Origin of the sequence: Streptomyces sp. LHD-70, assembly GCF_031157275.1 — a bacterium.
GTDB lineage: Bacteria > Actinomycetota > Actinomycetes > Streptomycetales > Streptomycetaceae > Streptomyces.
In genome coordinates, this window is record NZ_JAVIFW010000018.1 from 112,399 (window position 1) to 169,823 (window position 57,425).

Here is a 57,425-nt window from a genome sequence, read left to right on the forward strand (position 1 = left end):
CCGCGCCCCCGCTGGCGGCCGGATGACCCGTCCTCGCCCGGAGGGGAAAGCGGAGGAGATACGGCGCCGAGCGCCCCGGCGGCGGAACGAACGGGGCGCTCCACGACGTTGTGCAGCCATGGACGGACGGGGGTGCCCATGACGCGTGGGCCACATGCAAGCAAGACGTACGAGACCGCGGTGACGGTGACCGCCGACGGCCTGCCCGAGTGGCTGGAGCCGGTGGCGCACGCCGCCGCCACCGTGCGCCCCACCGAGCTGAGCCGCTTCCTGCCGCCCGAGAGCGGCGAGGGCCGGCAGTCCGCCGTGCTGATCCTGTTCGGCGCCGGCACCCCCGAGACGGGGCCCGAGCTGCTGCTGATGGAGCGGTCCAGCGCGCTGCGCTCGCACGCCGGCCAGCCGTCCTTCCCCGGCGGCTCCCTCGACCCGGAGGACGGCGACCCGCAGACCACCGGCCCGCTCCGCGCCGCGCTGCGCGAGGCCGAGGAGGAGACCGGCCTCGACCCGTCCGGCGTGCAGATCTTCGGCGTGCTCCCGAAGCTGTACATCCCGGTGAGCGGATTCGTCGTCACGCCCGTACTCGCCTGGTGGCGGGAGCCGAGCCCGGTCGGCGTCGTCGATCCGGCCGAGACCGCGCGGGTCTTCACGGTCCCCGTGGCCCATCTCACGGACCCGGAGAACCGTGTGACGGCCGTGCACCCGCGGGGACACAAGGGGCCCGCGTTCCTCGTGGGATCCGCTCTGGTCTGGGGTTTCACGGCCGGAATCATCGACCGGCTCATGCACTTCGCCGGCTGGGAGAGAACCTGGGACCGCTCCAACGAGGTCCCTCTCGACTGGCACGCATGACAGGCTTGGCGGCGCTCGTGCCGCGCGGGCGCACCCCCTGCGGGGCGGACCACAGCAGGCGTACGCGCACCAGGAAGCGGAACGGGGACGGACAGATGCGAGGCGAGGACTGAATCGGTGAACGTGCTGGACATACTGCTGCTCGTCGCCGCCGTGTGGTTCGCCATCGTCGGGTACCGCCAGGGCTTCGTCGTCGGCATCCTCTCGGTGATCGGTTTCCTCGGCGGCGGTCTCGTCGCCGTGTACGTACTGCCGGTGATCTGGGACGCCCTCACCGACGAGCAGGAAGTGGGCACCACGGCCGCGGTCGTCGCCGTCGTCGTGGTGATCGTCTGTGCCTCCGTCGGCCAGGCCTTCACGACGCATCTGGGCAACAAGCTCCGCAGATACATCACCTGGTCCCCGGCCCGCGCCCTGGACGCCACCGGCGGCGCCCTCGTCAACGTCGTGGCGATGCTCCTCGTCGCCTGGCTGATCGGCTCCGCCCTGGCCGGTACGACGCTGCCCACGCTCGGCAAGGAAGTGCGCAACTCCAAGGTGCTGCAGGGCGTGTCCACGGCGCTGCCCAGCCAGGCCAGCACCTGGTTCGCGGACTTCTCCTCCGTCCTCGCGCAGAACGGCTTCCCGCAGGTCTTCAGCCCGTTCTCCAACGAGCCGATCACCGAGGTCCGGCCGCCCGACCCGAAGCTGCGCAACAGCCCCGTCGCGGACCGCGCCAAGGACTCCATCGTCAAGGTGATGGGCACGGCCACGAGCTGCAACAAGGTCCTGGAAGGCACCGGCTTCGTCTTCGACGAGCGCCGCGTGATGACCAACGCGCACGTGGTCGGCGGGGTCGACGAGCCCACGGTCCAGATCGGCGGCGAGGGCCGGCGGTACGACGCGAAGGTCGTGCTCTACGACTGGGAGCGCGACATCGCCGTACTGGACGTGCCCGACCTGCGGGCCAGGCCGCTGGAGTTCACCGACGAGGACGCGGCGAGCGGCGACAGCGCGATCGTCGCGGGCTTCCCGGAGAACGGCGCGTACGACGTTCGATCCGCCCGCGTCCGCGGCCGCATCAACGCCAACGGCCCGGACATCTACCACCGCGACACCGTCCGCCGCGACGTCTACTCGCTGTACGCGACGGTCCGTCAGGGCAACTCCGGCGGCCCGCTGCTCACCCCGGACGGCAAGGTCTACGGCGTGGTCTTCGCCAAGTCCCTCGACGACCCCGAGACCGGGTACGCGCTGACCGCCGACGAGGTCCGTACGGACATCAAGCTCGGCCGCACGGCTAACCAGCAGGTCGACACGGAAGGCTGCGCCCTCTGAAGCCGTGAGGCGGCAGTGGATCGAGGCGTCAGTCGCGGGTGTGCCGCAGCCGCGCCGAGACCCAGCGGGCCCTGCGGCGAAGGATGCGGGGAATCCCCATGCCCGCTTGCGCGGGGTGCTCGGGCCGGCCCGACGGGCCACCCCTCTGCTGAGAGCTCAGCGCTGCGGCCGAGCGGCGATTGCGTGCTGCGTCACTGTAGTCGTGCGTCCAGCCCATACCGGGACGTGTGCCCGTGGCTCATGGTCGGTAACCGCACCGGCCGCCCTCAATCGGCCTATGCGCCGGGCAAGTGGCCGTTCGAAGAACGGCAGTTCGCTTCCGCGGTGCGGTAGAGCGACCACCCCGAACGGCTGTCCGCGCTCCCTACCGGTCCGGCTCCGGGTCCTGCAGCCAGTTCACCAGCTCCGTGGAGAACGCGACAGGGTCCTCCTCGTGCGGAAAGTGCCCGAGCCCGTCGAACAGCCGCCAGCGGTACGGCGCTTCGACGTACTCACCCGAGCCCGCCGCGCTGCGCGTACGCATCACCGGGTCGAGCGAGCCGTGCAGATGCAGCGTCGGCACCCGCACCGGCCGCTTCATCCGCCGGTTGAACTGGATCCCGTCGGGCCGCGCGAGCGAGCGCACCATCCAGCGGTACGGCTCGATCGAGCAGTGCGCCGTCGACGGAATGCACATCGCCCGCCGGTACGCCTCCACCGCGTCGTCCTCCGGCAGTCGAGGCCCCGACCAGTCCCGCATCAGCCGGCCCACCAAGGCCCCGTCGTCCGCGACCAGTTGACGCTCGGGCAGCCACGGCCGCTGAAAGCCCCACACGTACGAACCGGCGGTGGTCTGCTTGAAGTCGGAGAGCATCGCCGAGCGCCAGCGGCGCGGGTGCGGCATCGAGGAGACCGCGAGCCGGCGCACCAGCTTGGGCCGCATCACGGCCGCCGTCCACGCGAGATAGCCGCCGAGGTCATGGCCGACGAGCGCCGCGTCCGGCTCGCCGAGCGAGCGGATCACACCGGTGATGTCGAGTGCGAGGTTCGCCGGATCGTAGCCGCGCGGGGTGCGGTCGCTGCCGCCCACCCCGCGCAGATCCATCGCGACGGCCCGGAAGCCCGCGTCGGCCAGGGCCGTCAGCTGGTGCCGCCACGTCCACCAGAACTGCGGGAAGCCGTGCAGCAGCAGCACGAGCGGCCCGTCGCCGACCTCCGCGATGTGGAAACGCGCGCCGTTGGCGGCCACGTCCCGGTGGATCACCTCCCGGTCGCCGGGGATGGCGATCCGTACGGCCGAGGGTGGAGGGGAGGATGCGGTAGGTGTGGCGGGTTCCGTCATGAGGACGAGCGTGCCACAGGCGCCGCGTCCGCAGCCTTGTCCATGCTCAGGCCACTGGTCGCAGCGGGGACGGGACGCGGATGCGGCTTGACGTTCTGCAGTACGGCAGCCGTCTCCTTGGCCGAAGCGACCGTCTTCTGCGGGCCCTTGCCCTTCTTCGCCTTCTTGAACATGACGAGCCCGATCAGCGCGAGCAGCGCCGCGACGAGCACATTGGCGGCGAAGGACAGCAGGAAGCAGACGGACAGGTGCCAGCCGCTCCACGCCCGGATGCCGTACGCGAGGGCGAAGCTCAGCATCGGCAGCGAGAAGATCAGCACGGCCACGGCCGCGATGAACGCACCGCTGCCCATTCCGGCTCGCTTGACGTCCTGCCGCAGTTGAGCCTTGGCCAGGGCGATCTCGTCGTGCACCAGTGCGGACATCTCGGCGGTCGCCGAGGCGACCAGCTGCCCGAGGCTGCGGTCGGCGCCATCGGCTGCGCTCATCGCTGTCTCCCTCTGCTTTTCTCGACGGTGGCTGTCTGTACCGGCGCCCTGTTGTTGCAGCGGCCTGTGTCAGATCATGCCGGACTGTCGTCGCGCTCGCTTCCCCCGGTGGTCAGTTCGGCGATACGGCGGTGTTCCGCGGCCTTCTTCTCGAGGATCTCGGCCATCCGGAGGTGGTACTCGGGGGAGTCCTGCTCGTAGATGTCGGGGATGCCGGAGTGGTCCTCGTCGCGCTCCTCTTCCTCCCACAGCTTGCGGTACTTGGCGTTGCGCAGCTTGAGCAGGACGGCAGCGAGGAGGGCGGCGATCAGTGAGCCCGTGAGGACGGCGGCCTTGATCTCGTCGGTCATCGTCTCGTCGCCCACGAAGGCGAGTTCGCCGATGAGCAGCGAGACGGTGAAGCCGATTCCGGCGAGCGTGGAGATGGCGAAGACGTCCGGCCAGGCCAGTTCGTCGCTGAGCGAGGCGCGGGTGAAGCGGGTGGCGAGCCAGGTGCCGCCGAAGATGCCGACGGCCTTGCCGAGGACGAGGCCGAGGACCACGCCGAGCGTCTCGGGCTGTGTGAAGACATCGCCGAGCGCGCCGCCGGAGATGCCGACGCCGGCGGAGAACAGGGCGAACAGCGGTACCGCGAGACCGGCGGAGAGCGGCCGCACCAGGTGCTCGATGTGCTCGCCGGGGGAGTGCTCCTCGTCGTCGCGTCGGCTGCAGCGCAGCATCAGGCCCATGGCGACACCGGCGATGGTGGCGTGGACGCCGCTGTTGTACATCAGGCCCCAGACGACCAGGGCGAGCGGGACGTAGATGTACCAGCCGCGGACGCCCTTGCGGAGCAGTAGCCAGAAGACGACGAGGCCCGCGACGGCGCCGCCGAGCGCGGCGAAGTCGAGCTCGCTGGTGAAGAACACCGCGATGATCATGATCGCGAAGAGGTCGTCGACGACGGCAAGGGTGAGCAGGAACGCCCGCAGCGCCGACGGCAGCGAGGTGCCGAGCACCGCGAGGACGGCGAGGGCGAACGCGATGTCGGTGGCGGTCGGCACGGCCCAGCCGTCCATCGACCCGCCCCCGGCCATATTCGTGAGGACGTACACGAGGGCCGGGACGGCCATACCGCAGATCGCGGCGACGACCGGCAGGATCGCGGCCTTGGGGTCGCGCAGGTCGCCGGCGACCAGTTCTCGCTTGAGTTCGACACCGGCGACGAAGAAGAAGACGGCGAGCAGTCCGTCGGCGGCCCAGTGCTGGATGCTCAGGTCGAGGCCGAGCGCGGAGGGGCCGAAGTGGAAGTCGCTGACGGCCTCGTAGCTGTCGCTCAGCGGGGTGTTGGCCCAGATCAGGGCGGTGACCGCGGCGACCAGGAGGAGCACGCCGCCGACCGTCTCGGTCCGCAGCGCGTCGGCTATGTAGGTCCGCTCGGGCAGCGAGAGACGGCCGAAGGCCTTGCGGTTCTGGTTGGGGGATTCGGTGTGCGCGCCCACTGGCGGGAACCTCCGGTCTCGTTCAGCAACTTGGGGTCGTTGAAGCAGTTGCCGACCAGACTTCCCGGCGCACCTTTTGCGTCATCTGCGTTGTCGTGTTCTTGACGCGGCCCCTACTCTACCCGGCGGCCGCGAGGGTGCGTCCGGTGATCTTCACCTTACGTACCGCGAGGGCACCCGGCTCGTCGCCAGGTGCCCTCCGGGGGCGTACGCGGTCGGTCTCCGTGCGGGCGGCCGTCCGTACGCGGATGGTGCTTCGGGTCAGTCCTCGGAGCCCGCCGAGGGCAGCTTGGTCTGGATCAGGTCCATCACCGAGGAGTCGGTCAGCGTGGTGACGTCTCCGAGCTCGCGGTTCTCCGCGACGTCCCGCAGCAGGCGCCGCATGATCTTCCCGGAGCGGGTCTTGGGCAGCTCGGCCACCGGCAGGATCCGCTTGGGCTTGGCGATCGGGCCGAGGGTGGCGCCGACGTGGTTGCGCAGCTCGGCGACCAGGGCCTCGTCGTCCGTGCCGTCGGCGCCGCCGCGCAGGATCACGAACGCGACGATGGCCTGCCCGGTGGTCTCGTCGGCGGCGCCCACCACGGCGGCTTCGGCGACCGAGGGGTGCGAGACGAGCGCCGACTCCACCTCGGTGGTCGAGATGTTGTGGCCGGACACCAGCATCACGTCGTCCACCCGGCCGAGCAGCCAGACGTCTCCGTCCTCGTCCTTCTTCGCGCCGTCACCGGCGAAGTACTTGCCCTCGAAACGCGACCAGTACGTGTCGAGGAACCGCTGGTCGTCACCCCAGATGGTGCGCAGCATCGACGGCCACGGCTCGGTCAGGACGAGATAGCCACCGCCGCCGTTCGGCACCTCGTTCGCCTCGTCGTCCACGACGGTGGCGGAGATGCCCGGCAGCGCGCGCTGGGCGCTTCCCGGCTTCGTCTCGGTGACACCGGGCAGCGGCGAGATCATCATCGCGCCGGTCTCGGTCTGCCACCAGGTGTCCACGATGGGGCAGGTGTCGGCACCGATGTGCTTGCGGTACCACATCCACGCCTCGGGGTTGATCGGCTCACCGACCGAGCCCAGGACCCGCAGCGAGGACAGGTCGAACTTCGCGGGGATGTCGTCGCCCCACTTCATGAACGTACGGATCGCGGTGGGCGCGGTGTAGAGGATCGTGACGCCGTACTTCTGCACGATCTCCCAGAAGCGGCCCTGGTGCGGGGTGTCCGGGGTGCCCTCGTACATGACCTGCGTCGCGCCGTTGGCCAGCGGTCCGTACACGATGTACGAGTGGCCGGTGACCCAGCCGACGTCGGCCGTGCACCAGTAGACGTCGGACTCCGGCTTGAGGTCGAAGACGGCGTGGTGGGTGTACGCGGCCTGCGTCAGGTAGCCACCGGAGGTGTGCAGGATGCCCTTCGGCTTACCCGTCGTCCCCGAGGTGTAGAGGATGAACAGCGGCTGCTCGGCGTCGAAGGCCTCCGGCGTGTGCTCGGCGCTCTGCCGTCCGACCGCGTCGTGCCACCAGACGTCGCGGCCCTCGGTCCACGTCCCGCCGGCCTCTTCGAGGGGCTGGCCGGTACGCCGGACGACGAGGACGTGCTCCACGTTCCCCACGCGCGTGAGGGCCTCGTCGACGGCGGGCTTGAGGGCGGCGGGCTTGCCGCGGCGGTAGCCACCGTCGGAGGTGATGACGACCTTGGCGTCGGCGTCCTCGATGCGCTTGGCGATCGCGTCCGCGGAGAAGCCGCCGAAGACGACGGAGTGCGCGGCGCCGATACGGGCGCAGGCCAGCATGGCGATGGCCGTCTCCGGGATCATCGGCATGTAGACCGCGACCCGGTCGCCCTTCTGAACGCCCAGCTCAAGCAGGGCGTTCGCGGCGCGCGAGACCTCGTCCTTGAGCTCGGCGTAGGTGATCGCGCGGCTGTCGCCGGGCTCGCCCTCGAAGTGGATGGCGACCCGGTCCCCGTTGCCGGCCTCGACGTGCCGGTCCACGCAGTTGTACGCGACGTTGAGCTTGCCGTCGGCGAACCACTTCGCGAAGGGCGGGTTCGACCAGTCGAGTGTCTCGGTCGGCTCGGTCGCCCACGTCAGGCGCCGCGCCTGCTCGGCCCAGAAGCCGAGCCGGTCAGCCTTGGCCTGTTCGTACGCCTCCGCCGTGACGTTGGCGTTCGCGGCCAGTTCGGCGGGGGGTGCAAACCTGCGTTCTTCCTTGAGCAGGTTGGCCAAGGATTCGTTGCTCACGACATCTCCCTTACGGTGCTTTGCCAGGGGGCGACCGTTGTGTCCCAGGCCACAGCTCATCAGACGGGCCCACCCGGTGACAAGGGTGGGCCGAAAATTGGTTTAGACCTGTGTGGGTGCGGCCCCGACGGAGCGGGTGCCGCACCCCCTGCGCGGGCGGGGAAGGGGAGCGGCCTGGGCCGCGCCCGCCCGCGCTCAGACCGGCGATCTTTTCAGGTCGGCCGGCGTCTCCGGTGCCGAACTCCCCGCCGCCACGCGGTCGAAGAGCTGTTCCGCGTCGGTGAGCAGATAGGCCTGCGCCTCGCCGACGTGGAAGTACATCCCGTGCAAGGTGAGCCGCCCGTCGGCAACCCCCCGCCGTACCGAGTCGTGCTGCCGCAGATGCTCCAGCTGCTGCACCACATTGGTCAGGCACAGCTGCTCCGCCGCGTCCGCGGGCGCCCGCCCCGCGATCCGCGCCCACGCCTGGCCCCTGTCGGCCATCCGCTCCAGGCTCGGCCGCCCGTGCCGCAGCCAGCGCCCCAGCGGCGTCTGCCCGCCCTCGGCGGGGGAGCTGAGCAGCGCCTGCATCGCCCCGCACCCGGAGTGCCCGCACACGGTGATCGACTCGACCTTCAGCACCTCCACGGCGTACTCGATCGCCGCCGCCACCGAGTCGTCCCCGTTCTCCGACCCCGGCAGGGGGACGAGATTGCCGACGTTGCGCACCACGAACAGGTCGCCCGGGCCGCTCGACGTGATCATCGACGTCACCAGACGAGAGTCCGCGCAGGTCAGGAAGAGCTGCGAGGGCTGCTGCCCCTCCCGCGCGAGCCGCGCCAGCTCGCTGCGCACCAGGGGCGCGGTGTTGCGCTGGAACGAGCTGATGCCGTCTGCGAGGCTGCGTGCCACCTCCGTCGACTCGTGGCAGCTGTGGTTGCGCCAGGCCGTCCAGGGGCGGCAGCAGGAGTGCGCCGCGGACGCGGGCTCAGCGATCCGGCCCCCGGACCGCCCGGTCAGCGTGACCCTTCCGCCGTGCGAGGTGTGCCCGTCCTGCCAGTTCTGCAACGTTTCGTACGCGGCGTGGTCCATGAACGAACCGTCCAGCTCCACAACGGTGTCGGCCTTGTGGGGGACGTGGTGCAGCGCGCGCGTCAGCCGGGGCACCGCAAGGAAGGTCAACTGGCCCCGGACGTGCACCCGGTGGGTGCCGCCGTGCTCCTCATGGGTGATCCGGGTACGGGTGAGGCGGTGCAGGGCGACCCCGACGGCGACGGCGATGCCGAGGGCGACTCCTTCCAGGACGCCGAGCAGGACGACGCCGAGCGTGGTGACGCAGTAGACGAGGACTTCCCGGTGACGGGTCACCGTACGAATGTGGTTGATGCTGACCATCCGGATGCCGACAGCCATGACCAGTGCGGCGAGTGCCGCGAGCGGGATCAGCTCGATGGCGGCGACCAGCGCGAAGGCGGCCACAGCGATCCATACGCCGTGCAGCATCGTGGAGCTGCGGCCAATGGCGCCCGCGCGGACGTTGGCCGTGCTGCGCACCGCGACCCCGGCGACCGGCAGCCCGCCGAGCGCCCCGGAGGCGACGTTGGACAGGCCCTGGCCGAACAACTCCCGGTCCAGGTCGGCGCGTTGCGGCGGATTCGTGTCGTCCGAGCGCCCGGCGGTCAGCTTGTCCACGGCGACCGCGCCGAGCAGTGACTGCACACTGCACACGAGCGTGGTGGTGAGGACGGCGGCGACGAGCGCGAGCACGGGCCCTTCGGGCAGCCCGGCGAGGGCGTGACTCTTCCACGAGGGCAGGTCGACCTTGGGGAGCGTGAGCCCGGCGGCCGCCGCGACGGCCGTGGCACCGGCGACGGCGACCAGCGGCGCGGGCGCCTTGCGGGCGAGCTGCCCGGCCCGCCCGGGAATCCGGGGCCACAGCAGGAGAAGCGCGATGGTCAGCGCGCTGATCCCGAAGGCCGCGGGGTGTACGTGGGCCAACTGGGCGGGCAGTTCGCGGAGGTTGTCCAGGACGGAGCTGTGCGGGGTGCCGCCGAGCATGATGTGCACCTGCGCGACCGCGATGGTGATGCCGATGCCGGCCAGCATGCCGTGCACGATGGCGGGGCTGACGGCCAGCGCCGATCTGGCCACCCGCAGGGCTCCCAGGCCGAGTTGGGCGAGACCGGCGCAGATGGTGATGGCGCACGTGGTGCGCCAGCCGAACTGCTGGATCAGATCGGCCGTGACCACGGTGAGCCCCGCGGCCGGGCCGCTCACCTGGAGCGGCGCGCCACCGAATCGGCCGGCCACAAGACCGCCGACGGCTGCGGCCACGAGGCCGGCCTGAAGCGGCGCCCCGGTGGCGAGGGCGATGCCGAGGGACAGCGGCAGTGCGATCAGGAAGACGGCGATCGACGCGGACACGTCGGCACCGGCGATACGGAAGCGGCGCTTGCCGGGTGGCGGTCCGTGTGGTCGGCGGTCGTCGGCGGGTTCTGCGACGTCGTCGGTGCGGGTGTGGGCGCAGGCAGACATGGTTCCCGTCTCCTCCGGGGCTACGCGGTCGCTGGGACTGCCCCGGTCTATGCCGGGGGCATGTGGGGACGCGGCCGTGGGTCACGGCGTACAGCAGCGGGATTCATCAACTCTCGGTAAATGAATCGTAATGGAGAGTAAAGGCCTTGGTCGGACTTTAGGTGCAAATGGGGCAACCGTTCACCCCAGAGAGTGATTAGTCATTTAGTACGGCTTGTCGCGCCGCCGTGCTCAGGTGGGCGTGCGACTTTGGCGACGCCGTCGTATTTAGGGCGGATTTTCTGTTTTTGGCGCTTACGCCTTTCTGTCGGAATTCCCGCTGAAGGCAGCCGCGCCCGGCCCCTCGCACGCCGAAGAATCACGACCCGAAGGAAGAGGTGGGCGGATGATGGCCGCCACCAAGAAGCTCGCCGCGGGCGTCGCCGTCGCGGCCTGCGCCGTCTCACTCGCCGGTTGCGGAAGCGGTGAATCCGGCTCCAAGGAAGGCGCCCACGGTCCCAAGAAGGCACAAGCCGCCCCCGCCCCCAAGAGCGCGGTCCGGCTCATCGGCGACGGATCGACCGCGTACACCGGAGCACAGCCCAACCTGCCGAAGCCCAAGCGCCTGAAGCCCGGTCAGAAGCCCCCGCAGTTCGTGGTGTTCTCCTGGGACGGCGCCGGCGAGGACAGCCAGAAGCTGTTCTCGCACTTCCGCAAGGTGGCGAGAGAGAACAACGCCACCATGACGTACTTCCTGAGCGGCGTGTACATGCTCCCCGAGGACAAGAAGGAGCTCTACGACCCGCCGCAGCACGCGGCCGGCAGCTCCGACATCGGCTTCAACGACGCCGAGGGCATCGAGAACACCGTGACCCAGCTGCGCGCCGCCTGGCTCGAGGGCAACGAGATCGGCACGCACTTCAACGGCCACTTCTGCGGCAAGGGACGCGGTGTCGGCGAATGGTCCGTCGACGAGTGGAAGTCCGAGATCAAGCAGGCCAAGTCGTTCGTGAAGCGCTGGAAGACCAACACCGGCAACACCAAGGCCGCCGCCCTCCCCTTCGACTACGACAAGGAACTCATCGGCGCCCGCACCCCCTGCCTCGAAGGGCAGAAGAACTTCACGCGGGCCGCGCGTGAGCTCGGCTTCAGGTACGACACGAGCGGCGTCAACAACCAGGTCTGGCCCAAGAAGAAGGAGGGCCTCTGGGACCTGTCCATGCAGCTCGTCCCCGTGCCCGGCCGCGACTTCGAGACGCTGACCATGGACTACAACTTCATGGTCAACCAGTCCGGCACCACCTCACAGGGCGACCCCTCCAAGCACGAGTACTGGGGCGACCAGATGCGCGACGGCCTGCTGCAGGGCTTCGAGCGCGCCTACAACGGCAACCGCGCCCCGCTGATCATCGGCAACCACTTCGAGTCCTGGAACGGCGGCACCTATATGCGTGCCATCGAGGAGACCATCGAGCGGGTCTGCACCAAGAAGGAGGTCCGCTGCGTCTCCTTCCGTCAGCTCGCCGACTGGCTGGACGCCCAGGACCCGAAGGTCCTGGAGAAACTCACCACCCTGCCCGTCGGCAAGGCGCCGAAGCAGGGCTGGCCGGCGTTCCTCTCCGGCAAGCCCGCTCCGGCGCCCAAGGGCGTGCCGGGTGCCCCCGCGGTCAAGCAGGCTGAGGAGCACTCGAAGCACTGACCTGCGCGGTCTCGGGGATCTCGCGCAGTACGAAATCGGGGTCGACCTGGTCCGCCAGGTCGGCCCCGGTCCTTTCGTTCCCCCAACTCGCCGCGTTCTTGCGGTGGAAGTGCACCATCTGCCGCGTGTACTGCTCCCAGTCCCGACGCTCGTACGACGCGTCCGCTACGTCAAGCATCGTCGCCAGGGCCTCGCGGTTGGCCGACTCCAGGAGTGCGAACCGCGGCGGACGGCCCTTCTCCATCGCCCGCACCCAGTCCGAGTGCCCGACCGTCACCAGCAGGTCCTCACCGACCTCCTGGCGTAGGAAGTCGACGTCGTCCTGGCCCTGCACCTTGTTGCCCACGACGCACAGGGAGACGCCGAAGTCCCGTGCGTACTCCTTGTACTGGCGGTAGACGGAGACGCCCTTGCGGGTCGGCTCGGCGACCAGGAACGTCATGTCGAAGCGGGTGAACATGCCGGAGGCGAACGAGTCGGAGCCCGCCGTCATGTCGACCACGACGAACTCGTCGCGGCCGTCCACGAGGTGGTTGAGGCACAGCTCCACGGCGCCCACCTTGGAGTGGTAGCAGGCGACGCCGAGATCGGACTCCGTGAAGGGGCCGGTGGCCATCAAACGGACGGCGGAGCCGTCGAGTTCCAGGGGGCGCGCACACGCGTCGTAGACCGGGTTGTCCTCGCGCACGCGGAGCAGGCGCGAACCGCTGCCCGGCGGCGTGGTCTTGATCATCGTCTCGGCGGAGGCGATCCGCGGGTTGGTGCCCCGCAGATAGTCCTTGATGAGCGGCAGCTGCGCTCCCATCGCGGGCAGCGCGGCGGCCTCCTCGTCGGCTAGGCCGAGGGCGGTGCCCAGGTGCTGGTTGATATCGGCGTCGACGGCGACGACGGGCGAACCGGTGGTGGCGAGGTGACGGATGAAGAGCGAGGACAGCGTGGTCTTTCCGCTGCCGCCCTTCCCGACGAAAGCGATCTTCATGTTCACAAAGGGTAGTGCCGTGATCGCTGTGCGCGGTCGGACTGCGTGAAGAAGACCACTCCATCGTGGGGCGGCCCGCCGCAGTGCGTAGGCTGCGTACCTATGAGTACGTCAGCCGATCCGCTCGCCGTGCTCGGCTCGCTGCCGGGCGTCGCCGAGTCCGTGGAGTCCGTGCGCAAGAGCGTCGACCGGGTCTACGGGCACCGCGTCATGCGCCGCCGCAGCAACGAGATCACCTCTGAGGCGGCACTCCGCGGAGCCCGCGGTTCCGCGGCGCTCTCCGGTGCCGACTGGGCACTCGAAGAGGTGCGCAGGCGCAGCGACTTCAGCGGCGACGACGAGTCCCGCGCGGTCGGCGCCGCCCTGCGGCTGACCGCGGAGGCCGGACAGCTGCTCTCCATCTGGCGCCAGTCGCCGCTGCGCGTGCTCGCGCGTCTGCACCTGGTCGCGGCCGGCGTCCAGGACGACACGGTCGGACGGCCGCGCCTGGCCGGTGAGCCGGTCGACGAGCCGGTGGTGGAACTTCCCCTTCCGTCGGCGGACGAGGTGGCGGGCCGTCTCGAAGGCCTCTCGCAACTGATCATCGCGGGCAGTGCCGCTCCGGCCCTGGTGACCGCGTCCGTGGTCCACGGTGAGCTGCTCGCCCTGCGCCCCTTCGGCTCGTACAACGGGCTCGTCGCACGCGCGGCGGCGCGGCTCGTCCTGGTGGGCAGTGGTCTCGACCCGAAGTCGATCTGCCCGGCGGAGGCGGGGCACGCGGAGCTGGGGCGCGCTGCCTATGTGGCGGCGCTCGACGGCTATGCGGCCGGTACGCCGGAGGGGTTGGCGGCGTGGATCGCACACTGTGGCAAGGCAGTTGAACTCGGGGCGCGGGAATCGACCGCTGTCTGTGAGGCGCTGCAGCGCGGTGCGGCCTGACGTGAAAACCGACACCTGACGCGAAAACCGGCACCTATATGGAGCCCGATTTCCGAGTGTGCACCGGCGGCTCTCAAAGGTCCTGAACAGGGTTGCGGCGGTACCAGTCCTGGTACCGCCGCTGGCATGTCCGCCCAGTTACCAAGCGTCCTCGAAATATTGCCCATCAGGTCGGGGAACTTTGCCCGTTGCCTGGTGCAGCTGGCCCGTAATCGACGGGTCGACGTCGCGTGGGTGCTTGACGGCCATGCTTCGGTCCGTGGGGCCTTCGGTTGCGTTTAAAGGTGATCCTCTCGGATGTCCTTGGTCTCGCGGGCCGTTGACTCCTTTCTACTCCTGTCATGGGTGATGCGAAAGTCCTGGGCCGACTTCTTTACTTTTAGGTTCAAATACGGGCGAAGCGGCCCCTCTGTGAGGCCTCCGAGCGCCCGAATTCAAGAGGCGAGCGAACGCCGCCTGCTCGCGAACCAGACAAGGCCGGCGGTGGCCGCGGCGGCGCCGACCGCGGCCGCGGCGACGAGCGCGGGCCTCGGCGGGGCCGACAGGGACGGCACCCGCTGCTTCAGGCGGACCGGCCGGTGGAAGTCCAGAATCGGCCACTCTCGGGAGACCGCCTCGCGGCGCAGCGCACGGTCCGGGTTGACCGCGTGCGGGTGGCCGACGGACTCCAGCATGGGCAGGTCAGTCGCCGAGTCGCTGTACGCGAAGCACCGCTCCAGGTCGTACCCCTCGGACTCGGCCAGCTCCCTGATGGCCTCGGCCTTGGTCGGTCCGTACGCGTAGTACTCCACCTCGCCGGTGAAGCAGCCGTCCTCGCCGACGACCATGCGGGTGGCCACTACTCGGTCCGCGCCCAGGAGTTCACCGACGGGCTCGACGACCTCGGCGCCCGAGGTGGAGACGATCACGACATCACGGCCGGCCGTGTGGTGGTCCTCGATGAGGGAAGCGGCCTCGTCGTAGATGATCGGGTCGATCAGGTCGTGGAGCGTCTCGGCGACGATCTCCTTGACCTGTTGCACGTTCCATCCCCGGCAGAGTGCCGAGAGATATTCGCGCATACGCTCCATCTGGTCGTGATCGGCACCGCCCGCGAGAAAGACGAACTGGGCATATGCGGTACGCAGCACGGCCCTGCGGTTGATCAGTCCCCCTTGGTAGAAGGACTTGCTGAACGTGAGCGTGCTCGACTTCGCAATGACCGTCTTGTCCAGGTCAAAGAAGGCGGCTGTGCGGGGCAAGGAGCGGTTTTCCACATGCCCGAGCATAGGGGCCAACCATTCGGCGTAAGGTCTGGCGCGTGGGTTTGCTTGAGAAGGCTCTCGGGTACACCATGGAAGTCACGGATCGTTCGCGACCGTGCTAACCCGGTCTGGCTCCTCCCCCCCCGAGTCGGACCGTGGGGACGACCCCCGCTCTCCCCCCCGGCGGGGGTCGTCGCATGTCCGGGCCCGTTTCGGGCCCTTCTTTCTGCCTGCTTCACGCCGCTCGGTGCCCGCTTGGCGCCCGAGTGCGGCAGACCAAGATCCGTGACTGTGCGTAGTGGTCGGACTGCTCTGTGGCAGTTTTCGGTCCGTCACCGGTTTGGGTGACGGAGTTATTCACAACCGCTGAGTTATCCACAGTTCTTGACCAAGATCCACACGATTTCCCGCTCCCGCTCATCGTGATTCCAGCCGCGAAGTCCGAGACCCGTTCATGGGCTCGATCGCGGCCTGCGGGATTCACGACGTTCGCCACGTTTCAAGGGAGAGGGGGCCGAGCCATGACGGGTTCGATCGCGCATGACCGGGGGCCGGCCGAAGGAGAAGAGCGGGCCGGACCGCTGATCGTCACCGAGGACGCGCAGTTGCTCGACGACCTGCTGAGGCTGTGTGCCGCGGCGGGTGCGCGGCCCGAGGTGCACCACGGAGTGCCCGAGCGCGGGGGTGGCTGGGACACGGCACCGCTGGTCCTCGTCGGGGACGACGCGGTGCATCGGGTGCGCGGCGCAGCACGCCGACGAGGGGTGTGTCTCGTCGGCCACGACCAGGACGACCCGCGGGTCTGGCAGCGGGCCGTGGAGATCGGCGCCGACCATGTGCTGAGGCTTCCGGACGCCGAGGACTGGCTCGTCGACCGGATCGCCGACGTGGCGGAGGGTGTAGGCCATCCGGCCCTCACCGTCGGCGTGCTCGGAGGCCGCGGCGGCGCCGGAGCGTCGACGCTCGCCTGCGCCCTCGCCCTGTCGGCGGCGCGATCAGGGCGGCGCACGATGCTCGTCGACGCGGACCCGCTCGGCGGCGGCTTGGACGTCCTGCTCGGCGGCGAGACCGTGAAGGGGCTGCGCTGGCCCGCCTTCGCGGAGTCCAAGGGGCGGGTCGGGGCCGGAGCCCTGGAGGAGTCGTTGCCGCGCCTGCACGACCTGAGGGTGCTCAGCTGGGACCGCGGGGACACTGTGGCGGTGCCGCCGGGTGCGATGCGGGCCGTCCTCGCGGCGGCACGCCGCAGGGGCGGAGCGGTCGTGGTGGACCTGCCGCGCCGCATGGACGACAGCGTCGTGGAGGCGCTGGCCCAGGTGGACCTCGGGATTCTCGTGGTCCCCGCCGAGCTGCGCGCGGTGGCGGCAGCGGGCCGGGTCGCGGCAGCGGCGGGAATGGTGCTGCGAGACCTGCGCGCCGTCGTCCGCGCCCCGGGCACGGCAGGGCTCGACAGCGACGAGGTGGCCGGACTGCTCGGCCTGCCGCTGGCCGGTGAACTGCCCGCCGAGCAAGGCCTCGGACGCGCCGGCGGGCCGCCCGGTGCGGACGCGCACACTGCGCTCGCCCGGTTCTGCTCGGCCTTCTGGGCACGCGTCCCCGCGGAGGGCACGTCATGACGGCGGATCTGCTCGACGGCGTACGGCAGTGGCTCGCCTCCTCCGGCGCCGAGCCGACACCGGCCGGGGTCGCGCGGGCCCTGCGGGAACAGGGCAGGGTCCTCGGTGACGCCGAACTGCTCGGAGTGGTGCGGGACTTGAGGTCCGAGCTGGTCGGCGCAGGTCCGCTGGAGCCCCTGCTCGCCGATCCCGAAGTGTCCGACGTGCTGGTGACGACGCCCGACCAGGTCTGGGTCGACCGGGGCCGGGGGCTGGAGCTCACCGGGGTCTCGTTCGCGGACGCGGGCGCCGTGCGACGCCTTGCCCAACGCCTCGCCGCGGCCGCCGGGCGCAGGCTGGACGACGCCCGGCCGTGGGTGGACGCGCGGCTGCCGGACGGCACGCGGCTGCATGCGGTGCTGCCGCCCGTCGCCGTCGGGTCGACGTGCCTGTCCCTGCGCGTGGTGCGGCCCAAGGCCTTCTCCCTGGACGAGCTGGTCGCGGCGGGGACAGTGCCGCCCGGAGGCGACCGGATCCTGCGGGCCCTGGTCGAGGCCAGGCTCTCCTTCCTGATCAGCGGGGGCACGGGCTCAGGCAAGACGACGCTGCTGTCCGCCCTCCTCGGCCTGGTCGAGCCGACCGAGCGGATCGTCCTCGCCGAGGACTCCGCCGAGCTGCGCCCCGACCACCCGCACGTGGTCCGCCTGGAGGCCCGGCCCGCCAACCAGGAGGGCGCCGGCCTGGTGAGCCTGCGGGACCTGGTCCGCCAGGCGCTGCGGATGCGGCCCGACCGGCTGGTCGTGGGCGAGGTGCGCGGTGCGGAGGTCGTGCACCTCCTGGCGGCTCTCAACACGGGCCACGAAGGCGGTTCGGGCACGCTCCACGCCAATGCCGCCACCGATGTGCCGGCCCGCCTGGAGGCGCTGGGCACGGCGGCGGGCCTCGACCGGGCGGCGCTGCACAGCCAGTTGGCGGCCGCCGTCTCGGTGGTCCTGCATCTCGTACGGGACCGCGCGGGCCGGCGGCGCATCGCCGAGGTGTGCGTCCTGGAGCGGAACGACGCGGGCCTGGTGGTGGCGGAGCCCGCCCTGCGGTGGGACGCCGAGGCGTTCGCGTACGAGCGGGGCTGGCCGCGGCTGCAGCGGCTGTTGGGCGGTGCCACGTGAGTGGGGATGCGATGGTCGCGGCGAGCGGACAGGCAGCACCGGTGTACGCGGCGGCGGTGTGCGCGGGTGCGGCGGCCTGGCTGTGCGTCGGGCCGGACCGGGGGCTGCGGCGGGCGCGGCTGCTCCTCGCGGGGACGGCGCTGCACGAACCGGTGGTCGTGCCTCCCTGGGAGCGCCTGCTGGCGCGGGCGCGGGGACGGGTCGGACGTGAATGGTGGTGTCTGGTGGCCGGGTTGGTGGTGGCGGTTGCCGGGCAGTCGGTGCTGCCGCTGGTCCTCGGGGCGGTCGGAGTGCCGTTGCTGAAGCGGGTGTTGCGTGGCCGGGAGCGGCGCAAGGAGCGACAGGCCCGGGCCGATGCCGTGATCGCGCTGTGCGGTGCGCTGGCCGCCGAGGTGCGCGCGGGACGGCAGCCGGGGGAGGCGATGCTGGCCGGCGTCCGTTCGGCGGATGCCGACGCCGGGTCCGGCCTCGGTGCGGCGGAAGGGGCGGTGCTCGCGGCGGCCCGGTTCGGCGGCGATGTGCCGCAGGCGCTGCGCGCGGCCTCAGCGGAGCCGGGGGCCGAAGGGCTGCTCGGACTCGCCGCGTGCTGGCGGGTGGCGGTCGACCGGGGCGGCGGGCTCGCCGCCGGCCTCGCCCGGCTTGAGGGCGCGCTGCGGGCCGAGCGGGACCAACGCGCCGATCTGCGCGTGAGGTTGTCCACAGCCCGGTCCACGGCTGCGCTGCTTGCAGCCCTGCCGGTGGTCGGCCTCCTCATGGGGACGGGCCTGGGCGCCGACCCACTGCGCGTACTGCTGCACACCCCCGCCGGCATCGGCTGCCTACTGGTCGGCGGTGCTCTCGAAGGAGTGGGGATCTGGTGGGCGGTGCGGATCGTGCGCCGCGCGGAGGGGCGATGAGTCGAGGTGGACATGACGGCGGCGGGGGAGCGGCTCGTGTCGATGGGTGCGAACGGACTCGCGGCGGATGCCTTCCACAGGCTGGGGGTGACGCTGCTGATCGGGGTGGCGGTGTTCGTCGCCGCAGGGATGGCCCTGGCGGAGTGGAGCGCACGCCGAGCGCGGCGGCGGGCCCGCGCGCTGCTGGGGCGGGGGGAGGCGCCGCGACGCTCCCGGAAGCGACTGCCCAGGCCCGAACTGGGCGGATGGATGCCGGTGTTGGGCCCGGCCTGCGGCGGTTTCGTGCTGCTGGGTGGCGCCCTGGGTGCGGGCCTGGGTGGCCTGGCCGGATACGCCGTGCGGCAGTGGCTGCGGCGGCGCGAGCGATCCTCGGGCGGACTGGGTCGGGACGGCACCGGCGGAGCCGCGGCGGCTGCGGAACGCGCCGAGGCGGAGCGCCAACTCCCGCTGGCGGCAGACCTGATGGCGGCCTGCGTGACGGCAGGCGCGGGTCCCGTGGCCGCCGCGGAGGCTGTGGGCGAGTCGCTGGGTGGGCCGGTGGGCGAACGGCTGGCGTTGGCGGCCGTGGAGTTGCGGCTCGGTGGTGAAACGACCGAGGTGTGGGGGCGGTTGGGCGCGATATCGGGCGCCCGCCCCTTGGCCCGCTGCCTCGCGCGGGCCTGCGAGGCGGGTGCTCCTGCCGCCGAGGAGCTGGCCCTGATCGCCGCGGACTGCCGTGCGGCGTGGACCCGTACGGCCGCCGCGCGGGCGCACAAGGCGGGAGTCCTGATCGCGGCACCGGTGGGGCTGTGTCTGCTGCCCGCGTTCCTCGCGGTGGGAGTGGTGCCGGTGGTCATCGGGCTGGCCGGCGGGGTTCTGAACATCAACTGACGTGAGAGATACGGGGGTTCACCAGCACATGCGATACGTGAAGAAACGGGGCAACGGCCTCGGGGGCGGTTGCCGTGCGGCGCTGCGGGCGGTGCACGACCGGGTGCGGTCGGCGAGTGACGCGGGGATGACGACTTCGGAGTACGCGTTGGGCACGGTCGCGGCATGCGGCTTCGCGGCGTTGCTCTACAAGGTCGTGACGTCCGACGCCGTGCGGGAGGCCTTGGAGTCGATCGTCGGGAAGGCGCTCGGTGTCCAGGTCTGAGGCCGAGGCTGAGGCCAGGTCTGACTCCGGGGCCGGGTGGGGGGCCGAGTCCACGTCTGCGTCCCGGTCTGAGTGGGGCGCCCACTGGGCCCGCGGTGTGCGTGACGGCGGATATGTGACCGCCGAGGCGGCCACGGTGATTCCCGCGCTCGTACTGCTCGGTGTGGCGCTGCTGTGGGCGTTGATGGCGGCTGTCGCGCAGATCCAGTGCGTGGACGCGGCTCGGGCCGGGGCCCGTGCGGCGGCCAGGCAGGAACCGGAGCGCGTAGCCGTCGCCGCGGCGAAGCAGGCCGCGCCGGAGGGAGCGCAGGTGGAGGTGAGCAGAGAGGGCGACCTGGTCCGGGTGTCCGTCGCCGCCCATGCGCCCGGCCCGCGGGCGCTCACGTTGGAGCTGGAGTCGGAGGCGGTCGCCCTGGCCGAGGAGGCGGTGGGGCGGTCATGGCCGCGGGGGCGAGGGCCGGAGGAAGAGCGGGGGCCGGAAGAGTGAGGGCCGACGGAAGGAGTGCGTGGGCGGACCGTCGTACGCGGGGATCGCCCTGGAGCGGGCCGGGCGGCGAGCGGGGTTCGGCGACGGTCTGGGCCGTGATGGTGGCCGCCGCGCTGTGTGCGGTCTTCGGGGGCGTACTGCTGCTGACCCAGGCCGTGTTGGCGCGGCACCGGGCGGGTGGGGCCGCCGACCTGGCCGCCCTCGCCGCAGCGGACCGTGCGCTGCGGGGCAGGCAGGAGGCGTGTGCCGGGGCCGAGCGGGTGGCGGCGGAGCAAGGGGCCGAGGTGGTGCGGTGCACTGTGCGCGGGGAGATCGCCGATGTGACGGTGCGGGCACGAGCCGGGAGCTTCCGGGCGCAGCTGCGGGCACGTGCCGGGCCGCCCGGGGCCGGGCTATCCGGGGCGGGGCCGTCCGCAGACCCGGGCCGCCCGTCGCCTGGCCGAGCGCAGCCGGCCCGGGCATCACCTGGCGGAGCGGTGCCCTCCGCGGCGCCCGGCCGCGCGTCGCCCCGCCGGGAGCGCGGCAGCGGCGCCCCTAAGGAGCCGGTGCCGCAGGTGCCCCCTTGAGCAACTCCGTGAGGAGGCGTACGGCTCCGCGTTTGTGCAACGGGTCGTTTCCGTTGCCGCACTTGGGGGACTGGACGCAGGACGGGCAGCCGGCCTCGCACTCGCAGGAGGCGATGGCCTGCCGGGTCGCGGCCAGCCACTCACGCGCGGTGTGGAAGGCGCGCTCGGCGAAGCCCGCGCCGCCCGGGTGGCCGTCGTAGACGAAGACCGTCGGCAGCAGGGTGTCGGGGTGCAGGGGCACGGACACACCGCCGATGTCCCAGCGGTCGCAGGTGGCGAAGAGCGGCAGCATGCCGATGGACGCGTGCTCGGCGGCGTGCAGGGCGCCGCCGAGGATCTCCGGGTTGATCCGGGCCGCGTCCAGCTGGTCCTCGGTGACCGTCCACCACACGGCGCGGGTGCGCAGCGTACGAGGAGGAAGGTCGAGCTTGGACTCGCCCAGGACCTCGCCGGTGATCAGGCGGCGGCGCAGGAAGGAGACGACCTGGTTGGTGACTTCGACGGAGCCGTAGCAGAGCCGGCCGTCGCCCCACGGGATCTCCACGTCCGTCTCCAGGACGGAGATGGCGGTGGTGTCGCGCGCGGTGGTCGAGTAGGGCGGGTTGGCCTGCTCGACGAGGGCGACCGACTCCTCCAGGTCGAGCTCGCGCACCAGGTAGGTGCGGCCCTGGTGGAGGTGGACGGCCCCGGTGTGCACCGCTGTGTGGGCGGCGGAGGCGTCGACGGTGCCGAGCAGGGTGCCCGTGCCCGCCTCCACGACCTGGACGGGGGTGCCGCCCTCGCCGCGGATGTCGGTCAGGTCGGCGGCGCGTTCGCGGCGGGTCCAGTGCCAGGCGCTGGTCCTCCGGCGCAGCAGCTTCGCGGCTTCCAGCTGCGGGAGCAGCTCCTCGGTGGTCGGGCCGAACAGCTTCAAGTCGTCGTCGGTGAGCGGAATTTCGGCCGCGGCGGCACAGAGGTGGGGTGCGAGGACGTACGGGTTGTCGGGGTCGAGGACGGTGGACTCGACCGGCTGCCGGAACAGCGCCTCCGGGTGGTGGACGAGATACGTGTCCAGGGGGTCGTCGCGGGCGACCAGGACCGCCAGCGCCCCCTGGCCCGAGCGCCCGGCGCGGCCCGCCTGCTGCCACAGGGAGGCGCGGGTGCCGGGGTAGCCGGCGATGACGACCGCGTCCAGGCCGGAGATGTCGACGCCGAGTTCGAGGGCGGTGGTGGCGGCGAGCCCGAGGAGCTCGCCGGAGTGCAGGGCACGCTCCAGGGCGCGCCGCTCGTGGGGCAGATACCCGCCCCGGTACGCGGCGACGCGCTCGACCAGCGAGCGGTCGACCTCGGCCAGCCGCTCCTGGGCGATCACGGAGATCAGCTCGGCGCCGCGGCGGGACCGTACGAAGGCGACCGAGCGCACGCCCTGGACGGTGAGGTCGGTGAGCAGGTCGGCGGTCTCGGCGGTGGCGGTGCGGCGGACGGGGGCGCCCTTCTCGCCGTGGAGTTCGGTGAGCGGCGGCTCCCACAGGGCGAAGACGACTTCGCCGCGCGGCGAGGCGTCGTCGGCGACCTCCTTCACGGGCAGGCCGGTGAGCCGGCCCGCGGCTATGGACGGGTCGGCGGCGGTGGCGGAGGCGAGCAGGAAGACCGGGTCGGAGCCGTACCGGGCGCAGAGGCGCCGCAGCCGGCGCAGAACCTGGGCGACGTGCGAGCCGAAGACGCCCCGGTACGTGTGGCACTCGTCGATGACGACATAGCGCAGGGCACGCAGGAAGGAGGACCAGCGGGGGTGGGAGGGCAGCATGCCGCGGTGCAGCATGTCGGGGTTGGTGAGGACGTAGTTGGCGTACTGGCGCACCCATTCGCGTTCCTCGACCGGGGTGTCGCCGTCGTAGACCGCTGGCCGGATCGCGTTGCCGAGCGGGGCGGCCAGCTCCTTCACGGCCCGGCACTGGTCGGCGGCGAGGGCCTTGGTGGGCGCGAGGTAGAGCGCGGTCGCGCCGCGCCCGTTGGGCGCCTCGGAGCCATCGAGGAGCGCCGAGAGGGTGGGCGTCAGGTAGGCGAGGGACTTGCCGGAGGCGGTGCCGGTGGCGACGACCACGGACTGGCCGTCGAGGGCGTGCTCCGCGGCCTCTGCCTGGTGGGCCCAGGGATGCTCGATGCCCGCTCGCTGAACGGCCGAGATCACTTCTGTCCGGATGCGATCGGGCCAGACGGCATGGCTGCCCTCTCTCGGGGGCAAGTGCTCCACATGAGTGATGCGCGAAGCCCGGCTTCCCCCGGCGGCGAGGCGGTCGAGGACCGTGCGCGGCGAGGGTCGTTCGGGCCCGCCCGCAGAGGGGCGATCGGGTCGGTGATTCTTGGCCATCGGCACCGAGTGTGTCACTGGCGTGACGGACAATGGTCCGAAGGCGTCGTGCACGCCCGCCGGTAAGTGATTGAATGCCATCGCGGCTGGCGACCGTCCCAGGCCTGACATCAGGTGTCCGAGGGGCGAGCGCTCGATAGCAAGGTGCTGGAGGATCCGTGGACCTGTCCCTGTCGACCCGTACCGTCGGCGATCGTACGGTCGTCGAGGTCGGTGGCGAAATCGATGTATATACCGCGCCCAAGCTGCGCGAGCAGCTGGTCGAGCTGGTGAACGACGGCAGTTTCCACCTTGTCGTCGACATGGAGGGCGTGGACTTCCTCGACTCCACCGGACTCGGCGTGTTGGTTGGCGGTCTCAAGCGAGTGCGGGCCCATGAGGGTTCGTTGCGCCTGGTGTGCAACCAGGAGCGCATTCTGAAGATCTTCCGCATCACCGGTCTGACCAAGGTGTTCCCCATCCACACCTCGGTCGACGAAGCGGTGGCGGCCACCGACTGAGGGCCGGTGCCCCCGGGCCGTTGGCCCGGGGTGTCAGGAGCAGGGGGCGCCGGGCCGATCGGTCCGGTCCCTTGAAAGCACGCTCACACGTCCGAGGGGGATGCATGGCCACCGTTGAGCTCCGCTTCAGCGCGCTGCCCGAGCACGTCCGGACCGCCAGACTCGTGGCGGCCGCGGTGGCGCGCAGGGCCGGAGTGGACGAGGCCGTACTCGACGAGGTGCGGCTCGCCGTGGGCGAGGCATGTTCGCGCGCCGTCGGGCTGCATCAGAGTGCCGGCGTCACCGCGCCGGTGCGAGTGGCCCTCATTGAGGAGGAGAAGCAGTTCTCCATCGAGGTCGGTGACGAGGTGGCGCATGCCGACACCTCGGCCGGCGACGGATCGGCCCCGGGCTCGCCCGGGGCGGACGACCTGGACGCCGACGGCGAGGACGACATGGGCCTCGCCGTCATCAGCGGCCTGGTCGACGACGTCGAGGTGACGGCGGGGCCGGAGGGCGGGCTCATCAAGATGAGCTGGCCGACGGCCACGGCGACACTGCTTCCCTGAGCGAACCACGGCCGCGCGTGCGCGGCTGATCGAACGGCGCCGTCCCCGCGGGGGCGGCGCCGTTCTCGTGTCTCCGTGGGGGACACCGTCGCCTCCGCGGGGCTCCGTTTTTCTCAAGTATCCGCCAGTCAGGGCCATTTCGCGCTCCGGACGGGACTGTGATGTTTATTGATCACTGCCGTGCATCCACCGAGCGTTTCGCCCCGTCAATGCCTTTGAAGCATTACCACTTTCGAGGGCAATCTTAGGACGCGATCATTTGCTGATGAGCAAGTGCGGGCCAATTCCGTTTGTCGCGCACTGTTTTGATCAGGTTCCGCTCCCTACAATCCGTCCACATCTTGAGCTCAGCCCAAGCGTCAAGGAGGACGAATGGCGGGGCTTTCTACCCCTCATCAGTTTGACCACCCCTCAACCCTCGCGGCAGCGGTACTCACCTCTGACAATCGACTGATCGTCATGGTCATCGGAGTCGTCGCGCTCGCCGCGCTCGCGGTCGCCGGAGTCCTGGTGCGCCAGGTGCTCGCGGCGGGCGAGGGCACCGAGCGCATGAAGGAGATCGCCGGAGCGGTCCAGGAAGGCGCAAATGCCTATCTGGCCCGCCAGTTGCGCACCCTCGGCGTTTTCGCCGTCGTGGTGTTCTTCCTGCTCCTGCTGCTGCCCGCAGACGACTGGAATCAGCGCGCCGGGCGTTCGATCTTCTTCTTGATCGGCGCGCTCTTCTCGGCGGCCACCGGCTATATCGGCATGTGGCTCGCGGTGCGCAGCAATGTGCGGGTGGCGGCAGCCGCTCGTGAAGCCACACCTGCGGAAGGAGAACCGGCAAAGGATCTTACGGCCGTTTCCCACAAGGCCATGAAGATCGCTTTCCGCACGGGCGGCGTCGTCGGCATGTTCACGGTGGGGCTCGGGCTCTTCGGTGCTGCCTGCGTGGTTCTCGTGTACGCCGCCGACGCACCGAAGGTGCTCGAAGGGTTCGGCCTCGGTGCCGCGCTGATCGCGATGTTCATGCGTGTCGGCGGCGGCATCTTCACCAAGGCCGCCGACGTCGGCGCCGACCTGGTCGGCAAGGTCGAGCAGGGCATTCCGGAGGACGATCCGCGTAATGCCGCGACCATCGCCGACAACGTGGGCGACAACGTCGGCGACTGCGCCGGAATGGCCGCCGACCTCTTCGAGTCGTACGCCGTCACGCTGGTCGCCGCGCTGATCCTCGGCAAGGCGGCCTTCGGCGACGCCGGACTCGCGTTCCCGCTGATCGTGCCCGCGATCGGCGTGCTCACCGCCATGATCGGCATCTTCGCCGTGGCGCCACGGCGCTCCGACCGCAGCGGAATGAGCGCCATCAACCGCGGCTTCTTCATCTCCGCGGTGATCTCACTCGCCCTGGTCGCGGCGGCGGTCTGGGTCTACCTGCCGTCCACGTACGCCGAGTTGAAGGGCGTCACCGACGCGGCGATCCAGGCCAAGAGCGGGGACCCGCGGGTGCTCGCCGTGGTCGCCGTGGCCATCGGCATCGTGCTCGCCGCCCTGATCCAGCAGCTCACCGGCTACTTCACCGAGACCAACCGGCGCCCGGTGAAGGACATCGGCAAGACCTCGCTGACCGGACCGGCCACCGTGGTCCTCGCCGGCATCTCCATCGGCCTCGAATCGGCCGTCTACACCGCCCTGTTGATCGGCCTCGGCGTGTACGGGGCGTTCCTGCTCGGCGGTACGTCGATCATGCTGGCGCTGTTCGCGGTGGCCCTGGCCGGTACCGGTCTGCTCACCACGGTCGGCGTCATCGTCGCCATGGACACCTTCGGGCCGGTCTCCGACAACGCCCAGGGCATCGCCGAGATGTCCGGGGATGTCGAGGGCGCGGGCGCGCAGGTGCTCACCGACCTGGACGCCGTCGGCAACACCACCAAGGCCATCACCAAGGGCATCGCCATCGCCACCGCGGTCCTCGCGGCCTCGGCGCTCTTCGGCTCGTACCGCGACGCCATCGCGGGTGCGGCCAGGGAGGTGGGCGAGAAGCTGGGCGACGGTGCGCCGATGAACCTCGTGATGGACATCTCGCAGCCCAACAACCTGGTGGGCCTGATCCTCGGTGCCGCGGTCGTCTTCCTCTTCTCGGGGCTGGCGATCAACGCGGTCTCGCGGTCCGCGGGAGCGGTGGTCTTCGAGGTGCGGCGGCAGTTCCGCGAGCACCCCGGGATCATGGACTACACGGAGAAGCCGGAGTACGGACGCGTCGTCGACATCTGCACCAAGGACGCGCTCCGCGAGCTGGCCACCCCCGGTCTGCTCGCCGTGCTCACACCGATCGCCGTCGGCTTCACGCTCGGCGTCGGCGCGCTCGGCTCGTTCCTCGCGGGCGCCATCGGCACCGGCACGCTGATGGCGGTTTTCCTCGCCAACTCCGGCGGCGCGTGGGACAACGCCAAGAAGCTGGTCGAGGACGGCCACCACGGCGGCAAGGGCTCGGAGGCGCATGCCGCGACCGTCATCGGCGACACCGTCGGTGACCCGTTCAAGGACACCGCGGGCCCCGCGATCAACCCGCTGCTGAAGGTGATGAACCTCGTCGCGCTGCTCATCGCGCCCGCGGTCGTCCAGTTCAGCTACGGCGACGACGCGAGCGTCGGCGTACGGGCGGCCATCGCGCTGCTCGCGATCCTCGTGATCGTCATCGCCGTCTACATCTCCAAGCGGCGCGGGATCGCCGTGGGTGAGGAGGGCGACGGAGACCGGGTCGCGAAGGCCACGGACCCGGCGGTGGTCTCCTGACGGAAGGTCACACCGGCTCAACAGGCGGGCGGGCGACGCGCTTTGACGCGTCGTCCGCCCGCCTTGTTGCGCCATGCGCCGACATTTTGTTTCAGTGACTCTCCTCTCCCTTGGTGCAAATGGCTGCAATGGGTGTTCAATCGGACGCCCGCCCCGCGGTTGTCGCCCACTTGGCGTGTATGTTCCGGGGCCGAGAGCCATGGAAGGGACCAATCCGGTGAACAAGAAGCTCGCAGCCGCACTGTCCGGCGGTGCGGTACTGGTACTGGCCTTGTCGGGATGCGGTGACAGCGACGAAGAGAAGCTCGACAACTGGGCCAAGTCGCTGTGCGGCCAGATCCAGCCGCAGCTCGAGAAGAGCGTGAAGGCGCAGCAGACGATCGTCTCCACGGCCGCCGACGGGAAGCCGGAGGAGATCCAAAAGGCCGACTCGGAGGCCTTCAAGGCCATCGCCGACGCCGACAAGGCGATCGCCGGAGCCCTGGAGAAGGCGGGCCCGCCGCCCGTCGACAATGGCGAGAAGATCCAGCAGGACGCCATCAAGGACCTCAACGAGGCGTCGAAGGCGTACGAGAAGCTGAAGAAGGACGTCGACGGACTGGACGCCAAGGACCAGTCGCCCGAGGGCCTGAAGGCGTTCTCGCAGGGCCTGCAGAAGGTCGCCGACGACCTGGGCAAGATCCAGCAGCAGGGCGACGGAGCGCTCAACACGCTCCTTGAGGGCGATGTCGGCACGGCCATCAAGAAGCAGGAGGGGTGCAAAGCCAGCCCCTCCGCGGCCCCCAGCGCCTGACCCGTCTCCGGGATGACGTCTCCCGGTCGCCCTCCCTAAGGCGCGGTTTTTGAAAACGCCCTGCACGCACGCGTGCAGGGCGTTTTTCCTGCCTCCGCGCCGGGCCGGTCGGCGTAGGCGCGCGCGAAGCAATGGGCCGGGGAGAGGACAATGGACGGGTGAGTCCGACAACGCTGCCCACGACCGACCGCCCCGAAGTCGCCGACCGCCTCAGGAAGGCCCTTCTCGACGCCGACTTCACCGCCGACGGACTGCTCGAACTCCTCGGCGCCCCGGCGTATGCCGCGCTCGCCAGGAGCGAGACGGTGCCCGCGCTCCGAGCTACGCGGGAGGACGGACCACTGGCCGCGCTCGTCCGTCTCTTCCTGTTGCAGCAGGACGTCCCGCACGCTCGCGTGGCGACGGTTCTGCCCGTCGACGACTGCCTGGCCGACGGCTGGCTGACCCAGGACGGCGACCAGCTGCGGGCCACGGTGGATGTACGGCCGTACGGCGGGCCCGACGGCGAGGACTGGTTCATCGTCTCGGACCTCGGGTGCGCGGTCGGCGGTGCCGGCGGCATCGGCGGCGGGGACCGCCGGACGGACACAGCGGTGGTGCTCGGCGTCGGCGGGGCCTCCACGACGCTCGCCGGGATCACCGTGCGCATGCCGGTCTCCGCCGCGCTCGACCTCGGCGCGGGCTCCGGCATCCAGGCCCTGCACGCCGCCCAGCACGCGACGCGGGTCACCGCGACCGACCTCAACCCCCGTGCGCTGAGCTTCACCGGCCTCACCCTCGCGCTCTCCGGCGCGGCTCCCGCGGAGGTCAAGGAGGGCTCGCTCTTCGAACCGGTCGAGCACGAGACGTACGACCTGATCGTCTCCAACCCGCCGTTCGTCATCTCCCCCGGCGCGCGCCTCACTTACCGGGACGGCGGGATGAGCGGGGACGATCTGTGCCGCTCGCTCGTTCAGGAGGCGGGGGAGCGACTGAACGTCGGGGGGTACGCGCAGTTCCTCGCCAACTGGCAGCACGTGGAGGGGGAGGACTGGCAGGACCGCCTCCGCTCGTGGGTGCCGCGCGGCTGCGACGCCTGGATCGTGCAGCGCGAGGTGCAGGACATCACGCAGTACGCGGAGTTGTGGCTGCGCGACGCGGGCGACCACCTCAGGGACCCGGAGGAGTACGACGCGCGGTACGAGGCGTGGCTGGACGAGTTCGAGGCCCGTAAGACCAGGGCCGTCGGCTTCGGCTGGATCACGCTCAGGAAGACGGGCTCGGAGAACCCCTCGGTGACCGTGGAGGAGTGGCCGCACCCGGTCGAGCAGCCGCTCGGGGACGAGGTGCGGGCGCACTTCGAGCGCCAGGACTTTCTCCGGGACACCGACGACGCCGCGCTGCTCGCCGGGCACTTCAAGCTGGCCGCGGGAGTCGTGCAGGAGCAGGTCGGCCTGCCCGGCGCCGAGGATCCGGAGCACGTGGTGCTGCGCAGCCACCGCGGGATGCGCCGGGCCACCCAGGTGGACACGGTCGGCGCCGGTTTCGCCGGGGTGTGCGACGGCTCGCTCAGCGCGGGCCGGATCCTGGACGCCATCGCGCAGCTGGTGGGTGAGGACCCGGTGCTGCTGCGTGACCGTACGCCGCAGCAGATCCGTCTCCTTGTGGAGCAGGGTTTCCTGGACCCGGTGCCGCAGCCGTCGGCATAGGCGCCCGCCCGCCGCCTCCCGTTCTTCACGCCGGGTTGGCGCCCAGGACGCCCAGACGTGTTCACGGCGTGTTCCGGCCGTGTCAGCGTCCGAGCCCTGGGCATCCGGGGCGGGAGGATACGGGCATGGAGAGCGGACCAGCGATCTTCGCGGGAGCGGTGTTCACACTGTTCGGAGTCGCGCTGCTGATGTGGACCGGAGTGCGGGTGCGGCACCGTGCGCCGGTGGCGCAGGGTGTGAGCCCGGTCGCATCGGTGGCGCTCACGACCACGGTCGGCGTGGCGTCCCTGGCGCTCGGGGTGTGGTGCTTCTCGCGGCTGTGACAGGCGCCGGAACACGGACCGGGCCTGACCTCGGGGTGGCGCACGAGTGACCCGAGGGTGGAATCTAGGAAGCACGATTCCGGATATTGCCGAAAGGGCAGGTGGACACTCCGGGCGGCAGGAATGGCGGTAGTCGGGTTACCGTTCGAGTGGCCGTTGCGGGCTTTCCCCGTTTGACACGGGGGCGGGCTGTACCGTCACACTCCGCAGCGTCACCGTAGGAACGCGTACGGCGTCACCGTAGGAAGGTGTACGAGCCCCCCGTGCGAGGCCGTACGGACCGCAAGAGCGCCACCGCGGAGCCCCCGCAGAGCCACCGAGCGTCGACCGGAGAGAAGAGCCAACGTTGTCCCCGACCAGCGAGACCGCACACGGCGGCCGCCGACTCGTCATCGTCGAGTCGCCTGCCAAGGCGAAGACGATCAAGGGCTATCTCGGCCCTGGTTATGTCGTCGAAGCGAGCGTCGGGCACATCCGTGACCTTCCGAACGGCGCCGCGGAGGTGCCCGACAAGTACACCGGCGAGGTGCGCCGCCTCGGCGTGGACGTCGAGCACGACTTCCAGCCGATCTATGTCGTCAACGCCGACAAGAAGGCGCAGGTCAAGAAGCTCAAGGACCTCCTGAAGGAGTCCGACGAACTCTTCCTCGCGACCGATGAGGACCGCGAGGGCGAAGCCATCGCGTGGCACCTGCTCGAAGTGCTCAAGCCCAAGGTCCCGGTCAAGCGCATGGTGTTCCACGAGATCACCAAGGCCGCGATCCAGGAGGCCGTCGCCAGCCCCCGCGACCTCAACAAGCGCATGGTCGACGCCCAGGAGACCCGCCGCATCCTCGACCGCCTCTACGGCTACGAGGTCTCGCCGGTGCTGTGGAAGAAGGTCATGCCGCGGCTCTCGGCGGGCCGTGTGCAGTCCGTCGCCACCCGCCTCGTCGTCGAGCGGGAGCGCGAGCGCATCGCCTTCCGCTCCGCCGAGTACTGGGACCTCACCGGCACCTTCGGCACGGGCCGCGCCGGGGACAAGAGCGACCCCTCGCAGCTGGTCGCCAAGCTGACCACCGTCGACGGCAAGCGCGTCGCACAGGGCCGCGACTTCAACTCCGTCGGGCAGCTCAAGTCCGACACCCTGCACCTGGACGAGGCGAACGCCCGCGCGCTCGCCGCCGCCCTGGAGAACGCGCAGTTCGCGGTCCGCTCCGTCGAGTCCAAGCCGTACCGCCGCTCGCCGTACGCCCCGTTCCGTACGACGACGATGCAGCAGGAGGCCTCGCGCAAGCTCGGCTTCGGCGCGAAGGCCACGATGCAGGTCGCGCAGAAGCTGTACGAGAACGGCTTCATCACCTATATGCGTACGGACTCCACGACGCTGTCGGACACCGCCGTGTCCGCGGCCCGTGCGCAGGTCACGCAGCTCTACGGCAGCAGCTACCTGCCGGACAAGCCGCGGACGTATGCGGGCAAGGTCAAGAACGCGCAGGAGGCGCACGAGGCGATCCGCCCCTCCGGCGACCGCTTCCGCACGCCCGCCGAGACCGGTCTGACCGGCGACCAGTTCCGGCTCTACGAGCTGATCTGGAAGCGGACCGTCGCCTCCCAGATGAAGGACGCGGTCGGCAACTCGGTCACGGTCAAGATCGGCGGCACCGCCTCCGACGGCCGCGACGCCGAGTTCAACGCGTCCGGCAAGACCATCACCTTCCACGGCTTCCTCAAGGCCTACGTCGAGGGCGCCGACGACCCGAACGCCGAGCTGGACGACCGCGAGCGCCGGCTGCCGCAGGTCGGCGAGGGCGACGCGCTGTCCGCCGACGACATGTCCGTCGACGGCCACGCCACCAAGCCCCCGGCCCGCTACACCGAGGCGAGCCTGGTCAAGGAGCTCGAAGAGCGTGAGATCGGCCGCCCGTCGACGTACGCGTCGATCATCGGCACGATCCTCGACCGCGGTTATGTCTTCAAGAAGGGCACGGCGCTCGTCCCGTCCTTCCTGTCCTTCGCCGTGGTCAACCTCCTGGAGAAGCACTTCGGGCGGCTCGTCGACTACGACTTCACCGCCAAGATGGAGGACGACCTCGACCGCATCGCGCGCGGTGAGGCCCAGGCCGTGCCGTGGCTGAAGCGGTTCTACTTCGGCGAGGGCGACGACGAGTCCACCGCGGGCTCCGCCTCGGACGCCGGCAACGGCGACGGGGACCACCTCGGCGGCCTCAAGGAACTCGTCACCGACCTGGGCGCGATCGACGCCCGCGAGATCTCCTCCTTCCCGGTCGGCGAAGGCATCCTGCTGCGCGTCGGGCGGTACGGCCCGTACATCGAGCGCGGTGAGAAGGGCGAGGAGAACCACCAGCGCGCGGACGTTCCGGACGACCTCGCTCCGGACGAGCTGACCGTGGCGTACGCGGAGGAGCTGCTCGCCAAGCCCAGCGGCGACTTCGCGCTCGGCAAGGACCCGCACAGCGGCAACGAGATCGTCGCCAAGGACGGCCGGTACGGCCCGTACGTCACGGAGGTGCTCCCCGAGGGCACCCCGAAGACCGGCAAGAACGCCGTCAAGCCGCGCACGGCCTCGCTGTTCAAGTCGATGTCCCTGGACACGGTGACCCTCGAAGAGGCGCTGCGGCTGATGTCGCTGCCGCGCGTGGTGGGCACGGATGCCGAGGGCGTCGAGATCACCGCGCAGAACGGCCGGTACGGCCCGTATCTGAAGAAGGGCACCGACTCCCGCTCCCTGGAGGCCGAGGAGCAGCTCTTCTCCATCACGCTCGAAGAGGCCCTGGAGATCTACTCCAAGCCGAAGCAGCGTGGCCGCGCCGCCGCCAAGCCCCCGCTGAAGGAGCTGGGCGAGGACCCGGTCAGCGGGAAGCCGGTGGTCGTGAAGGACGGTCGCTTCGGCGCGTACGTCACGGACGGCGAGACCAACGCGACGCTGCGCGCGGCCGACTCCGTCGAGGAGATCACCGCCGAGCGCGGCTTCGAGCTGCTCGCCGAGAAGCGCGCCAAGGGGCCGGTGAAGAAGACCGCCAAGAAGGCCCCGGCCAAGAAGACCGCGGCGAAGAAGACGGCTGCCAAGAAGACGACGACCGCCAAGACGGCTGCCAAGAAGACTGCCGCCAAGAAGACGACGACGGCGAAGAAGGCCACGGCCAAGACCGCCGCCGCGAAGAAGGCCCCGGCCAAGAAGACGGCCTCCGCGACGGTGCCCTCCGAGGACTGACGCGACCGTACGACCCCTGCGGGGCGGACCGACTCGTTCGGTCCGCCCCGTTGTCGTACCCCTTGTCCTGCGGGGCCGTGTGGCCTTGGTCGCATGCGGCGATCGCATGCGGGCGTATGTTCGGCCGGGCCCCCGGGATGTCAGTCGTTCCCGATAGGCTGACGAGATGACGCGTGCCGAGCAGCCAACGGTCGTGAGCCACGACCCCGACCACGCCCTGGTCGCCGACTCCCGAGAACGCGCGGTACGCGCACTGCTGCGGTTCCCGCCGCTCAAGCGGCTGTGGAGCGCACACTTCGTGGGCAGTGTCGGTGACGCACTCGCGCTTCTCGTCCTCGTCGTCCTGGCCCTGCAGGCGGCGGTCGCGGAAGGCGCGTTCGGGAGCGGGTACCGCGGGGCGGCCTTCGCCGTCGCGGCGGTCTTCGGCGTGCGCGTCCTCGCCACGCTGCTCTTCGGCGCGGTTCTGCTCGGGCCTCTTACGTCGCTGACCTCGGCCAAGGGTCCGCTGGACCGGCGCTGGACGATGATCGGGGCCGACGGCCTGCGCGCCGCGCTGCTGATCATCGCGCCGCTGTGGATCGACTGGACGCCGGACAACGCCCTCGCCGCGCTGCTCGTCAGCGGCTTCGTCATCGGCGTCGCCGAGCGCTTCTGGACCGTGTGCCGGGAGAGTGCCGCGCCCGCCCTGCTGCCCGCCCCGCCGCCCGAGGGTGCCACGGTGCGGCCGCTGCCGGACCACATGGAGGCGCTGCGCCGCCTCTCGCTGCGCACCGGGTTCGTCGCGGTGCCGCTCGCCGCGCTCGCCCTGATCGCCGTCACGCTGATCGGCAACCTGCTGGGTGCCGGGATCGACTGGTTCGGGCTGCACCAGGTCGCGCTCGCCTCGTACGTCGCGGCCGGGCTCTTCGCCGCCTCGCTCTCCGTCGTGTACTTCCTGGAGCTGCCCGACGCGCAGACGCCGCGCGCCCGTTCGCCGCTCGAGGGGCTGCGCCGCCCGAAGATCGCCTCCGGCGTGGACAAGGGCCGCACCAACGCCGCCCCGCTGCTGGTCCTGGCCTGCGCCGCCGTCGCCGGTGCGATCTCCGCCGCCGTCGCCGTGGCCGTGCTGCACGCCGTGGATCTGGACGGCGGGCCGGTGCTCTTCGGCCTGCTCGTGGTCGGCCTGACCGGCGGCACCGTCGTCGGCATCCGCACGGCGCCGTCGGTGCTGCCCGCGCTGTCGCGCCGCCGGCTGCTCGCGCTCGCCATCGCGGTCACGGGCATCGGCCTGCTCGCGGCCGGACTGGTCCCCGACACCACCACGGTCCTGCTGCTCGTGACGCTCTCCGGGTACGCGGCCGGGGTCGCCGCCCACATCGGGCACGCCCTGCTCGACCTGGAGGTCGAGGACCACCGCCGCGTCCGGACCACCGAACATCTGCAGGCGGTCGTGCGCGTCCTGGTCGCGCTCGGCGCGCTCGCGGCGCCCCTGCTCGCCGCGGCGATCGGGCCGCACCGGCTGGAGAGCGGCAAGTTCGTGTTCGCGCACGGCGGTGCCGCGTTCACGATGATGCTGGCCGGCGCGCTGCTGCTGCCGGTCGCGGCGCTCGTCCTCGCCAAGACCGACGACCGCTCCGGGGTGCCGCTGCGGCGCGACCTCGGCGAGGCCCTGCGCGGGGCCGAGCCGGAGCAGGCGCCCGCCACCACCGGCTTCTTCATCGCACTCGAAGGGGGCGACGGCGCGGGCAAGTCCACGCAGGCCGAGGCGCTCGCCGAGTGGATCAGGGCCAAGGGCCACGAGGTCGTCCTGACCCGCGAGCCCGGCGCGACCCCGGTCGGAAAGCGGCTCCGCTCGATCCTGCTCGACGTCTCGTCGGCCGGGCTCTCGCACCGCGCGGAGGCCCTGCTCTACGCCGCGGACCGCGCGGAGCACGTCGACACGGTCGTGCGCCCCGCCCTGGAGCGCGGCGCCGTCGTCATCACCGACCGGTACATCGACTCGTCGGTCGCGTACCAGGGCGCCGGGCGCGACCTGTCGCCGACCGAGATCGCCCGGATCTCGCGCTGGGCCACGGACGGACTCGTACCGCATCTGACGGTGCTGCTCGACGTCTCCCCGGAGACCGCGCGGGAACGGTTCACCGAGGCCCCCGACCGCCTGGAGTCTGAGCCCGCCGAGTTCCACGCGCGCGTGCGCTCCGGGTTCCTCACGCTCGCCGCCGCCGACCCCGGCCGCTACCTGGTGGTGGACGCCGGCCAGGAACCGGAGGCGGTGACCACGGTCGTGCGCCACCGTCTCGACCAGCTGCTGCCGCTCTCCGACGCCGAGGTGAAGGCGCAGGAGGAGGCCCGCAAGGCGGCCGAGGAGGACGCCAGGCGCAAGGCCGAGGAAGAGGCCGCGCGCAAGGCTGAGGAAGAGCGCCTGGAGCGTGAACGGCAGGAGCAGCTGGCCAAGTTGCGCGCCGAGGAGGAGGAGCGCAAGCGCCGCGAGCTGGAGGAGGCCCGCCGCCGCGAGGCCGAGCGTCAGGCCGAGGAGGCCAGGCAGCGCGCGGAGGAGGCCCGTCGCCTCGCCGAGGAGGAGCGCAAGCGCCGCGAGGCCGAGGAGCAGGTGCGGGCCGCCGAGCAGGAACGCCTGCGCCGTCAGGCCGAGGAGGAGGCGCGGCTGCGTGCCGAGGCCGAGGAGCGCCGCCTGGAGAAGCAGCGCAAGGCCGAGGAGGCGCTGCTCCGCGCGGAGGAGGCCCGCAGAGCGACGGCGTCCGGACCGGCGGGACAGGCAGGACAGGCGGGACAGGCGCAGGAGCCGAAGCGCGACTCCGGCACTGGCACGGGCTCCGGCACTGGCACCGGCTCCACCACCGGCTCCACCACCGGCTCCACCACCGGCTCCGACAACGAGACGACGCTGCAGACGCCGATCGTCCGGCCGCCGCAGTCGTCCGGCAGGTCTGCCGCGGACGCGGATTCCGACGCGACCACGGTCCTCCCAGTGGCGGGCGGCCCCGACTCCGAGGAGACCGCCGTCCTGCCGCAGCCGCCCGCCCCGCAGGGCGCGGCCGACGAGACGGCGGTGCTGCCTCCCGTACGGGACGCCGGACCCGCCGACCCCGCTCAGGCGCCGACCGACCGCGTGCCGCACGGCATCTTCCGCGACGAGCAGCCGGGCCCGTCCGCCGGCTCGGACAACGAGCGCACCGCCGAGCTCCCGCAGGTCGACCCGAACGCGCTCCCGCCGCGCGCCTCCCGCCCCCGCCCGGACTGGGCGGAGGAGACCCCGCTGGACGACCTGCCGACCCTCGCGGACGAGTTGCTCGGACCGCGGGAGGACGACGGAGAGGGCCGCGGCGGCAAGCGTCGCGGGCGGCGGTAGCGGCTGCGAGCCCTGTGAGGGGGCGGTGGGTGCGGAGGTACGCACCGGCCGCCCCCTCGGCCTTGGGGCCGACTGTCAGACCCCTGCCTCACAATGGACATCGCAGCGCAAGCACGCACGGAGAGGTAGGGGGGGCGCCATGCCCGTATGGGACGACCTGGTCGGACAGGAGCGCGTCGAGGCGCAGCTCGACGCCGCCGCCCGGGACGCCGACGCCCTGGTGACCGCCACGGCCGCGGGCGAGCCGGTGGCCGACGCCTCGAAGATGACGCACGCCTGGCTGTTCACCGGCCCGCCCGGCTCGGGCCGCGCCACCGCCGCGCGCGCCTTCGCCGCTGCCCTCCAGTGCGTCAGCCCGGACCGCGCCCTCGGCGGAGCCCCGGGCTGCGGCTTCTGCGACGGCTGCCACACGTCGCTGATCGGTACGCACGCGGACGTGGAGGTAGTGCGGACGGACATGCTCAGCATCGGCGTGAAGGAGACCCGCGAGCTGGTCCGTCGGGCGCAGCTCTCGCCCGCGGGCGGCCGCTGGCAGGTCATCGTCCTGGAGGACGCCGACCGCCTCACCGAAGGCGCGGGCAACGTCCTCCTGAAAGCCGTCGAGGAGCCCGCCCCCCGCACGGTCTGGCTGCTCTGCGCGCCCTCGCTCGAGGACGTGCTGCCCACGATCCGCTCGCGCTGCCGCCACCTGACGCTCCGTACGCCTTCAGTGCAGGCCGTCGCCGACCTGCTGATCCGCAGGGACGGCATCGAGCCGGACGTCGCGCAGACCGCCGCCCGCGCGACGCAGGGCCACATCGACCGGGCTCGCCGCCTGGCCACGGACGAGCGGGCACGCGCGCGCAGAGCGGCCGTTCTGAAGCTGCCGATGCGGGTCGAGGAGATCGGCGGCTGTCTGCGGGCCGCGCAGGAGCTGATCGACGCGGCGGCGGAGGACGCCAAGCAGGTCGCCGAGGAGATCGACACCAAGGAGACCGAGGAGCTGAAGACAGCGCTCGGCGCGGCGCAGGGCGGCCGCATGCCGCGCGGCACCGCGGGCGTGATGAAGGAGCTGGAGGACAAGCAGAAGCGCCGCAGAACGCGTACGCAGCGGGACAGCCTCGACCTCGCCCTGGTCGACCTCACGGCCTTCTACCGCGACGTCCTCGCGCTCCAGCTGGGCTCCCAGGTGGCCCTCGCCAACACCGAGGTGCGCGACGCCATCGACCGCATCGCGCTCGGCACCTCCCCCGAGACGACGCTGCGCCGCATCGAGTCGATCGCCGCCTGTCGTACGGCACTTGACCGGAACGTGGCACCGCTGCTCGCGGTGGAGGCGATGGCGGTGTCGCTGAGACGCGGCGGCTGAGGCCCGGCGCCGCCCTCACCGCCACGAGCCTCCTTGACCACGGAATGTGCGCGCCCGGCCACCCTCCGGATACGCTCCCCGGATGGGAACCAGGCTCCGCATCATCCGCACCGGCGGCTCGCTCCTCGTCGCCGCCGCGCTGCTGGTCTCGGGCTGCTCGTCCGGGAGTTCGCCGTCCGAGGACGACACGGAGTCCGCGCTCCCGACGCAGACCCCGAAGGAACTCCAGCCGTACTACGACCAGAAGTTGAGCTGGCGCGACTGCGGTGTGCCCGGCTTCCAGTGCGCGTCGATGAAGGCCCCGCTCGACTACGAGAAGCCGCAGGAGGGGGACATCAAGCTCGCCGTCGCCCGCAAGAAGGCCACGGGCCCCGGCAAGCGGCTCGGCTCGCTGATGGTCAACCCGGGCGGCCCGGGCGGCTCGGCCATCGAGTACCTCCAGTCGTACGCCGCGATCGGGTACCCGGAGCCGGTCCGCGCGCAGTACGACATGGTGGCCGTCGACCCGCGCGGCGTGGCCCGCAGCGAGCCCGTCGAATGCCTCGACGGCAAGGCGATGGACGCGTACACCGAGACGGACACCACGCCCGACGACCAGGCGGAGACCGACCTGCTCGTCGCCGCGTACAAGAAGTTCTCGCGGGGCTGCGAGCAGAAGTCCGGCAAGGTGCTCCCGCATGTCTCCACGGTCGCCGCGGCCCGCGACATGGATGTGCTGCGCGAGGTGCTCGGCGACCCGAAACTCCAGTACGTAGGCGCCTCGTACGGCACGTTCCTGGGCGCGACGTACGCGAGCCTCTACCCGTCGCGGACCGGTCGGCTCGTCCTCGACGGCGCGATGGACCCGTCGCTGCCCGCGCGGCAGATGAACCTGGAGCAGACGGAGGGCTTCGAGACGGCGTTCCAGTCCTTCGCCGAGGACTGTGTGCGCCGCAAGGACTGCCCGCTCGGCACCGGCACTCCCCAGGAGGCGGGCAAGCGGCTGAAGGAGTTCTTCCGCTCCCTGGACAAGCAGCCGATCCCGACCGGCATGGACCGCGAGCTCGGCGAATCCCTCGCCACGACCGGGGTGATCGCCGCGATGTACGACGAGGCGGCCTGGCCCCAGCTGCGCGACGGCCTCGCCACGGCCATCGAGGACAAGGACGGCGCGGGCCTGCTCTTCCTCGCGGACAGCTACTACGAGCGGGACGGCGACGGGAAGTACGCGAACCTGATGTTCGCCAACGCCGCCGTGAACTGCCTCGACCTGCCGCCCGCCTTCACGTCCCCGGACGAGGTGAAGAAGGCCCTGCCGGAGTTCGAGAAGGCCTCCCCGGTCTTCGGCGAGGGCCTCGCCTGGGCATCCCTGAACTGCGCGTACTGGCCCGTCCGCGCGACCGGCGAGCCGCACGCCATCCACGCCGAGGGCGCCGCCCCGATGGTCGTGGTCGGCACGACGCGCGACCCGGCCACCCCGTACAAGTGGGCCGAGGCCCTCGCCGAGCAGCTGGAGACCGGCAGCCTCCTCACCTACAACGGCGACGGCCACACCGCGTACGGCCGCGGCAGCGACTGCGTGGACTCGGCGATCAACCGCTACCTCCTGCAGGGGAAGGCGCCGGCGGACGCGAAGAAGTGCTGACCAGCGCCGAGGGACACCCTGCTCGGGCCTCGGTCAGGGGTGGTCAGGGGCACCCCTTTTAACCCTGTAGACTTGGCGCCGCTGCTGATGCGAACCTCTTCCCGCAGGGGAGGAAACCTCGTCCCCGCAGCTTGCCGCCTTAGCTCAGATGGCCAGAGCAACGCACTCGTAATGCGTAGGTCTCGGGTTCGAATCCCGAAGGCGGCTCAGTTGAAAGCCAGGTCAGACCCCTTCTGACCTGGCTTTTCTCATGAATGAACGATCAAGGGCCCTCCGCGGAAGATCGCGGAGGGCCCTTTGCGTGAACGTGCGTGAGCATGTTTGGCCAGTGTTGGGCCGGAGGGTCAGGCGGCCGCTTCCGTTGGTCCGGAGCCGGTCTCGTCACCATCCTCGGGCTCGCTCTCCGTGCCCTCTTCCGCGGTCTCTCCGGAAGGAGCTTCTTCCAGGGGCAGTTGCTTTTTCCGGGACCTGGGCACGACGGCCAGCGTGGCGGCCGCCGCCTCCCGCTCAACCTCCTCGGCGACGCTGGTGTAGATGTCGGCGGTGACCTTGATCGAGGAGTGTCCGAGGCGCTGCTGCACGACCTTGATGTGGACGCCGGCGAGGAGTGCGAGCGAGGCCGAGCCGTGGCGCAGGTCGTGCAGCCGGACCGGCGGCAGGCCGACCTTCTTGTAGAGGCGCTCGAAGCGGTCGGAGAAGAACTGTGGGTGGTAGGCGGAGCCGTCCTCCTTGGTGAAGATGCGGCCCGAGTCCACGTAGGGGCCGTACTTCTCGGGGTTGGTCCGATGCTTCTCCTCCCACTCCTCGCGCTCGGTCTTCTGGACCTTGCGCCACCAGCGCAGCAGTTCGGTGGTGTCCTCGTCGAGGGAGATGTCGCGGATGCGGTCGTTCTTCGGAGTGTCCTCGTACGCCTCCCACGAGACGGCGACGATCTGCTCGGTGACGTGGATGACGGCTTCGTCCAGGTCCGCCTCGCTCCAGGGCAGGGCGCAGGACTCGCCCCGGCGCAGCCCGATGAAGGAGACGAGGTGCCACAGCGGGTAGAGCCGGTCGGAGACCACGGAGTCGAGGAACTCGCCGGTCTGGGCGGCGGTCCACACCATGACCGGGCTCGGCTTCTCTCCGGTCGCGCGCCACTTGTCCACCCGGGACTTGGTCCACAGCAGCGGCTTGGGCGGGCGGTAGGAGGGGAGTTCGACGTAGCGGGCCCAGTTGTCGCTGATCAGCTTCTGGCGCTGGGCGGACTGGAGGGCGGAGCTGAGTGCGGCGTTGATGCGGCGCTGGGTGCCGGGTCCGGTGGGCTTGCGGGGCTTGGCGAGCGCCGACTTGAGGGCGGCTTGGGCTTCGTGCCAGGTCCTCTTGAGCTGTGGGTCCCGCGGAGGGAGAGCGTCCTTCCAGGCTTTGTGGGCGGCCCGTTCGGCGTTCTTGGCGTCGGCGGCTTCCTGCTGGTTCTTGCGGCGCTGCTCGTTCTCCGCGCGGATCGCGGTGTACATGTCCTCGATGTGACGGGTGCGCAGGTCGCGCAGCTTGTGGTGGCCGAGGTGGGGGACGAAGATCCGGTGTACGTAGTCGTCGTAGCTGTGGTTGGTGGAGTGCTTGGTGCTCTGCTTGGTCTCCAGCCAGCGCGTCAGGTACTGCTCGACGGTCTCGTCGGAGAGGACATCGACCCCAGCGTGGGCGAGGTCCCAGACCTTCTGGGCTGCGTCTTCGGCCTTCTTCTTGGTGGCGAACCCGCCCTTGCGCGGCCTGCGCCGGCTTCCCTTGGGGCCGGGCGGCAGCTCGACGCAGTAGTACCAGGTGCCGTGGTCGCGCTTCTTGAGGAGGGGGCAAGTGCGGCCGATGAGGGTCGACTTGGGGACACCCTTCTTGTCGAGCACTGGCTGCTCGTTGGCGTCGAGGACCGGCTTGCGGCAGCCGCAGAGCCGGTGGACGTAGCCCTTGAACACGCATCCCTCCCGTGGTGCGTAGGCGCCGTGAAGTGACGTGATCATACGTGGAGACAAAATGTGTGACTCGCGAGATGATGCAGTGGCTTCAGTGGTGTGAGGCTTGTGAAGTAGCGGATTGCAGAGGTGCGCGCGCGAAGGTGATGGGGCATCACTCGTGGAGACAGACGTCTTGCGTGAAGGCGCTCAGCCTCGTCCGGATCTTGTCGCCCGCCTGAGGAGAATCTAGAGTCTTCTGGGGCTGCCTGGGAGGCGCGGGGGCGGAACGGGAGTGCCCGAGCATGCCTAATCGATACTTTTCGGCCACTTGTGGCGACTGCTCGGTGGTGAGGCCCGCGTGATGACCCGCGAAGAGCTCTTGGCCCTGCCGGTCGCCGTCGATGTCGTGACAGCCGGCAAGGCATTCAGCCTGGGACGGAACAAGACGTACGACCTGGTCAATGCCGATGAGTTTCCTGTGCCAGTGCATGACTACGGCGGCGCGAGACGAGTCCTCGCTGCTGACCTCTGGAAGGCGCTTGGCGTTGCCCCGTGAGCGCCCCACTCCGGAACAAGTTCCGGCCCGCCGACGCTGACGCCCCCAGCGTAAGTTGGGCACACAACTGCACGAAGCTAGGTGCACCACTGCACCAAGTGCTGTACGAAGGTCCGTACACCGGACGCGTAGTGTGATCTGCGCCATGGATCGGTGGTGAAGGGGCGGCCGTCGCTGAAGGGGTGCGCCTGAGTTAGCGCCTCCGGCCGTGTCAACCGGTTGACGCGCTAGCCCCTGCCTCCACCTGCGACTTTGCGGAGGTGGAGGCTGTGCGCAATGTGCACGGCGGCTGACCTGCAGGTATGTGCGTTGCCGACCGGGAGTCGGTCGTCATTTGCAGTTCAATAGACGCAACGTGCAGGGGGTCATTACAGTCCGCCCGAGTTGGAGAGGTCAGTCACGCTGGAACAGGAGGGCCCGCCTTTCGAGTCTTGCATCCAGGGGGGACAGTGGAGGGACTTGTCATACCCTTTCATCACGTACGTGGGGGAAGTTGGGGCTGGAGAGGTTATGAGGGCTTACGGCCACGAGAACGATGGAATCACCAAGATTCCGCGCGAGGCTGACCATCTGGTCGCTGCCGCACGCAAGCTCCTCGAGGAGGAGGGAGCGACGCTGGGGGGTGTCGCCACATGGATGACCGAGACCGCAGGGCCGACAGTGTCCGGACGCCCGTGGTCGCCGACTACGTTGCGCCGACGGTTGCGGAATCCAGCGGTTGCCGGACTGCGCCGGGACGCCGAGGGCGAGTTGGTTCCTGGTGTCGCCGAGCCGTTGATGGAGCGCGAGCTGTTTGAGGCAATCGACCGCTACTTCAGCGAGCGAGAGCGCGGGCAAGTGCCGCAGCACACGTACCTGTTGTCCAGTGGGGTAGCGACGTGCGACCTGTGCGATACGCCGCTCGTCTCGCGATCGACCTCCAAGGGGGTCCGGGGATACCAGTGCGAGGCCGAGGGGTGCGGCAAGATCTGGATCTCGGCCACGCCGCTCGACGCATACGTCTCGGACCGGGCCCTGGCCCGGCTTTCTCGGCCTAACGCCCTGGGAAAGCTGGCCAAGTTGCGCGACGAACTCAAGAGCAAGGCGGAGACGGCCGAGCTTGAGCTTGCTCGACTCGACAAGAAGAAAGGCGAGTTGGCCGAGGAGCTCGGGGCCACTGGCCTGACGGTGCAGGAGTACAAGCAGGCCAAGGCCGGTCTGGACGCAGCCCGCAAGAAGGCGCAGGAGGACCGACAGCGTGGCAAGTACCTCGACCAGCTACCCGACTTGACGGAAGAAGCGCTCAGGGACTGGTGGGAGAACACGGCTGGCAACGAGCAGCGGCGTGCCCTTCTGCAGCTCGTCGTCCGCGAAGTGCGGGTGGAGCCGGCTGCCAAGCGGGGCTCCAACAAGTTCGACGAGCAGCGCTTCAACATCGCCTTCCGATAGGAACATCCCAGGCCAGGTTGGGGAGTTGCCTCCTCCACAAGATTCGCACAGATGTTTGCAAGGGCTCGCGGGGGAGGCATACCCTGACGCCCCATCGACTCGTAGCGCATCTGGCACATGCCGACGGCATGGCTGTGCGCGGCTTTGGCTGCGGGCCGGTGGATCACAGCGTGAGCCTTGGGTTCGTGCCTGGGGGCAAGGAGTTGAAGCGTGGAAGCGGGCGACTCGTCACCGGAGGAAGGTGCCGAATATGGCGAGGCGTACAGGGTGGATGGCTGGGATGGAGGGATGGACTTGGGCGAGATACTCAAGGTTCTTGGCGGGGCTGATGTAGAGCCCGACGTGTAGGAACCTTGAGGCTTCTTACGCTGTCAGCACTCGTGGAGACAGTATGAAGCCCTTCATGGGCTAGGTGTGAAGCCTTCGGGTGCCCCTCGCTCCGCTTGCCCGTTCGCGCTGCCGGGCGAGGGGCGCCCCTGGGCGATCATTGATGCAAAAGACTTGACGATTGAAGTTGTTGAATAATAAAGTGATGTCATCACCTCAAAGAACACCCCCTTTGAGACCTCAGAGTGCGAGGAGTGACACACGTGAACACCGCCAAGGCTGAAGTCCAGGACATCCCCCTCGACCAGATCGAGCCCAACCCCGACCAGCCCCGCAAGTTCTTCGACGAGGGCAAGTTGAAGGAACTGGCCGCACAGTTCCGGGAAGTTGGCCAGCTCCAGCCGATCGTGGTCCGCCGGCCGCAGGGTAAGCGCAAGTTCCAGATCATCATGGGGGAGCGTCGCTGGAGGGCGATGCATCTCGTGGACGGTGCGACCACCGTCCAGGGCCAGGTCGTCAAGAGCGTCGATGACGAGAAGGCGTTCGTGATGGGCATCTCCGAGAACGTTGGCCGGGCTGACATGACGCTCATGGAGGAGGCGCAGGCGTACGCGGACTTGGTCGGGTTCGGGCACTCCGCGGAGCGCATCGCGGAGATGTTCGGCAAGACGCCGGACTACGTGAAGTGGCGGATGGACCTGCTCAACCTCACGACCGACATCGCGGCACTCGTCTCCGACGGGAAGATCAAGCCCGACTTCGCCTGGCACCTCTCCCGCCTCACTCCGGCCAACCAGAAGGCGGCCGTCACCCGTTACATGAAGGGCGACTTCAAGTCCGAGACGGACGCCTCCACCTTCGCGCAGGCCATGCGGATGAAGGAGAAGCAGGAGGGCTTCTTCTCCGACAAGGAGCTCTCGGAGAAGGAGAAGGAGGAGAAGGCCAAGGAGCGTAAGCAGGCCAAGGGCAAGGTCGATCACGTGGAGCGCGCCGGAGCCCTCCTGCAGGAGCTGGCCGGCAAGACGCCCACCGAACTCGCCGAGCTCTTCGAGGGCGAGGTCGGCAAGCACTTGGACGCGATCGAGCGCGTACGTAAGGCGGCTGCCGAGTCGGTCAAGAAGCTGCGTAAGGCCAAGGCGATGTCCGAGGCCAAGCAGCTGGATGTTCGCCCCGAGCTCAAGGTCGATGAGAGGGAGGGCGGCGCCGAGGAGTCGGAGGCCCCGAGCGCTGACGCTGTGGAGCCCGCGGAGCCCACAGAGGAAGAGCTGGCGGAGGCGGCTGAAGAGCTCGCCGAGCTCACCGAGGCGGCGGATCAGGAGCTCACCGAGGCCGCTTGATCGGGTGGTCGTGCGGCGCGTGTTGGCCGGGGCTCTGGGTGAGTCCCGGCTTCACGTGTATATGGGCGCCAGCGCTCTGAAGGGTCGGGTGCAAGTAGGGGTGAAGTGGGGTGCGTTCCGGAGGTTCGCGCGAGCGTGGCCGTGGTGGAGGGGGTGGCGATTCCTGGCGCCCTGTGATCGTAAACACTTGTCGAGCAAAGTGCCGAATGGATAGAATGATATCAGTAACTAATTAGCTCCACCCGGCAGTTCGGAAGGGAAACGCATGCCCAGCATCACGTTCCACGGAGTCACGTACGAGCCCACCGTGATGGGCCCGAGGGACAGCAGCTCTGCGATCGCCCTGGGTTTCGTGCACGACAGCAGGGAGGTGGCTCAGTGTCTGAACGAGGCCGGCCGCGAACTCATCGCCTCCACTCGCGCCCTGACCCAGGGCATCTCCGAGGGCTGCTCCTCTGAGGACCTCAAGCGACTCCAGGAGGCCCACCGCGCCTCGACTCGGGCGTTCGATGACCTGCACCGCGAATGGTCCGGCGTCTTCGGGTCCGCACAGAGCGTGCTCCACGACTACTTCACCTGGGGCGAGGGGCAGGACGGCGGCTAAGGCTGAGCGTGAATGGCCTGCGAGTCCCGGGCTCGCAGGCCGCACGCCATTCGCAGCCCAGGGTGGGGCGGCTGAAGGAGGTTGCGGGTCCGGCGGATCGCCCCGGGCCGGGTCACGGACCGCTGTGCGGGTCCGTCAGCAGGAGAGAGGTGAGGGAATTGTTCGAGTTGTTCACGCATAGGTACCAGGGGTTCGACCCCTCGATGGGGGTGCCGGTCCGCATCACTTTGGCGCCGCCGCGGTGGACGCTTCCGTACCGCCTGGAGTACCGAGTGCCGGAACTGGCTCCGGCACGCGCCTACTTCGGGACGGAGCGGGCGACGTTCGAATCGGCCTACCGGGCCCAGCTCGAAGGCCTGGGCGTCGAGGAACTGGCCAATCAGTTTCAGGGCATCGCCGTGAAGGCTGGGGATTTGCGATTGGTGCTGCTCTGCTTCGAGGACCTGGCCAAGCCCGGCGAGTGGTGCCACCGGCGGATGTTCGCCTCCTGGTGGCAGGAGCGAACCGGAGCCCAGGTCAGGGAGCTTGGCTCACTGGGCCCGGCTTACGAACAGGGGGTGCTGTTGTGAACGGCTCGTCCCCGGCCCGCGATTGGGTCGACATGACCAAGGAGGACTTCGAGAAGCCCCCTGAGTCCAAGCCTGCTGCGCCTGGGCAAGGCGAACTCTTCGAAGCGTCACCGATCCGCCCGAAGGTCCGGCGGTCCACCACGGTTGAGGGCTGTCCATACGGAACGATCGACTTGATGAGCCTCAACGAGGCTGACGAGTAGGGGCGCTCACCCTTGGGTCTCCACGCATGATGTGCACGGAAATCCGTGCGCATCATCCGTGGAGACAATTAAGAGTCTGATAGCGTTCGATTGTTGGTGAGGGCCCGCCCTTCAGGGTGGGTGCCACCGCGCGCCGGTAGTGCACCTGGTAGCACGCCCCGCTCCCGGCGGGGAGGAGTCCGTTCGAGTCGGGCCCGGCGCTCGAGGATGCGTCCGCACGGGCATGTGGTGCGGAGCCGACCAGCCCCGGAACCAATCCCTCCAGGCGTCCCCCGCGCCTCCTGGTTCCCAGGCGGTCCGGCACGGCAGGACCAGCCCCCTGCCCCTCCGGACCCGCATCCCACCCCCACAGCAAACGCCCCAACTTCCAAAGTTCTTCCGGCGGGAGGCTCGGTGTTCCACGGATCGATCCCCGCCGACCTCCGCGCGATCATCCACGAGCACGCCGCAACGTGGACCGGACAGGTCGAGGACATCTACGTCGGCTGCTCAGGGAACTTCACGATCGAACGCGTCCTGCGCGACGCCGGTGTCCAACTCCACAGCTGTGACGTTCAGTTGTACTCATCGGCGATCGGCTGGTACCTCGCCGGGCAGCGGCTGCCCATCACGCTGAGGCCGGAGTCGGCCGGCGAACTCGACTGGCTGGAGCCGTATATGGACGGCCGGGCGGGCACGCTGGCCGCGGTGATGCTCGGCACCCGGTTCCTCCAGTGGCTCGGGCGTGAGGAGCATCCGTACTACGGGAGGATGCTGACCGCCTATCGGCAGCAGTTCCCTGAGGTCCACGCCAAGACGGTCGAGAAGATCGAGGCGCTGCCATTGCGACTGGCCTCGTACGCGGCGATGGACGTCAACCAGTGGCTCGCTGAAGAAGTGCCAGCTGAGGCGCCGGTGGTGGCGTTCCCGCCCTTCTTCGCCGGGGACTACGAGTCCCAGTTCGCCGCCTTGGACAAGCACTTGGAGTGGCCAGCCCCGGAGTATCCGGTGCTGGACGACGCGGCGAAGCAGACGCTGATCGACCGCATCACTGACCGGCCGCACTGGATGCTCGGCCTGCACTTCGACGTCGAGGACCTGGCCGGCCATCTGCGCGGGCAGGTGCAGACCGCCAACCGCGGACTGCCGATCAACGTGTACTCGTCGGTGCGGCGTTCGCGGATCGTTCGGCCGCAGCAACGTCTTGAGACGGTGAAGGCTCCTCGGCTGATTCCCGGGCTGCGGCTGGGGAAGCGATTGTCTCTCGCGCCGTTGACGATGGGGCAGTTCGCGACGCTGCGCTCGCAGTACATGAACCACAACATCCGGCCCGGCACGCCGACGATGGCCCTCGCGGTTCTGGTCGACGGGGTCGTGGTGGGGGCGTTTGCCTTCTCGACGCCGAAGTTCGATCCGCACAACGTGTACCTGCTGTCTGACTTCCCGGTGGCCCCCACCTCGTACAAGAGGCTGGCGAAGCTCGTCTTGTACGGGGCGCTTTCGAGGGAGGCGCAGTTCCTCGCCCAGCGGACCATGAATACCCGGCTCACGCATCTGAACACGACGGCGTTCACGCAGCGGCCGGTGTCGATGAAGTACCGCGGCCTGCTGCACCTCAACTCCCGTAAAGATTCCGACGATCCGCTGTACCGCTACCAGCTCGACTACGGCGGCGAGCTCGGGCGGTGGTCGCTCGCCGAGGGGTTCGCGCAGTGGCGCGACCGGCACGGACAGGCAGAGGGACTCAAGGGACCCGAACATGAAAGGGACATGGAGGCCCGAGGTGAGTGAGGCACTGAAGCCCCGCATGGTCGAGGGCGACCCAAGCGACCTGACCCTGCTGGATGTGAACGCCCGGTTCATGCGGCACGAGCAGTTCCAACGCCTGGTTGCCAACATCCGCGAGGACGGCAGCCTGACCTCGACCCCGCTGGTATGGAACGACACCGAGTCTGGGCGGCGCATCGTCCTGTCGGGCAACCACCGCACCAAGGCGGCGATCGAGGCCGGCCTTGAGCAGATCTGGTGGATGGAGATCGCCGAACCCCTGCCGAGGCAGCGTCAGATCGCGCTGCAGCTCTCGCACAACGCGATCACCGGGGAGGATGATCCGGCGACGCTGAAGGCGCTGTACGACGAGCTCGAAGACGTCTCGATGCGCCTGTACTCGGGCCTGGACGACAAGACCCTGGAGCTCCTCGAAGAAGTCACCGTGCCGAGCCTGGCCGAGGCCAATCTGGACTTCGCCACGGTGCAGATCGTCTTCCTGCCGGACGAGAAGGCGGCCGCAGAGAAGGCCCTTGAAGCAGCGCGTAAGACTGCCTCTGCGGACGCCCGCTGGCTGGCTCGTATCGATCAGTACGAGAGCGTCCTTGACACCCTTGACACGGTGAAGGGCGCGCACAACATCGGCAACGTCGCCGCCGCCTTCGCCATCCTCCTTGCCATCGTTGAACGCCATCTCGGTGAGCTCGCCGAAGGCTGGTACGACCCCGAGGAGCAGTCGGCCTCACGCAAGGGCAACGCCCCGATTGAAACCGTGCTGGCCACGCGCACCATGCCGGCCGATGCCGCCGCCGTCGTCCAGCAGGCCGTCGACCGCATGGAGCGGGACGGGGAGATCGAGGCGGGGCAGCGGTGGCGGGCCCTGGAGTTGTGGGCAGCCGACTACCTCGCTGGGGCAGCCGCGTGACGCTCCCCGACGTGCGGCCGGGCCAGATCTGGGCCGACAACGACAGGCGCAGCGAAGGGCGGACCTTGCGAGTTCAAGCCGTATCCGCCCGGCACGCACAGTGCACGGTTCTCACCGCGGCGACACCGCGCGGTCGCGTCGGGCACGGAGTGCGCATCCTCCTCGAACGGATGCGGCCCACGACCACTGGCTACCGGATGCTCTACCGCCACGACGGCACGAGGGCGGAGGGCAGCGTATGAACCCGGCCACACGTGCGGAACAGCAGCTGTACGCGAAGCTACTCAAGGAGCGGTACGGCCCCCTCGACCAGCTCGAAGCCGAGCGCTTCCCCCGCGAGACTGCCCCCGTCACCACCGAACGGGCCCGTGGCGCCAGCGAAGAGCAGTGGCGCAGGCAGGTCCGCGAGATAGCCATGCGATACGGCTGGCGCCTCCAGTACCACACGGCCGACTCACGCCGCTCTGACGCCGGCTGGCCGGACGAGGTCTTCGGGCACGTCGAGCAACGGCGCACGGTGTTCGTGGAGTTCAAGACGGACAGCGGTCGTATCCGTCCCGCGCAGCGCGTATGGCTGACCCACCTGTCCGACTCCGGCTTCGAGGTCGGCCTGTGGCGGCCGAGCGACCTGCACACGGTGCTGCGTGTCCTGGGCCCTGCCCGGCAGCGCGCCAACCTGCCACCGAGCTTCCGGAGGCGCACTTCGTGAACAGCCCGTACGCCGACGAGATCAACCGCCTGCACGCCGAGATCGACCACCTGGTGACAGTCCACCGAGCTGCCGCCAGCCTGGCCCGCACGCTGACCGAGCACCTCGCGGACGAACCCTTTCGTGCCGCTGACCAGCTCGCCCGGCTCCTCGAAGGCCGCCTTGAACCCGGGGCCCTGGACGAGAGGTCGGGGGAGGCGGCGGTGTGAATCTCGCGAAGGACAACACGGCTTGGCAGCGCACCCTGTCGGTCACCCCGCTCTCGGACGCCGAGCGCCGCAAGGCCGCTCTGTACGTCGCCGGTCGCGCGGTGGGGCGCGACCGCGCCCGGTGCCGGGAGGACGTCCGAGACCTGCTGGAGCACCTCGGGCTTCTCGACCCCCGACTGCACGGCACAGGGAACGAACGAGGACTGGATGAGGACTGGATGAGGACTGGATGAGGTGAACAGCCCCCTGCGTAGCCGCCGATAGCCTCGATCTTGGAGGGCGACGCGGCCGGAGACAGGAGCAGCGCAGGGATGGCAGAGCGCCCCGAGGCATGGGAACGGCAGCCGGGTGAGTCGGCCGCTGCATGGGAGGCGTTTGCCTGCTACCGCGACCTCGGCTTGTCCCGCAGCATCAGCAAAGTCGCCGCCACCCTTCACAAGGCCCGCACGCTCATTGAGCGCTGGTCCACCGCACACCAGTGGGTGGTACGTGCCGAGGCATGGGACCGTGAGCAGGACCGGCTCTGGCGCGGTGAACGCCAGCAAGCTGCCCGCGAGGTCGCCCGCCGCCACGCCCGCCTCGCCTCGGCCGCGCAGGCCAAACTCGTCGCTCAGCTCCAGCAGTTGGACCCGGCCCGGCTCAGCCCTGCCGATGTGATCCGCTGGCTGGAGGTCACCGTACGCATCGAGCGTCAGGCGTACGGCATCGACCTCGCCGAGGCTGCCGCCGTCGGCCCCGCTGCCGTCGACGTGGCGGACGTGACCGGTCTGAGCGATGAGGAGCGTCGGGCGCGCATGGAGCAGCTGCGCCGTGAACTCGAGGCCCGGATCACCGCCGTGGATGGTGGGACACGGTGAGTATCCCGCCCGAGTCCGTACAGGGTCCGGACCCGGCCCGGATGTCGGACGCCCAGCTCCACGCCGAGATCACGGCCCTGATCGAGGCCGACTCGGCATCGGCACGGCGCTGGGCCTGCGACCGCCCCGACTGTGACGGTCTGCCGCACGAGGGCTGGCTCCACCACCATGCCCGCGCTGTGCAGCGTCTGCCCGAGGGAGGCTGGGCCGCCTGGCTGACCCTGGCGGGCCGCGGTTGGGGAAAGACCCGGACCGCCGCTGAGGCGGTGCGGGAATGGGCTGGGAAGCCGGGCACGATGATCGCGGTGGTCGCGAAGAACGCCACCTTGGTCAAGGAGATTTGCTTCGAGTCCCCCAAGTCCGGGCTCCTGGCGATCATCCCGCCCGAGGACATCCGCCGCTACAGCCCCGGCAACGGCCTGACCACCCTCCGCCTGAAGAACGGCTCGGCGATCTACGGCTTCGGCGCGGAGACCCCCGACAACCTCCGCGGCTTCGCCTTCGACAAGGGCTGGCTCGACGAGTACGCGGCCTGGAACCGGCACACCGCCCAATCCGTGTACGACATGCTGTGGTTCTGCCTGCGCGAGGCCCCATCCCCGCAGGTGATCGTATCCACCACGCCCAAGCCCCTCCCGCACGTCAAGCGCCTCGTCGAGCGCGGCCAGTCGGCCATCGGCCGCCGCAGCGTCGTCCTGACCACCGGCCGCACGGAGGACAACCGCGCCAACCTCTCCGCGGCCGCGCTCGCCGAACTCGACTCCGAGTACGGCGGCACCCGCCTGGGCCGCCAGGAACTCGACGGCGTACTCCTCGAAGACGTCGAAGGCGCTTTGTGGAAGCAGTGGATGTTCGAGGTCGAGGGCTTCCGCATCGCCCGCCCTGCGGTCCCGCCTCTGGACCGCCTGGTGGTCGCCGTCGACCCCGCCGTCACGACCACCGACAGCGCGGACTTCACAGCCTTCACGGTGGCTGGCCGCTCCTACCCCCTGGAGCAGATGTACGGCGACCGCCGCCCTCGCGGCTACGTCCTCCATGCCGAACAGGACCGCTACACCCCCACCGCCGCGATGCGCCGGGCCGCCGCGCTCTACCACGAGCACCAGGCCGACTGCGTCGTCATCGAAGCGAACAACGGCGGCGAGTACCTCCCTGCGCTCCTCGCGGAAGTCGACCCGACGGTGCCCAGCCGCGTCGTCCGCGCCACCCGCGACAAGCGGGCCCGTGCCGCTCCCGTCGCGATGCTCTACGAACAGTCCCGCATCAGCCACGTCGGAACGCCCCGTTCGCTTGCGGCACTTGAGGAGCAGATGACGACGTACGTCGGCGCGAGTGAGCACGAGGAGAAGTCGCCGGACCTGTTGGACTCGGCGGTGTGGGCGCTGACGGATCTGTTCCTGGACGCCTCGGTGCCTGGTGTGCCGTCGCGTCCGTCGGACGAGCGGCTCAACGGGCGTCGGTGACAGGCTGCTCGGAGCGGGTGCGGTAATCCCAGGGCGCCCGGACGTGCCGCGCCACACGAGGGTTACTTATAAATTTGACCCCGCACATGCGGTACCGTTCTTATAAGATCGTTGCGGTCGACCTACTCCGGAGGTTCCATGGTCCTGCCCCTCGCTGCGCCCCACCTCGATGACGATGGCGTCCACGCGCAGCTCGCCTCGCTCGGCACCAAGCTCGAATACCTTCTCCCGGCCCTCCACGCCGGCGAGGCCGCACGGCGAACGGCAGCACCCAACCACCCCTCGAACACCGCAGGAACCCGCGCCTATCAGGAACACGTGCGCGTCATCCGGGAGGAGCACATCCGTCACGAGGGCTGGCAGCGCCTCATCCACGACCACCTGGAACTGGTCTGCAACCCCGACCACAACCTGGCGATCGGTGTGATGGTCGGCGACGCGGCCACGGGTAACCCGCGGCTGCACGCCACGAACCTCCATCGCCGGGGAGCCGCGACTGAGCGTGCAGCGGAGCAGAACACGCAGCTCGAGCTGTTCGCCCGCCCCACTGGGGCCGACGAGGCGTTGCTCGGCGAAGACGAGTCGGCGTCGCTGCAGACCTGGTTTCTGGTGTCGTATCGCGCTGAGGTGGGTGACGCGGTACGGATCCATAGCGAGCTGTCGCTGCCGGGCCAGGTGAAGGGCGGCTTCGTCGTGGACTGGCAGCGGCGGATCCCGTTGCCCGCCATCGAGATGGACGGAATCGAACTGCCGGACGATGATGGGGTCGAAGAGATCGACATCCAGGTCGATTTCCGCTGACACCCAACGATGTGCGGTACCGGACGCACCCGGTACCGCACCGTGCACCACCGAACACTGAGGCAGCTCACCATGGTGACCCCATCCCGTATCACGCTGGCTAGAAAGCGCCGGGGGTTGACGCTTGCGGAGCTGTCCCAGCAGGCGAGAGTGTCCCTGCAGAGCCTGTCGAACTACGAGACCGGCCGCACCACCCCGCGGCCTGCCACCGTCGAGCGTCTGGCTGCCGCCCTGGATTTCCCCGAGGACTTCTTCAGAGGACCGGAGATCGACGAGTTGCCCGCAGAGGGAATCTCCTGGCGGGCACGGACCAAGACACCACCGCGCACCTTGGAGGCGGCTCGTGCCGCCGGCACTCTGGCGGCGGAACTGTACGAATGGATCAACCGGCGCTTCCGGCTCCCGAACCCCGACCTTCCCTCGCTCGGCAAGCCCGATCCGGAGACCGCTGCCGAGATGCTCCGCACCCGCTGGGGCCTCGGCTGCGCCGCCGCTCCGAACATGGTCCACCTCCTCGAAGCCCACGGCGTGCGCGTCTTCTCGCTCGCGCCGGACTACGCGGAGGTCGACGCCTACGCCGTATGGCGCGGAACCACACCCTTCGTCTTCCTGAACATGCTGAAGTCGCCGGAGCGCGGCCGCTTCGACGCAGCGCACGAACTCGGCCACCTGGTCATGCACGGCACTGACCACCACTGCACAGGCCCCGAAGCAGAGCGGCAGGCGAACGCATTCGCCAGCGCCTTCCTCATGCCCCAGTCCAGCGTCCTCGGGCACATGCCCGCAGGAGCGCACGTCGATCAGATCCTCAAGGCCAAGCGGATCTGGAAGGTCTCCGCCATGGCCCTGACGTATCGGATGCACGACCTGAACCTGCTCACCGACTGGCAGTACCGGTCGGTGTGCGCAGAGCTGAGTAAGCGTGGTTACCGCACTGACGAACCCCAGGGAATGAAGAAGCGGGAGACGTCGCAAGTCCTGACCAAGGTCTTTCAGAGCCTATGGGCCACAGGGGTCAGCCCCACCACCGTGGCCTCCGAGGTCGGCATCAGCCTGAACGAGATGAACAAGATGCTCTTCGACCTGACGTCCACGGCCGAAGGCGTCGGCGGCGAGCCGACATCTGACGCCCCCAAGCGGGCGTTGTCTCTGGTTCATTGAAGGATCGACAGCCAGTGACCGATAGCGCCGCGCTCCGCTACACCCCGGCGTAACAGCCGTCCCCGCAGGCAGACTTAGACTCCGCCCTCCTCCTGACCTGAACGGAGCTGGGTGTTGACTCGTTGGCGGAACCTGATCATCGATGCCTGGGGAGCCCTCTCGTACAAGCCCGCGTTCGAGCAGGCGGCGAGCGGCCGCAGTGGACGGCTCCCCGGCCATGCCGGAGCGTCCTGGATTCCTGAAGCGGATCGCCGACGCCTCGCCGCCTACACGGTGCTGGCGGCATACAACACCAACCAGGCCGCCGCCCTGCTCGGCGACGACGGAGTGGACCGCCGCGAGTACGGCGATCCCTCGCTGATCGTGAACCAGACGCTGGCCCACCTGCTGGGGGAGTCCCAGAAGATCGTGATCCCGGAGACGGTGGACCAGGACCAAGACGAGGACACCGACACAGGGCCGGAGGACGGCGGGGCAGCGGGAACGCGTGAAACGTTGCTGCGCCAGTGGGCGGAGTCCGAGCATCTTTGGCTGCGCATACAGCACGCGGAGCGCACCGCGGTTCTCCTCGGTGACACGGTCTACCTGCTTTCCTGGTCCCGCGCGGAAGGCCGGCCGGTGCTGAAGACCATCGACCCCGGCTTCTACTTCCCCGTACTGCCGGACGGAGCCATAGACGCCGACACGTACCCGGAGCGGGTCCACCTGGCCTGGGAAGTACCCGCCGACCCGGCAACGGGACGCGGCGCCACTATGCGACGGGTGACCTACGAGCTCGGAGCCATCTCCCAGGACGGCACCGCCACACGCCGCTACCCGTGGTCGACACAGCCGAGCACGCGCACCTGCTATCTGACCGACGCCGAGTGGGACTTGAAACACGTCAACCGAGGCGAAGGGGCGGACGCCCTGTCCCTCAAGCACGCCCGGTTCCGTACGAACGCGGACGGAGACCTGCTCAACCGCCTCGACCTGCAACTGGACTTCATCCCGATCGTCCATGTACCGAACACGATCAGCGGGCCGGAACACTTCGGCCAGTCCAGCCTGATGGCCGCAGCTCAGCTCCTCGATGACCTCGGTGCCGCGGACACGGACAGCCAGCGAGCGGCGGCGACGACCGGCTCGCCCATCATCGGTCTGTCGGGTGCGCGGCTCGCGGTCGATCGCAAGAGCGGTCAGCCGCTGCCGGTGCGGGTGGAGCCGGGCATGGTGTGGCCCTTGGGGGAGAGCGGCCAGCTCACCACCCTCGACACCTCCGCGCAGCTGGCCGAGATGCGTGCGTACGTGGAGGTCCTGCGGGACCGCCTGTCGGTGATCACCCGGCTTCCGGGCAGCGTGCTCGGCACTGTCGATCCCGCGCAGGTGCCGTCCGGCTATGCGATGCAGTTGAGCTTCGGCCCGCTCAACGCGATGGTGCGCTCCATGCGCCTGGCCCGCGCTGCCAAGTACCCGCTGCTCCTGAAGATGGTGCTGCGCCTCTACCAGGCGGGCGGGGTGCTGCCCGCGGGCGAGAACCCGCGCGCCGAGGTGACGTTCGGCTCGTACCTGCCCAGCGATCAGGCTGGGACGCTGGACCTGGTGGTCCGTGGCGTACAGGCGGGAGTGCTGTCCCAAGAGACGGGCGTACGGATGCTCGCGGACTCGGGTTTCCCCATCCAGGACGCCGCACGGGAACTGGAGCGCATCAACGCCGAGAAGACCTCCGCCGCAGCCAGGGAAGCAGCGATGCTGAACGCAGCCGAGGCTGAAGGCACGGGCGAACGAAACGATGATGAGGAGAACGAAAGCGCGGAGCAGACACCTGATGCCCTGACGGCTTGAACAGCCGTGCGGTACTTGGGATTAGACTGCGCCGGCGCGGGGGCGGCTGGGCAAGGAGAAGGACGCCCATGAACGCGCGCACCACCCGGTATCCACGGCCGCCGCTTCCCCTCGCCCCCTTGGGATTCCGCCGTGACGGCCGCCCGATCCTGCCGATCCTGGGCGCCTCCGATGACGATCCCGATGGGGAGCAGCTCCAGCGCGATACCTCTGCACCGCCCGCGGCACCGGTGGTGACGGGCCAGGTCACGTTCTCCCAGGACGAGCTCTCCCGCCGCTTCACCCGGGAGAAGGACCAGGGCCGCCGCGCCGGTGTCCGCGACCTGCTCGCCCAGCTTGGCTTCGACTCCGCGCGGGCGCTGGACGACTTCGTACGTGCCCAGCGCGACGCCGAACAGTCGAGGCTCTCCGACCTGGACCGCCGTGAACAGGAACTCGCCGCCCGCGAACAGCAGGCCGGCGAGCGGGAAGCAGAAGCGGTCGCACGGGAGCGGGACGCCGCGCGTCGCGCGGTCCTCGTCGGCCTCGGCGCCGCGGGAACGGAACTGGAGGACGCGGCGACCCTCCTGACGCGTACGACAGACGAGGAAGCCGACGACGCAGCCCTCCGCAAGGCCGCGGAGAAGCTCAAGACGCGCCGCCCGGAACTCTTCGGCCAACAGCTCCCCGCGCTACTGCCATCAGGGAGCCCCGACGGCGGCGTACCCGCTCGCTCGGGCAGGACCCCGCCCCGCCCCGGAACGGCCGGCCTGGACATGGCGCGCCGTCGAGGCCACCTGACCGCCAGCACCTGACCGATCACCGATCGGCCGCAGCAGGGACCGTGCCCGCAGCTTCGAGATCACGGACGACGGCACCACCTCGTGATGCCCCACCGCGCCCACGTACCGGATCTCCCGTAAGGACCGCCCTCTCATGGACCTTCAGCCGACGACCACCCGCGAGCACGTCACCGCCGACCGCCCCTGGCTGGTCTCCCGCCACGGCCTCAACGCCGCCCTGAGCATCACCCTGGACATCGCGCTGTTCAACGCAGGCGAGCACTACAGCCCCGGCCACGAGACCCAGCCCCGCTCGTGCTTCATCTCCGGCATCCCACTCGGCCGCGTCAAGGCGACCGGTCTGTACGGCCCTTGGGATCCGGAGGCGTGCGACGGCCGCGAGGTCTTCGCTGGCGTTCTGCTCACCGAGGTGTACTTCGCCCCCGGGTCCCGCCGCGCGGCCGGCTCGCTGCACTGGCACGGCGTCGTCGCGGCCGCGCAGATCCCGTGCGGCCTCGACCCGACGACGATCTCCCAGTCCACCGCCCAGATCCACTTCGTGTGAGGGAAAGAGCGGACACCCCACCATGCTCGACACGCTGCTACGCGACATCGACGCCACCGACATCAACGCCTTCGCCC

General features: G+C 70.0%; 50 protein-coding genes and 2 tRNA genes (2 of these 52 only partly in view). 42 read left to right on the forward strand and 10 right to left on the reverse strand.

What is annotated here, in order from left to right; translation table 11 throughout:
• The 3 genes from nth to RCO28_RS30040 all read left to right on the forward strand — a co-directional run.
• Window positions 1-26, forward strand: the 3' portion of a protein-coding gene (gene nth, locus RCO28_RS30030) for an endonuclease III (RefSeq protein ID WP_308944441.1). 1,021 nt of this gene lie to the left of the window's left edge; 26 of the gene's 1,047 nt are visible here — the last part of the coding sequence; its start codon lies beyond the left edge, outside the window; its stop codon occupies window positions 24-26.
• 112 nt (window positions 27-138) lie between these two features.
• Window positions 139-849, forward strand: coding sequence for a CoA pyrophosphatase (locus RCO28_RS30035; RefSeq protein WP_308944442.1), 711 nt, complete (start codon window positions 139-141; stop codon window positions 847-849).
• Window positions 850-966: 117 nt separating this feature from the next.
• Window positions 967-2,166: a MarP family serine protease gene (locus RCO28_RS30040; RefSeq protein WP_308944443.1), complete on the forward strand. Its 1,200-nt coding sequence runs from the start codon at window positions 967-969 to the stop codon at window positions 2,164-2,166.
• Between the two features lie 28 nt (window positions 2,167-2,194).
• Here the strand turns inward: RCO28_RS30040 and RCO28_RS30045 are convergent, their stop codons facing one another.
• The 6 genes from RCO28_RS30045 to RCO28_RS30070 all read right to left on the reverse strand — a co-directional run bounded on the left by RCO28_RS30045 (window position 2,195) and on the right by RCO28_RS30070 (window position 10,208).
• Window positions 2,195-2,383, reverse strand: a complete 189-nt coding sequence (locus tag RCO28_RS30045; protein WP_308944444.1) for a hypothetical protein — start codon at window positions 2,381-2,383, stop codon at window positions 2,195-2,197.
• A gap of 147 nt (window positions 2,384-2,530) precedes the next feature.
• The gene (locus RCO28_RS30050; RefSeq protein WP_308944445.1) at window positions 2,531-3,487 is read right to left on the reverse strand and encodes an alpha/beta hydrolase; all 957 of its coding nucleotides are present in this window, start codon (window positions 3,485-3,487) and stop codon (window positions 2,531-2,533) included.
• Window positions 3,484-3,975, reverse strand: a complete 492-nt coding sequence (locus RCO28_RS30055; protein WP_308944446.1) for a phage holin family protein — start codon at window positions 3,973-3,975, stop codon at window positions 3,484-3,486. The genes RCO28_RS30050 and RCO28_RS30055 overlap by 4 nt, the downstream gene beginning before the upstream one ends.
• A gap of 74 nt (window positions 3,976-4,049) precedes the next feature.
• On the reverse strand, window positions 4,050-5,456 hold the full coding sequence (nhaA, locus tag RCO28_RS30060) for a Na+/H+ antiporter NhaA (protein ID WP_308944447.1): 1,407 nt from the start codon (window positions 5,454-5,456) through the stop codon (window positions 4,050-4,052).
• A gap of 261 nt (window positions 5,457-5,717) precedes the next feature.
• The gene (gene acs, locus RCO28_RS30065) at window positions 5,718-7,754 is read right to left on the reverse strand and encodes an acetate--CoA ligase (protein ID WP_308944448.1); all 2,037 of its coding nucleotides are present in this window, start codon (window positions 7,752-7,754) and stop codon (window positions 5,718-5,720) included.
• Window positions 7,755-7,889: 135 nt separating this feature from the next.
• The gene (locus tag RCO28_RS30070; protein WP_308944449.1) at window positions 7,890-10,208 is read right to left on the reverse strand and encodes a SulP family inorganic anion transporter; all 2,319 of its coding nucleotides are present in this window, start codon (window positions 10,206-10,208) and stop codon (window positions 7,890-7,892) included.
• A gap of 388 nt (window positions 10,209-10,596) precedes the next feature.
• Here RCO28_RS30070 and RCO28_RS30075 point away from each other — a divergent pair, with 388 nt between their 5' ends.
• The gene (locus RCO28_RS30075) at window positions 10,597-11,886 is read left to right on the forward strand and encodes a hypothetical protein (protein ID WP_308944502.1); all 1,290 of its coding nucleotides are present in this window, start codon (window positions 10,597-10,599) and stop codon (window positions 11,884-11,886) included.
• Here RCO28_RS30075 and RCO28_RS30080 read toward each other — a convergent pair.
• Entirely contained in the window at window positions 11,855-12,865 is a 1,011-nt protein-coding gene (locus RCO28_RS30080) for an ATP-binding protein (RefSeq protein WP_308944450.1), read from the reverse strand. The genes RCO28_RS30075 and RCO28_RS30080 overlap by 32 nt on opposite strands.
• A gap of 102 nt (window positions 12,866-12,967) precedes the next feature.
• Between RCO28_RS30080 and RCO28_RS30085 the strand changes: the two genes are divergently transcribed.
• Window positions 12,968-13,783 carry an oxidoreductase gene (locus RCO28_RS30085; RefSeq protein ID WP_308944451.1) on the forward strand — a complete coding sequence of 272 codons (816 nt, stop codon included), beginning with the start codon at window positions 12,968-12,970 and terminating at the stop codon, window positions 13,781-13,783.
• 434 nt (window positions 13,784-14,217) lie between these two features.
• Here the strand turns inward: RCO28_RS30085 and RCO28_RS30090 are convergent, their stop codons facing one another.
• Entirely contained in the window at window positions 14,218-15,051 is an 834-nt protein-coding gene (locus tag RCO28_RS30090) for an HAD-IB family hydrolase (RefSeq protein WP_308944452.1), read from the reverse strand.
• Window positions 15,052-15,548: 497 nt separating this feature from the next.
• Here RCO28_RS30090 and ssd point away from each other — a divergent pair, with 497 nt between their 5' ends.
• The 7 genes from ssd (at window position 15,549) to RCO28_RS30125 (ending at window position 20,869) form a co-directional block, all read left to right on the forward strand.
• The gene (ssd, locus tag RCO28_RS30095; RefSeq protein ID WP_308944453.1) at window positions 15,549-16,640 is read left to right on the forward strand and encodes a septum site-determining protein Ssd; all 1,092 of its coding nucleotides are present in this window, start codon (window positions 15,549-15,551) and stop codon (window positions 16,638-16,640) included.
• Window positions 16,637-17,785, forward strand: coding sequence for a TadA family conjugal transfer-associated ATPase (locus RCO28_RS30100; RefSeq protein ID WP_308944454.1), 1,149 nt, complete (start codon window positions 16,637-16,639; stop codon window positions 17,783-17,785). Before ssd ends, RCO28_RS30100 begins: the two co-directional genes overlap by 4 nt.
• Before the next feature lie 11 nt (window positions 17,786-17,796).
• Window positions 17,797-18,681: a type II secretion system F family protein gene (locus tag RCO28_RS30105; RefSeq protein ID WP_308944503.1), complete on the forward strand. Its 885-nt coding sequence runs from the start codon at window positions 17,797-17,799 to the stop codon at window positions 18,679-18,681.
• A 12-nt stretch (window positions 18,682-18,693) separates the two neighbouring features.
• Window positions 18,694-19,551, forward strand: a complete 858-nt coding sequence (locus RCO28_RS30110) for a type II secretion system F family protein (protein WP_308944504.1) — start codon at window positions 18,694-18,696, stop codon at window positions 19,549-19,551.
• A 28-nt stretch (window positions 19,552-19,579) separates the two neighbouring features.
• Window positions 19,580-19,816: a DUF4244 domain-containing protein gene (locus RCO28_RS30115; protein WP_308944455.1), complete on the forward strand. Its 237-nt coding sequence runs from the start codon at window positions 19,580-19,582 to the stop codon at window positions 19,814-19,816.
• A gap of 97 nt (window positions 19,817-19,913) precedes the next feature.
• Window positions 19,914-20,303 (forward strand): TadE family type IV pilus minor pilin, encoded by a 390-nt coding sequence (locus tag RCO28_RS30120; RefSeq protein WP_308944456.1) that lies wholly within the window; start codon window positions 19,914-19,916, stop codon window positions 20,301-20,303.
• Window positions 20,304-20,401: 98 nt separating this feature from the next.
• Window positions 20,402-20,869, forward strand: coding sequence for an Rv3654c family TadE-like protein (locus tag RCO28_RS30125; RefSeq protein ID WP_374991280.1), 468 nt, complete (start codon window positions 20,402-20,404; stop codon window positions 20,867-20,869).
• On the opposite strand, the gene RCO28_RS30130 is transcribed toward RCO28_RS30125, so the two are convergent.
• Window positions 20,838-23,300 (reverse strand): DEAD/DEAH box helicase, encoded by a 2,463-nt coding sequence (locus tag RCO28_RS30130; protein WP_308944458.1) that lies wholly within the window; start codon window positions 23,298-23,300, stop codon window positions 20,838-20,840. The genes RCO28_RS30125 and RCO28_RS30130 overlap by 32 nt on opposite strands.
• Window positions 23,301-23,377: 77 nt before the next feature.
• Between RCO28_RS30130 and bldG the strand changes: the two genes are divergently transcribed.
• From bldG to RCO28_RS30185, 11 genes are all read left to right on the forward strand, one after another.
• Window positions 23,378-23,719, forward strand: a complete 342-nt coding sequence (gene bldG / locus RCO28_RS30135) for an anti-sigma factor antagonist BldG (RefSeq protein ID WP_005475923.1) — start codon at window positions 23,378-23,380, stop codon at window positions 23,717-23,719.
• A 104-nt stretch (window positions 23,720-23,823) separates the two neighbouring features.
• Window positions 23,824-24,267 carry an ATP-binding protein gene (locus RCO28_RS30140; RefSeq protein WP_308944459.1) on the forward strand — a complete coding sequence of 148 codons (444 nt, stop codon included), beginning with the start codon at window positions 23,824-23,826 and terminating at the stop codon, window positions 24,265-24,267.
• Window positions 24,268-24,639: 372 nt separating this feature from the next.
• A complete protein-coding gene (locus RCO28_RS30145) occupies window positions 24,640-27,042 on the forward strand; it encodes a sodium-translocating pyrophosphatase (RefSeq protein ID WP_308944460.1) in 2,403 nt (800 codons plus the stop codon).
• Window positions 27,043-27,259: 217 nt separating this feature from the next.
• Window positions 27,260-27,835 (forward strand): small secreted protein, encoded by a 576-nt coding sequence (locus RCO28_RS30150; protein WP_308944461.1) that lies wholly within the window; start codon window positions 27,260-27,262, stop codon window positions 27,833-27,835.
• Between the two features lie 131 nt (window positions 27,836-27,966).
• Complete coding sequence (locus tag RCO28_RS30155) at window positions 27,967-29,523, forward strand: methyltransferase (protein ID WP_308944462.1); 1,557 nt, start codon at window positions 27,967-27,969, stop codon at window positions 29,521-29,523.
• A 125-nt stretch (window positions 29,524-29,648) separates the two neighbouring features.
• The gene (locus tag RCO28_RS30160; protein WP_308944463.1) at window positions 29,649-29,846 is read left to right on the forward strand and encodes a hypothetical protein; all 198 of its coding nucleotides are present in this window, start codon (window positions 29,649-29,651) and stop codon (window positions 29,844-29,846) included.
• Between the two features lie 346 nt (window positions 29,847-30,192).
• Entirely contained in the window at window positions 30,193-33,060 is a 2,868-nt protein-coding gene (gene topA / locus RCO28_RS30165) for a type I DNA topoisomerase (protein ID WP_308944464.1), read from the forward strand.
• Window positions 33,061-33,226: 166 nt separating this feature from the next.
• Window positions 33,227-36,406, forward strand: coding sequence for a dTMP kinase (gene tmk, locus RCO28_RS30170; protein WP_308944465.1), 3,180 nt, complete (start codon window positions 33,227-33,229; stop codon window positions 36,404-36,406).
• A 139-nt stretch (window positions 36,407-36,545) separates the two neighbouring features.
• A complete protein-coding gene (locus RCO28_RS30175) occupies window positions 36,546-37,754 on the forward strand; it encodes a DNA polymerase III subunit delta' (RefSeq protein WP_308944466.1) in 1,209 nt (402 codons plus the stop codon).
• Between the two features lie 82 nt (window positions 37,755-37,836).
• On the forward strand, window positions 37,837-39,378 hold the full coding sequence (locus tag RCO28_RS30180; RefSeq protein WP_308944467.1) for an alpha/beta hydrolase: 1,542 nt from the start codon (window positions 37,837-37,839) through the stop codon (window positions 39,376-39,378).
• Window positions 39,379-39,511: 133 nt separating this feature from the next.
• Window positions 39,512-39,585: transfer RNA gene (locus RCO28_RS30185), tRNA-Thr, on the forward strand.
• A 137-nt stretch (window positions 39,586-39,722) separates the two neighbouring features.
• Here RCO28_RS30185 and RCO28_RS30190 read toward each other — a convergent pair.
• Window positions 39,723-41,369, reverse strand: coding sequence for a tyrosine-type recombinase/integrase (locus RCO28_RS30190; RefSeq protein WP_308944468.1), 1,647 nt, complete (start codon window positions 41,367-41,369; stop codon window positions 39,723-39,725).
• A 262-nt stretch (window positions 41,370-41,631) separates the two neighbouring features.
• On the opposite strand from RCO28_RS30190, the gene RCO28_RS30195 reads away from it, so the two are divergent.
• From RCO28_RS30195 to RCO28_RS30285, 19 genes are all read left to right on the forward strand, one after another.
• The gene (locus RCO28_RS30195; protein WP_308944469.1) at window positions 41,632-41,859 is read left to right on the forward strand and encodes a hypothetical protein; all 228 of its coding nucleotides are present in this window, start codon (window positions 41,632-41,634) and stop codon (window positions 41,857-41,859) included.
• A gap of 510 nt (window positions 41,860-42,369) precedes the next feature.
• Entirely contained in the window at window positions 42,370-43,287 is a 918-nt protein-coding gene (locus RCO28_RS30200) for a recombinase family protein (protein ID WP_308944470.1), read from the forward strand.
• Window positions 43,288-43,877: 590 nt separating this feature from the next.
• Window positions 43,878-44,951 carry a ParB/RepB/Spo0J family partition protein gene (locus RCO28_RS30205; RefSeq protein WP_308944471.1) on the forward strand — a complete coding sequence of 358 codons (1,074 nt, stop codon included), beginning with the start codon at window positions 43,878-43,880 and terminating at the stop codon, window positions 44,949-44,951.
• A 265-nt stretch (window positions 44,952-45,216) separates the two neighbouring features.
• Entirely contained in the window at window positions 45,217-45,555 is a 339-nt protein-coding gene (locus tag RCO28_RS30210; RefSeq protein WP_308944472.1) for a hypothetical protein, read from the forward strand.
• A 158-nt stretch (window positions 45,556-45,713) separates the two neighbouring features.
• The gene (locus RCO28_RS30215) at window positions 45,714-46,124 is read left to right on the forward strand and encodes a hypothetical protein (RefSeq protein ID WP_308944473.1); all 411 of its coding nucleotides are present in this window, start codon (window positions 45,714-45,716) and stop codon (window positions 46,122-46,124) included.
• Between the two features lie 333 nt (window positions 46,125-46,457).
• A tRNA-Gly gene (locus RCO28_RS30220) sits at window positions 46,458-46,529 on the forward strand.
• A 191-nt stretch (window positions 46,530-46,720) separates the two neighbouring features.
• On the forward strand, window positions 46,721-48,097 hold the full coding sequence (locus tag RCO28_RS30225) for a hypothetical protein (protein WP_308944474.1): 1,377 nt from the start codon (window positions 46,721-46,723) through the stop codon (window positions 48,095-48,097).
• Between the two features lie 16 nt (window positions 48,098-48,113).
• On the forward strand, window positions 48,114-48,998 hold the full coding sequence (locus RCO28_RS30230; protein WP_308944475.1) for a ParB/Srx family N-terminal domain-containing protein: 885 nt from the start codon (window positions 48,114-48,116) through the stop codon (window positions 48,996-48,998).
• 238 nt (window positions 48,999-49,236) lie between these two features.
• Window positions 49,237-49,707, forward strand: coding sequence for a VRR-NUC domain-containing protein (locus tag RCO28_RS30235; RefSeq protein ID WP_308944476.1), 471 nt, complete (start codon window positions 49,237-49,239; stop codon window positions 49,705-49,707).
• A complete protein-coding gene (locus RCO28_RS30240) occupies window positions 49,704-49,916 on the forward strand; it encodes a hypothetical protein (RefSeq protein ID WP_308944477.1) in 213 nt (70 codons plus the stop codon). Before RCO28_RS30235 ends, RCO28_RS30240 begins: the two co-directional genes overlap by 4 nt.
• The gene (locus tag RCO28_RS30245; RefSeq protein ID WP_308944478.1) at window positions 49,913-50,149 is read left to right on the forward strand and encodes a hypothetical protein; all 237 of its coding nucleotides are present in this window, start codon (window positions 49,913-49,915) and stop codon (window positions 50,147-50,149) included. The genes RCO28_RS30240 and RCO28_RS30245 overlap by 4 nt, the downstream gene beginning before the upstream one ends.
• A 78-nt stretch (window positions 50,150-50,227) precedes the next feature.
• A complete protein-coding gene (locus RCO28_RS30250) occupies window positions 50,228-50,773 on the forward strand; it encodes a hypothetical protein (protein WP_308944479.1) in 546 nt (181 codons plus the stop codon).
• The gene (locus tag RCO28_RS30255; protein WP_308944480.1) at window positions 50,770-52,236 is read left to right on the forward strand and encodes a terminase large subunit domain-containing protein; all 1,467 of its coding nucleotides are present in this window, start codon (window positions 50,770-50,772) and stop codon (window positions 52,234-52,236) included. Before RCO28_RS30250 ends, RCO28_RS30255 begins: the two co-directional genes overlap by 4 nt.
• 138 nt (window positions 52,237-52,374) lie before the next feature.
• Window positions 52,375-53,037, forward strand: a complete 663-nt coding sequence (locus tag RCO28_RS30260) for a hypothetical protein (protein WP_308944481.1) — start codon at window positions 52,375-52,377, stop codon at window positions 53,035-53,037.
• Between the two features lie 72 nt (window positions 53,038-53,109).
• Window positions 53,110-54,198, forward strand: a complete 1,089-nt coding sequence (locus RCO28_RS30265; protein ID WP_308944482.1) for an XRE family transcriptional regulator — start codon at window positions 53,110-53,112, stop codon at window positions 54,196-54,198.
• 114 nt (window positions 54,199-54,312) lie between these two features.
• Window positions 54,313-56,022, forward strand: a complete 1,710-nt coding sequence (locus tag RCO28_RS30270) for a hypothetical protein (protein WP_308944483.1) — start codon at window positions 54,313-54,315, stop codon at window positions 56,020-56,022.
• 68 nt (window positions 56,023-56,090) lie between these two features.
• The gene (locus RCO28_RS30275; protein WP_308944484.1) at window positions 56,091-56,816 is read left to right on the forward strand and encodes a hypothetical protein; all 726 of its coding nucleotides are present in this window, start codon (window positions 56,091-56,093) and stop codon (window positions 56,814-56,816) included.
• Between the two features lie 121 nt (window positions 56,817-56,937).
• Window positions 56,938-57,348, forward strand: coding sequence for a head decoration protein (locus RCO28_RS30280; RefSeq protein ID WP_308944485.1), 411 nt, complete (start codon window positions 56,938-56,940; stop codon window positions 57,346-57,348).
• 22 nt (window positions 57,349-57,370) lie between these two features.
• On the forward strand, window positions 57,371-57,425 hold the 5' portion of the coding sequence (locus RCO28_RS30285; protein WP_308944486.1) for a major capsid protein. Its footprint extends 992 nt past the window's final position; only the first 55 of its 1,047 coding nucleotides appear in the window; the start codon lies at window positions 57,371-57,373; its stop codon lies beyond the right edge, outside the window.

What these genes read in the sequence shown, in the direction of transcription:
- RCO28_RS30035 (WP_308944442.1), top strand. Translation starts at nt 139, where the DNA reads ATGACGCGTGGGCCACATGCAAGCAAGACGTACGAGACCGCGGTGACG.
- RCO28_RS30045 (WP_308944444.1), bottom strand. Translation starts at nt 2,383, where the DNA reads ATGGGCTGGACGCACGACTACAGTGACGCAGCACGCAATCGCCGCTCG.
- RCO28_RS30050 (WP_308944445.1), bottom strand. Translation starts at nt 3,487, where the DNA reads ATGACGGAACCCGCCACACCTACCGCATCCTCCCCTCCACCCTCGGCC.
- RCO28_RS30055 (WP_308944446.1), bottom strand. Translation starts at nt 3,975, where the DNA reads ATGAGCGCAGCCGATGGCGCCGACCGCAGCCTCGGGCAGCTGGTCGCC.
- acs (WP_308944448.1), bottom strand. Translation starts at nt 7,754, where the DNA reads ATGAGCTGTGGCCTGGGACACAACGGTCGCCCCCTGGCAAAGCACCGT.
- RCO28_RS30070 (WP_308944449.1), bottom strand. Translation starts at nt 10,208, where the DNA reads ATGTCTGCCTGCGCCCACACCCGCACCGACGACGTCGCAGAACCCGCC.
- RCO28_RS30075 (WP_308944502.1), top strand. Translation starts at nt 10,597, where the DNA reads ATGGCCGCCACCAAGAAGCTCGCCGCGGGCGTCGCCGTCGCGGCCTGC.
- RCO28_RS30080 (WP_308944450.1), bottom strand. Translation starts at nt 12,865, where the DNA reads ATGAAGATCGCTTTCGTCGGGAAGGGCGGCAGCGGAAAGACCACGCTG.
- RCO28_RS30085 (WP_308944451.1), top strand. Translation starts at nt 12,968, where the DNA reads ATGAGTACGTCAGCCGATCCGCTCGCCGTGCTCGGCTCGCTGCCGGGC.
- RCO28_RS30090 (WP_308944452.1), bottom strand. Translation starts at nt 15,051, where the DNA reads ATGCTCGGGCATGTGGAAAACCGCTCCTTGCCCCGCACAGCCGCCTTC.
- ssd (WP_308944453.1), top strand. Translation starts at nt 15,549, where the DNA reads ATGACGGGTTCGATCGCGCATGACCGGGGGCCGGCCGAAGGAGAAGAG.
- RCO28_RS30100 (WP_308944454.1), top strand. Translation starts at nt 16,637, where the DNA reads ATGACGGCGGATCTGCTCGACGGCGTACGGCAGTGGCTCGCCTCCTCC.
- RCO28_RS30105 (WP_308944503.1), top strand. Translation starts at nt 17,797, where the DNA reads ATGGTCGCGGCGAGCGGACAGGCAGCACCGGTGTACGCGGCGGCGGTG.
- RCO28_RS30110 (WP_308944504.1), top strand. Translation starts at nt 18,694, where the DNA reads ATGACGGCGGCGGGGGAGCGGCTCGTGTCGATGGGTGCGAACGGACTC.
- RCO28_RS30115 (WP_308944455.1), top strand. Translation starts at nt 19,580, where the DNA reads ATGCGATACGTGAAGAAACGGGGCAACGGCCTCGGGGGCGGTTGCCGT.
- RCO28_RS30125 (WP_374991280.1), top strand. Translation starts at nt 20,402, where the DNA reads ATGGTGGCCGCCGCGCTGTGTGCGGTCTTCGGGGGCGTACTGCTGCTG.
- RCO28_RS30130 (WP_308944458.1), bottom strand. Translation starts at nt 23,300, where the DNA reads ATGGCATTCAATCACTTACCGGCGGGCGTGCACGACGCCTTCGGACCA.
- RCO28_RS30140 (WP_308944459.1), top strand. Translation starts at nt 23,824, where the DNA reads ATGGCCACCGTTGAGCTCCGCTTCAGCGCGCTGCCCGAGCACGTCCGG.
- RCO28_RS30145 (WP_308944460.1), top strand. Translation starts at nt 24,640, where the DNA reads ATGGCGGGGCTTTCTACCCCTCATCAGTTTGACCACCCCTCAACCCTC.
- RCO28_RS30155 (WP_308944462.1), top strand. Translation starts at nt 27,967, where the DNA reads ATGGGCCGGGGAGAGGACAATGGACGGGTGAGTCCGACAACGCTGCCC.
- RCO28_RS30160 (WP_308944463.1), top strand. Translation starts at nt 29,649, where the DNA reads ATGGAGAGCGGACCAGCGATCTTCGCGGGAGCGGTGTTCACACTGTTC.
- tmk (WP_308944465.1), top strand. Translation starts at nt 33,227, where the DNA reads ATGACGCGTGCCGAGCAGCCAACGGTCGTGAGCCACGACCCCGACCAC.
- RCO28_RS30175 (WP_308944466.1), top strand. Translation starts at nt 36,546, where the DNA reads ATGCCCGTATGGGACGACCTGGTCGGACAGGAGCGCGTCGAGGCGCAG.
- RCO28_RS30180 (WP_308944467.1), top strand. Translation starts at nt 37,837, where the DNA reads ATGGGAACCAGGCTCCGCATCATCCGCACCGGCGGCTCGCTCCTCGTC.
- RCO28_RS30190 (WP_308944468.1), bottom strand. Translation starts at nt 41,369, where the DNA reads ATGATCACGTCACTTCACGGCGCCTACGCACCACGGGAGGGATGCGTG.
- RCO28_RS30200 (WP_308944470.1), top strand. Translation starts at nt 42,370, where the DNA reads ATGAGGGCTTACGGCCACGAGAACGATGGAATCACCAAGATTCCGCGC.
- RCO28_RS30210 (WP_308944472.1), top strand. Translation starts at nt 45,217, where the DNA reads ATGCCCAGCATCACGTTCCACGGAGTCACGTACGAGCCCACCGTGATG.
- RCO28_RS30230 (WP_308944475.1), top strand. Translation starts at nt 48,114, where the DNA reads ATGGTCGAGGGCGACCCAAGCGACCTGACCCTGCTGGATGTGAACGCC.
- RCO28_RS30235 (WP_308944476.1), top strand. Translation starts at nt 49,237, where the DNA reads ATGAACCCGGCCACACGTGCGGAACAGCAGCTGTACGCGAAGCTACTC.
- RCO28_RS30250 (WP_308944479.1), top strand. Translation starts at nt 50,228, where the DNA reads ATGGCAGAGCGCCCCGAGGCATGGGAACGGCAGCCGGGTGAGTCGGCC.
- RCO28_RS30260 (WP_308944481.1), top strand. Translation starts at nt 52,375, where the DNA reads ATGGTCCTGCCCCTCGCTGCGCCCCACCTCGATGACGATGGCGTCCAC.
- RCO28_RS30265 (WP_308944482.1), top strand. Translation starts at nt 53,110, where the DNA reads ATGGTGACCCCATCCCGTATCACGCTGGCTAGAAAGCGCCGGGGGTTG.
- RCO28_RS30275 (WP_308944484.1), top strand. Translation starts at nt 56,091, where the DNA reads ATGAACGCGCGCACCACCCGGTATCCACGGCCGCCGCTTCCCCTCGCC.
- RCO28_RS30280 (WP_308944485.1), top strand. Translation starts at nt 56,938, where the DNA reads ATGGACCTTCAGCCGACGACCACCCGCGAGCACGTCACCGCCGACCGC.